This is a genomic window from Pseudomonas sp. 05L36 (assembly GCF_056398125.1).
On sequence record NZ_JBFTOU010000008.1, the window covers coordinates 171,210 to 227,404 of the forward strand.

51 protein-coding genes, 4 tRNA genes and 2 pseudogenes (1 of these 57 only partly in view) are annotated in these 56,195 nt (G+C 60.2%); 18 read left to right on the forward strand and 39 right to left on the reverse strand.

What is annotated here, in order from left to right; genetic code table 11:
* Positions 1-292 precede the first annotated feature (292 nt).
* From AC1DKH_RS11675 to AC1DKH_RS11685, 3 genes are all read left to right on the forward strand, one after another.
* The gene (locus AC1DKH_RS11675; RefSeq protein WP_477798226.1) at positions 293-1,516 is read left to right on the forward strand and encodes a type II and III secretion system protein family protein; all 1,224 of its coding nucleotides are present in this window, start codon (positions 293-295) and stop codon (positions 1,514-1,516) included.
* A gap of 119 nt (positions 1,517-1,635) precedes the next feature.
* Positions 1,636-2,349, forward strand: a complete 714-nt coding sequence (locus AC1DKH_RS11680; protein WP_477798227.1) for a tetratricopeptide repeat protein — start codon at positions 1,636-1,638, stop codon at positions 2,347-2,349.
* 18 nt (positions 2,350-2,367) lie between these two features.
* The gene (locus AC1DKH_RS11685) at positions 2,368-2,643 is read left to right on the forward strand and encodes a DUF3613 domain-containing protein (protein ID WP_477798228.1); all 276 of its coding nucleotides are present in this window, start codon (positions 2,368-2,370) and stop codon (positions 2,641-2,643) included.
* 299 nt (positions 2,644-2,942) lie between these two features.
* On the opposite strand, the gene AC1DKH_RS11690 is transcribed toward AC1DKH_RS11685, so the two are convergent.
* From AC1DKH_RS11690 to AC1DKH_RS11740, 11 genes are all read right to left on the reverse strand, one after another.
* Positions 2,943-3,905, reverse strand: a complete 963-nt coding sequence (locus AC1DKH_RS11690; RefSeq protein ID WP_477798229.1) for a type II secretion system F family protein — start codon at positions 3,903-3,905, stop codon at positions 2,943-2,945.
* Positions 3,906-3,934: 29 nt separating this feature from the next.
* Positions 3,935-4,921 (reverse strand): type II secretion system F family protein, encoded by a 987-nt coding sequence (locus AC1DKH_RS11695; protein ID WP_477798230.1) that lies wholly within the window; start codon positions 4,919-4,921, stop codon positions 3,935-3,937.
* Positions 4,918-6,360 (reverse strand): CpaF family protein, encoded by a 1,443-nt coding sequence (locus AC1DKH_RS11700; protein WP_477798231.1) that lies wholly within the window; start codon positions 6,358-6,360, stop codon positions 4,918-4,920. Before AC1DKH_RS11700 ends, AC1DKH_RS11695 begins: the two co-directional genes overlap by 4 nt.
* A 3-nt stretch (positions 6,361-6,363) precedes the next feature.
* Positions 6,364-7,584, reverse strand: coding sequence for an AAA family ATPase (locus AC1DKH_RS11705; protein ID WP_477798232.1), 1,221 nt, complete (start codon positions 7,582-7,584; stop codon positions 6,364-6,366).
* Positions 7,578-8,072: a TadE/TadG family type IV pilus assembly protein gene (locus tag AC1DKH_RS11710; protein WP_477798233.1), complete on the reverse strand. Its 495-nt coding sequence runs from the start codon at positions 8,070-8,072 to the stop codon at positions 7,578-7,580. Before AC1DKH_RS11710 ends, AC1DKH_RS11705 begins: the two co-directional genes overlap by 7 nt.
* Positions 8,072-8,551 (reverse strand): TadE/TadG family type IV pilus assembly protein, encoded by a 480-nt coding sequence (locus tag AC1DKH_RS11715; RefSeq protein WP_477798234.1) that lies wholly within the window; start codon positions 8,549-8,551, stop codon positions 8,072-8,074. Before AC1DKH_RS11715 ends, AC1DKH_RS11710 begins: the two co-directional genes overlap by 1 nt.
* 8 nt (positions 8,552-8,559) lie before the next feature.
* A complete protein-coding gene (locus AC1DKH_RS11720) occupies positions 8,560-9,894 on the reverse strand; it encodes a Tad domain-containing protein (protein ID WP_477798235.1) in 1,335 nt (444 codons plus the stop codon).
* A gap of 81 nt (positions 9,895-9,975) precedes the next feature.
* Positions 9,976-10,785 carry a Flp pilus assembly protein CpaB gene (gene cpaB / locus AC1DKH_RS11725; protein WP_477798236.1) on the reverse strand — a complete coding sequence of 270 codons (810 nt, stop codon included), beginning with the start codon at positions 10,783-10,785 and terminating at the stop codon, positions 9,976-9,978.
* Between the two features lie 15 nt (positions 10,786-10,800).
* Positions 10,801-12,129, reverse strand: coding sequence for an ATP-binding protein (locus AC1DKH_RS11730; protein ID WP_477798237.1), 1,329 nt, complete (start codon positions 12,127-12,129; stop codon positions 10,801-10,803).
* 2 nt (positions 12,130-12,131) lie between these two features.
* Entirely contained in the window at positions 12,132-12,662 is a 531-nt protein-coding gene (locus AC1DKH_RS11735; RefSeq protein ID WP_477798238.1) for an A24 family peptidase, read from the reverse strand.
* A gap of 29 nt (positions 12,663-12,691) precedes the next feature.
* Positions 12,692-12,886 carry a Flp family type IVb pilin gene (locus AC1DKH_RS11740; RefSeq protein WP_477798239.1) on the reverse strand — a complete coding sequence of 65 codons (195 nt, stop codon included), beginning with the start codon at positions 12,884-12,886 and terminating at the stop codon, positions 12,692-12,694.
* A gap of 410 nt (positions 12,887-13,296) precedes the next feature.
* On the opposite strand from AC1DKH_RS11740, the gene AC1DKH_RS11745 reads away from it, so the two are divergent.
* The gene (locus tag AC1DKH_RS11745; protein ID WP_477798240.1) at positions 13,297-14,166 is read left to right on the forward strand and encodes an AraC family transcriptional regulator; all 870 of its coding nucleotides are present in this window, start codon (positions 13,297-13,299) and stop codon (positions 14,164-14,166) included.
* Positions 14,167-14,224: 58 nt separating this feature from the next.
* Here the strand turns inward: AC1DKH_RS11745 and AC1DKH_RS11750 are convergent.
* From AC1DKH_RS11750 to AC1DKH_RS11765, 4 genes are all read right to left on the reverse strand, one after another.
* Positions 14,225-14,300, reverse strand: a tRNA-Gly gene (locus AC1DKH_RS11750).
* Positions 14,301-14,303: 3 nt separating this feature from the next.
* Positions 14,304-14,379: transfer RNA gene (locus tag AC1DKH_RS11755), tRNA-Glu, on the reverse strand.
* 104 nt (positions 14,380-14,483) lie between these two features.
* A tRNA-Gly gene (locus tag AC1DKH_RS11760) sits at positions 14,484-14,559 on the reverse strand.
* A gap of 2 nt (positions 14,560-14,561) precedes the next feature.
* A tRNA-Glu gene (locus tag AC1DKH_RS11765) sits at positions 14,562-14,637 on the reverse strand.
* A 385-nt stretch (positions 14,638-15,022) separates the two neighbouring features.
* On the opposite strand from AC1DKH_RS11765, the gene AC1DKH_RS11770 reads away from it, so the two are divergent.
* Entirely contained in the window at positions 15,023-15,781 is a 759-nt protein-coding gene (locus AC1DKH_RS11770; protein WP_477798241.1) for a hypothetical protein, read from the forward strand.
* 136 nt (positions 15,782-15,917) lie between these two features.
* On the opposite strand, the gene AC1DKH_RS11775 is transcribed toward AC1DKH_RS11770, so the two are convergent.
* The 4 genes and pseudogenes from AC1DKH_RS11775 to AC1DKH_RS11790 all read right to left on the reverse strand — a co-directional run bounded on the left by AC1DKH_RS11775 (position 15,918) and on the right by AC1DKH_RS11790 (position 20,334).
* A complete protein-coding gene (locus AC1DKH_RS11775) occupies positions 15,918-16,799 on the reverse strand; it encodes a methyl-accepting chemotaxis protein (RefSeq protein WP_477760418.1) in 882 nt (293 codons plus the stop codon).
* Positions 16,779-17,882: pseudogene (locus AC1DKH_RS11780) on the reverse strand (HAMP domain-containing protein); the annotation flags it as partial. The gene AC1DKH_RS11775 and the pseudogene AC1DKH_RS11780, both read right to left, overlap by 21 nt.
* Positions 17,883-17,990: 108 nt before the next feature.
* The gene (locus tag AC1DKH_RS11785) at positions 17,991-19,376 is read right to left on the reverse strand and encodes an aminotransferase-like domain-containing protein (protein WP_477798242.1); all 1,386 of its coding nucleotides are present in this window, start codon (positions 19,374-19,376) and stop codon (positions 17,991-17,993) included.
* Positions 19,377-19,572: 196 nt separating this feature from the next.
* Complete coding sequence (locus tag AC1DKH_RS11790) at positions 19,573-20,334, reverse strand: SDR family oxidoreductase (RefSeq protein WP_477798243.1); 762 nt, start codon at positions 20,332-20,334, stop codon at positions 19,573-19,575.
* 227 nt (positions 20,335-20,561) lie between these two features.
* Between AC1DKH_RS11790 and AC1DKH_RS11795 the strand changes: the two genes are divergently transcribed.
* Positions 20,562-21,566 carry an NADP-dependent oxidoreductase gene (locus AC1DKH_RS11795; protein ID WP_477764801.1) on the forward strand — a complete coding sequence of 335 codons (1,005 nt, stop codon included), beginning with the start codon at positions 20,562-20,564 and terminating at the stop codon, positions 21,564-21,566.
* Between the two features lie 85 nt (positions 21,567-21,651).
* Here the strand turns inward: AC1DKH_RS11795 and pyrF are convergent, their stop codons facing one another.
* From pyrF to AC1DKH_RS11825, 6 genes are all read right to left on the reverse strand, one after another.
* On the reverse strand, positions 21,652-22,350 hold the full coding sequence (gene pyrF / locus AC1DKH_RS11800) for an orotidine-5'-phosphate decarboxylase (RefSeq protein ID WP_162488913.1): 699 nt from the start codon (positions 22,348-22,350) through the stop codon (positions 21,652-21,654).
* A 275-nt stretch (positions 22,351-22,625) separates the two neighbouring features.
* The gene (locus AC1DKH_RS11805; RefSeq protein WP_477764802.1) at positions 22,626-23,681 is read right to left on the reverse strand and encodes an AI-2E family transporter; all 1,056 of its coding nucleotides are present in this window, start codon (positions 23,679-23,681) and stop codon (positions 22,626-22,628) included.
* A gap of 69 nt (positions 23,682-23,750) precedes the next feature.
* Positions 23,751-24,557, reverse strand: coding sequence for a DUF4892 domain-containing protein (locus AC1DKH_RS11810; RefSeq protein WP_477798244.1), 807 nt, complete (start codon positions 24,555-24,557; stop codon positions 23,751-23,753).
* 8 nt (positions 24,558-24,565) lie between these two features.
* Positions 24,566-25,225, reverse strand: coding sequence for a glutathione S-transferase family protein (locus AC1DKH_RS11815; protein WP_477754392.1), 660 nt, complete (start codon positions 25,223-25,225; stop codon positions 24,566-24,568).
* Between the two features lie 50 nt (positions 25,226-25,275).
* Positions 25,276-26,130 carry an alpha/beta hydrolase gene (locus tag AC1DKH_RS11820; protein ID WP_477798245.1) on the reverse strand — a complete coding sequence of 285 codons (855 nt, stop codon included), beginning with the start codon at positions 26,128-26,130 and terminating at the stop codon, positions 25,276-25,278.
* Positions 26,127-26,933, reverse strand: coding sequence for an alpha/beta fold hydrolase (locus AC1DKH_RS11825; protein ID WP_477764804.1), 807 nt, complete (start codon positions 26,931-26,933; stop codon positions 26,127-26,129). Before AC1DKH_RS11825 ends, AC1DKH_RS11820 begins: the two co-directional genes overlap by 4 nt.
* 190 nt (positions 26,934-27,123) lie before the next feature.
* Here AC1DKH_RS11825 and AC1DKH_RS11830 point away from each other — a divergent pair, with 190 nt between their 5' ends.
* The gene (locus AC1DKH_RS11830) at positions 27,124-30,129 is read left to right on the forward strand and encodes an RHS repeat-associated core domain-containing protein (RefSeq protein ID WP_477798246.1); all 3,006 of its coding nucleotides are present in this window, start codon (positions 27,124-27,126) and stop codon (positions 30,127-30,129) included.
* Here AC1DKH_RS11830 and AC1DKH_RS11835 read toward each other — a convergent pair.
* The 5 genes from AC1DKH_RS11835 to AC1DKH_RS11855 form a co-directional block, all read right to left on the reverse strand.
* Positions 30,126-30,569: a hotdog fold thioesterase gene (locus AC1DKH_RS11835; RefSeq protein ID WP_477798247.1), complete on the reverse strand. Its 444-nt coding sequence runs from the start codon at positions 30,567-30,569 to the stop codon at positions 30,126-30,128. The genes AC1DKH_RS11830 and AC1DKH_RS11835 overlap by 4 nt on opposite strands.
* A gap of 32 nt (positions 30,570-30,601) precedes the next feature.
* Positions 30,602-32,269, reverse strand: a complete 1,668-nt coding sequence (locus AC1DKH_RS11840; protein WP_477798248.1) for an AMP-binding protein — start codon at positions 32,267-32,269, stop codon at positions 30,602-30,604.
* Positions 32,270-32,433: 164 nt separating this feature from the next.
* The gene (gene sixA, locus AC1DKH_RS11845) at positions 32,434-32,889 is read right to left on the reverse strand and encodes a phosphohistidine phosphatase SixA (protein WP_477754827.1); all 456 of its coding nucleotides are present in this window, start codon (positions 32,887-32,889) and stop codon (positions 32,434-32,436) included.
* Entirely contained in the window at positions 32,886-33,233 is a 348-nt protein-coding gene (locus tag AC1DKH_RS11850) for a DUF4389 domain-containing protein (protein ID WP_477764807.1), read from the reverse strand. Before AC1DKH_RS11850 ends, sixA begins: the two co-directional genes overlap by 4 nt.
* Before the next feature lie 31 nt (positions 33,234-33,264).
* Entirely contained in the window at positions 33,265-34,290 is a 1,026-nt protein-coding gene (locus tag AC1DKH_RS11855; protein WP_477754825.1) for an NAD(P)H-dependent glycerol-3-phosphate dehydrogenase, read from the reverse strand.
* A 274-nt stretch (positions 34,291-34,564) separates the two neighbouring features.
* Here AC1DKH_RS11855 and AC1DKH_RS11860 point away from each other — a divergent pair.
* From AC1DKH_RS11860 to AC1DKH_RS11880, 5 genes and pseudogenes are all read left to right on the forward strand, one after another.
* Positions 34,565-35,490: pseudogene (locus tag AC1DKH_RS11860) on the forward strand (ABC transporter substrate-binding protein).
* Entirely contained in the window at positions 35,487-37,388 is a 1,902-nt protein-coding gene (locus AC1DKH_RS11865; protein WP_477754823.1) for an ATP-binding protein, read from the forward strand. Before AC1DKH_RS11860 ends, AC1DKH_RS11865 begins: the two are co-directional and overlap by 4 nt.
* Positions 37,389-37,635: 247 nt before the next feature.
* Positions 37,636-38,151: a 3-hydroxyacyl-[acyl-carrier-protein] dehydratase FabA gene (gene fabA, locus AC1DKH_RS11870; RefSeq protein ID WP_003227150.1), complete on the forward strand. Its 516-nt coding sequence runs from the start codon at positions 37,636-37,638 to the stop codon at positions 38,149-38,151.
* 11 nt (positions 38,152-38,162) lie between these two features.
* Positions 38,163-39,383, forward strand: a complete 1,221-nt coding sequence (gene fabB, locus AC1DKH_RS11875) for a beta-ketoacyl-ACP synthase I (RefSeq protein WP_218427369.1) — start codon at positions 38,163-38,165, stop codon at positions 39,381-39,383.
* A gap of 330 nt (positions 39,384-39,713) precedes the next feature.
* Entirely contained in the window at positions 39,714-39,902 is a 189-nt protein-coding gene (locus AC1DKH_RS11880; RefSeq protein ID WP_477798249.1) for a hypothetical protein, read from the forward strand.
* A gap of 60 nt (positions 39,903-39,962) precedes the next feature.
* On the opposite strand, the gene AC1DKH_RS11885 is transcribed toward AC1DKH_RS11880, so the two are convergent.
* The 8 genes from AC1DKH_RS11885 to AC1DKH_RS11920 form a co-directional block, all read right to left on the reverse strand.
* Positions 39,963-40,910 carry a hypothetical protein gene (locus AC1DKH_RS11885; RefSeq protein WP_477798250.1) on the reverse strand — a complete coding sequence of 316 codons (948 nt, stop codon included), beginning with the start codon at positions 40,908-40,910 and terminating at the stop codon, positions 39,963-39,965.
* Between the two features lie 186 nt (positions 40,911-41,096).
* Entirely contained in the window at positions 41,097-41,639 is a 543-nt protein-coding gene (locus tag AC1DKH_RS11890) for a DUF2058 domain-containing protein (RefSeq protein WP_477798251.1), read from the reverse strand.
* Positions 41,640-41,667: 28 nt separating this feature from the next.
* Entirely contained in the window at positions 41,668-42,501 is an 834-nt protein-coding gene (gene mazG / locus AC1DKH_RS11895; RefSeq protein WP_477754820.1) for a nucleoside triphosphate pyrophosphohydrolase, read from the reverse strand.
* Between the two features lie 126 nt (positions 42,502-42,627).
* On the reverse strand, positions 42,628-44,871 hold the full coding sequence (gene relA / locus AC1DKH_RS11900; protein ID WP_477760160.1) for a GTP diphosphokinase: 2,244 nt from the start codon (positions 44,869-44,871) through the stop codon (positions 42,628-42,630).
* Positions 44,872-44,993: 122 nt separating this feature from the next.
* Positions 44,994-46,346, reverse strand: coding sequence for a 23S rRNA (uracil(1939)-C(5))-methyltransferase RlmD (rlmD, locus tag AC1DKH_RS11905; protein ID WP_477798252.1), 1,353 nt, complete (start codon positions 46,344-46,346; stop codon positions 44,994-44,996).
* Complete coding sequence (gene cysM, locus AC1DKH_RS11910) at positions 46,346-47,248, reverse strand: cysteine synthase CysM (RefSeq protein WP_477798253.1); 903 nt, start codon at positions 47,246-47,248, stop codon at positions 46,346-46,348. Before cysM ends, rlmD begins: the two co-directional genes overlap by 1 nt.
* 168 nt (positions 47,249-47,416) lie before the next feature.
* Positions 47,417-48,838 (reverse strand): histidine kinase sensor domain-containing protein, encoded by a 1,422-nt coding sequence (locus tag AC1DKH_RS11915; protein WP_477798254.1) that lies wholly within the window; start codon positions 48,836-48,838, stop codon positions 47,417-47,419.
* On the reverse strand, positions 48,828-49,547 hold the full coding sequence (locus tag AC1DKH_RS11920) for a response regulator transcription factor (protein WP_477798255.1): 720 nt from the start codon (positions 49,545-49,547) through the stop codon (positions 48,828-48,830). Before AC1DKH_RS11920 ends, AC1DKH_RS11915 begins: the two co-directional genes overlap by 11 nt.
* A gap of 215 nt (positions 49,548-49,762) precedes the next feature.
* Between AC1DKH_RS11920 and AC1DKH_RS11925 the strand changes: the two genes are divergently transcribed.
* The 4 genes from AC1DKH_RS11925 (at position 49,763) to AC1DKH_RS11940 (ending at position 54,596) form a co-directional block, all read left to right on the forward strand.
* Entirely contained in the window at positions 49,763-52,516 is a 2,754-nt protein-coding gene (locus AC1DKH_RS11925; RefSeq protein WP_477754814.1) for a response regulator, read from the forward strand.
* 171 nt (positions 52,517-52,687) lie between these two features.
* On the forward strand, positions 52,688-53,680 hold the full coding sequence (locus AC1DKH_RS11930) for a 2-hydroxyacid dehydrogenase (RefSeq protein WP_477798256.1): 993 nt from the start codon (positions 52,688-52,690) through the stop codon (positions 53,678-53,680).
* Positions 53,681-53,757: 77 nt separating this feature from the next.
* The gene (locus AC1DKH_RS11935; protein WP_477798257.1) at positions 53,758-54,192 is read left to right on the forward strand and encodes a hypothetical protein; all 435 of its coding nucleotides are present in this window, start codon (positions 53,758-53,760) and stop codon (positions 54,190-54,192) included.
* Positions 54,192-54,596, forward strand: a complete 405-nt coding sequence (locus tag AC1DKH_RS11940; protein ID WP_477754812.1) for an META domain-containing protein — start codon at positions 54,192-54,194, stop codon at positions 54,594-54,596. The genes AC1DKH_RS11935 and AC1DKH_RS11940 overlap by 1 nt, the downstream gene beginning before the upstream one ends.
* Before the next feature lie 97 nt (positions 54,597-54,693).
* Here AC1DKH_RS11940 and AC1DKH_RS11945 read toward each other — a convergent pair whose 3' ends face one another.
* A complete protein-coding gene (locus tag AC1DKH_RS11945; RefSeq protein WP_477754811.1) occupies positions 54,694-55,161 on the reverse strand; it encodes a TlpA disulfide reductase family protein in 468 nt (155 codons plus the stop codon).
* 114 nt (positions 55,162-55,275) lie between these two features.
* Here AC1DKH_RS11945 and arsC point away from each other — a divergent pair, with 114 nt between their 5' ends.
* Entirely contained in the window at positions 55,276-55,629 is a 354-nt protein-coding gene (gene arsC, locus AC1DKH_RS11950; RefSeq protein ID WP_477754810.1) for an arsenate reductase (glutaredoxin), read from the forward strand.
* Positions 55,626-56,195: the 5' portion of an NAD(P)H:quinone oxidoreductase gene (gene wrbA / locus AC1DKH_RS11955; protein WP_477754809.1), read on the forward strand. 27 nt of this gene lie beyond the right edge of the window; 570 of the gene's 597 nt are visible here — the first part of the coding sequence; it begins with the start codon at positions 55,626-55,628; its stop codon lies beyond the right edge, outside the window. The genes arsC and wrbA overlap by 4 nt, the downstream gene beginning before the upstream one ends.

Sequence of the window (56,195 nt, forward strand, 5' to 3'; positions counted from 1 at the left end):
CTGTACCTTCAGTGCCGATGACTTTCCGGGGGAACCAGGTCGACCCATAGGCGCAAGTATCGCTCTGGCGGGCAGTCCAGGTATCCGGATCACTAAAAACCGTTTCAGCAAAGGTCGCTCGCTGTCCCGCCAGATCAGCGAATTGCGCCCGCTCGTGTGTAGCACGCATGGAGTAACGCCAAGGCCATGGATAACGGGTCTGGCGCATTGGGGGGGATAGCCCGATCCCCGTGAAGTGATCCGAGACAACTCAGTCCGCCTAAAGACGGTCTATCCAGTGAGGATGTACTTAATGAGCCTTCGTACCGAGCCCGCTTTCAAGCGAATTATCCATGGCCTGTTCTGGATGGGCCTCAGCGTGGATGCGGCTCAGGCCGCGCCAGCCAATTGCCCGCAACTGGACAATTGGCCGACAACGTACGAGGTCGGTCAGGGGCTGCAGAGTGAACTGCGCAGCCCCGTTCCGGTAACGCAACTGGCGGTGGGTGACCCGAAGATTGCCGACGTGCAACCCAGCGGCAGCAGCGCGTTCATACTCACGGGCCTTGCGCCGGGGACCACCAGCCTGATGGTCTGGACCGCCTGTTCGAAAACGCCGCGCCAAAGCATGGTGTTCGTCAAGGGCAAGGCTACGTCGGCGCTGACCAGCGTGCCGTCGGTGCCTTCCGACGACCCGCTGCTGCCGAGCCAGGTGCAGACCGATATCCGCTTCGTTGAAGTCAGCCGGACCAAACTCAAGGAAGCCTCCGCGTCGATTTTCGGCATTCGCGGCAACTTCCTGTTCGGTTCGCCGAGAACCCTGCCCACCATCGGCGGCATTGTCACGCCGGTGGTACCGGTGAATAACAACAACTTCAACCTCACTTTTGCTACCGGTAATACCCTGGTGGCGCTCAATGCGCTGGAAGGCAGCGGTTTCGCCTACACCCTGGCGCGGCCAAGCCTGGTAGCGCTCAGCGGGCAGAGTGCGAGCTTCCTGGCCGGTGGTGAAATACCGATTCCGGTGCCCAGTTCAGGCAGCGACAATGTGTTCATCGAGTACAAGGAATTCGGTATCCGCCTGACCCTGACGCCGACCATCGTCGGGAAAAATCGTATCGCGCTGAAGGTGGCGCCGGAAGTCAGTGAGCTGGACTTCACCAACGCCGTGAGCATCGCCGGCACGGTGGTCCCGGCCCTGACCGTGCGCCGTACCGATACCAGCATCTCCCTGGCCGACGGCGAAAGCTTCGTCATCAGCGGCCTGATCAGCACCCACAACGATTCCCAGGTGAACAAGTTTCCGGGGCTGGGCGATATCCCGATTCTGGGCGCGTTTTTCCGCGACAACACCATCAACCGCGAAGAGCGCGAACTGCTGATGATCGTCACCCCCCATCTGGTCCAGCCACTGGCGGCCAATGCACAACTGCCGTCATTGCCTGGCGAGCAGCTGCGCAATTACGACCCGAACTTCTACCGCATGTTTTTCCTGGAAAATGGCGACTTCGACAGTCGCAGCGGGCTCTCGCAATGAACCGGAGCCTGAACCAGACTGGCCTCGCCCTCACGCCTGACGGTGACTTTGCACGCTTGCCGGGCCAGCCTTATTGCCATTGGCCAGGTGTTCAACGTGTTGTAGCCAGGGGACCTTCGATGAAAGCAGTCATTGCAATAGCGGCGACCTTAATGCTCGCAGGTTGTGCCAGCAATGGCCTGTCTTCACGACCGGCCAGCTGTGCCAAGCCCGGTTCGGAGCAAGAACTGGCCCTGAACCTGGCCGACAGCATGGCCGAAGAAGGCCGTTTGTATGCCAGCCTGGCGAATCTGGAAGGTTTACCCGATAACCTGGTCCAGGTTCGCCTGCGCAAGGCTCGGGTGCTGCGTTTGATGGGGCGTAGCGGCGACGCGCAGCCGTTGTACGAAAGCTTGCTCGGCACCTGTCTGGCGGCTGAAGGGGAACATGGCCTGGGCCAGTTGGCCGCCGCCAGAAATGATAACGCCAACGCTGCCACTCACCTTGAGCGTGCGGTGCAGATGGCCCCCACCGACGACAGGATGCGCAATGACCTGGGGGTCGTCTACCTCAATCAGCACCGGATCCCTGAAGCACGCTTTGAGTTCATGACCGCCATGGAGCTCAAGCAGGCAAACACACTGGCGGCACTCAATATGGTGACGTTGCTGATCTACCAGGATAACTGGAAAGCGGCTGCCGACCTCGTGACCCGCGCCGACTTGAGCCCCAAGCAAGTCGTAGAGGCTCAAACCCGCGCGGAAAAACTCAAGGCCTCCGCCAATAAAGTGGTGGCTACCGATGGCAATCGCAAGACTGAGGTAGCCGATGCCTCTACCAGTGCGAACAAGTAGAACGCAAGAGGAGTCGAGATGAATACCAAAAGGCTGTTGATCCTGTGCATGGCTTGCCTGTCCACCACTGCCTGGGCTATCGGGCCGGGCCCCTCTTCGCCTTATCAACAAGGCACCGAACAGTGGTTGCAGCTGCAGATTCGCGGTGTGGTTGCCTCCACTAAACTGCAAACCGCTTCGGCCACCGAACGTGACCTGGCCATGCAGCGCTGGCTGAATAGCTTCAATTACCCGATTCCGCAATATTTTGACCAGGATGCGGCGGGACAAATGACCATCGGCAACGGCAACTGAGGCCTGTCGATGGGTAATCAGCCTCTGGCATAAACCAGAGTGGCCTGGCTGCACAGCCGGGCTTGATGTCGTGTGCAGAAAGGCAGCGGTATCTACGCATTATCCAATCCTTACCGAATTACCCCCAAAGCTGCCGCAGGCTGCGATCTTTTGAATTAAAGGCCTGGGCAACGAATTGCCTGCCAGAAAAATCAAAAGATCGCAGCCTGCGGCAGCTCCTACGGGAGATGTGTAGATCAAGTGCAGATCAGGCTCGGGTGGCAAGGCCATCGCACTCGATAGCCTCAGGCCGTTTGACCTCACCCGAATGCTCTGATTACCCCGATCAGGGGCGGACCAATAGCGACCAGAAAGAAGCTCGGCCACAGGCAGAAAATCAGCGGAAATACCAGCTTGGTACCGACTTTCGCCCCCATCTCTTCGGCGGCTTGTGTACGCCGGTCACGGAATTCATCGGCATAGATGCGCAGGGTGTCGGCCACACTGGTGCCGAAGCGGATACTTTGCGCCAACAGGCTGACCAACCCTTGCACATCTTCCAGCCCGGTGCGCACTGCCAGTTGCTTGAGCGCTTCGGTACTGGGAATACCGGCGCGGATTTGCGCGTTGACCAGCGCCAACTCCTCAGCCAGTTCAACCTGGCTGACCGACATTTCCTCTGCCACCCGCTCGATGGTCTGCGGCAATGCCAGGCCCGACTCCACACACACCACCATCAGGTCCAGGGCATCCGGAAAGGCGGCACGCAGGCTGCCCTGCCTGGCCTGCTTGCGCTTACCGACATACATCGCGGGCAGTAGCCACCCGACAGCAGCAGTCATTGGCACCAGCAACAACCACATATTCACAGAAAGCCCGGAGAACATCGGCAACAACAACAGCGCAACGCCAACCAAAATCAGTGGCAACAGCAAGCGCACCGCCCAGTACATCTGTACCGCCGAGGGCGAGCGGTAACCGGCGTGCATCAACAGGGTTTGGGTGGCTGACGTCTTAGCCGCCTCAGCCGAGCCAAAGCGTTGACCGACCCGCTCCAGCAATAATTGCAGATTACCCGGCGCTTCCTGCCCGGCGCCATTGCCTGAATGACCGCGTTTGATAAGCGCCAAACGACGCTGTACCGGATCTTGTAGCCCCAACACCAGCAACATCACGGTGACGGCCGCGAGCACCGCACTCAAACCGATTGCACTGACGAACAACATACGTGCCAACTGCGCGTTGCCCACCAGCTGACTGAACAACCCGAGCAAATATTCCATGACCTGCACCTCCGCGAAACGAATTCCACTCAAACCTGAATCCGGATAATTTTGCGAATCCAGAGAATCCCCAGCAGCATGGCGCCGAAAGCCCCGATGATCAGCTTTTTACCTGTGGGATCATTGATCAGCACAGGCAAGTAAGTGGGAGTTGTGATCAGGATCGCTGCCGCCAACACGAAAGGAATGGCCACCAGCACCCAAGCCGATATGCGTCCTTCAGCCGACAAGGTTTTAATCTTGCGCTGAAAGCGAAAGCGCCCGCGAATCAGGCTACTCAGACGCTCCAGCACCTCGGTCAGATTGCCGCCGGTCTCGCGATGGATGAGGATCGAGGTCACCAGCATCATCACCGTCATGCTGGGCATCCTCTCCAGCAGGCCGAGCATGGCCCGGCGCACATCATTGCCATAGTTGATATCGGCGAAGGTCAGACCGAACTCCTGAGCCACCGGCCCCTTGTGCTCCTCGGCCACCAGGCGCAGGGTTTCGTTGAATGGGTGCCCGGCGCGCAGAGCGCGGCACATGGCATCCAGCGCATCCGGCAGGCCTTCCTCGAACGCAGCGAAACGCTTGCCACGGTCGCGAGAGATTTTCAGTATGGGTAACCAGAAGACCGCGAAACCCGCCACCAGCGCCATCCACCAGATTGGCGAGACCATCCAGATCAGGATTCCCGCCCAGACACCCAGCACCAGCCCGAGCAGCAATACCCGATAGGCCCGGTACTCGTGTCCGGACTGCTCAATCATTTGCGTCAATGCTTCCATAAAGGGCAGCTGCTCAAGCCTGGCCTCCAGGGGCGACAAGCGCGTCAGGTATTTCTGCCGCAACACCGTCTGCATGTTGGGCAAATTATTGGCTTTCTCCATTACGTGCAGGCGGCCGCGGATGCGCTTGCGCATCTTGCCGGCCTCGCCGAATACTGGCACCGCCACGCCCTGGGACAGGAGGAACACGGCGATAAACACCATGCCGAGGAACATCAGAATGAATTCACCGGGAACCTGGTTCATGACTGCCGTGCCTCCATCCATTCAGGCCTGAACATCGTCAGCGGCAACTCGATGCCGCGCTTGGCCAGCACATCGCGGAAGGCGGGGATCATGCCGCTGGGCCGATAATCACCCAGCACTTCGCCGTTTTCGCCCATGCCATGGCGCACGAAGGAGAAGATTTCGGTCATGGTGATGATCTCGCCCTCCATGCCGTTGATTTCCTGCACACTGACCAGGCGGCGCTTGCCGTCCTCCTGGCGTTCCAGCTGGATCACCACATCGATGGCCGAAGCGATCTGCTGACGCATGGCCTTGATCGGGAAGGTCGCCCCGGTCATCGACACCATGTTCTCGACCCGCCCCAACGCATCGCGCGCGGTGTTGGCGTGGATCGTGGTCAGCGAGCCGTCGTGGCCAGTGTTCATCGCGGTCAGCATGTCCAGCGCCTCGACGCCGCGCACTTCGCCGATCACGATACGGTCCGGACGCATCCGCAGGCTGTTGCGCACCAACTCCCGCTGGCTCACCTCGCCGCGCCCCTCGATGTTCGAAGGCCGGGTTTCCAGGCGCACCACGTGGGGTTGCTGCAGTTGCAGTTCGGCCGAATCTTCGATGGTGACGATCCGCTCGTTGTGCGGAATGAAACTGGACAGCACATTGAGCATGGTGGTCTTGCCGCTGCCGGTACCGCCGGAAATCAACACGTTCAAGCGCCCACGGACAATCGCCTTGAGCAGCAGGGCAATGGCCGGGGTCAACGTCCCCACCTGGATCAGGCTGTCGGTATTGAGCAGGTCCACCGCAAAGCGCCGGATCGACATGCTCGGGCCGTCGATGGCCAGCGGCGGGATAATCGCGTTGACCCGCGAACCGTCCTTGAGCCGGGCATCCACCAAGGGCGAGGACTCGTCGATACGCCGACCCAGGCTGGAGACGATGCGGTCGATGATGTTCAGCAAATGCTGATCATCGCGAAAGCGCACATCGGTGCGTTGCAGTTTGCCGAAGCGCTCGACATAGACCGAGGCATGGCCGTTGACCAGAATGTCGGACACGCTGTGGTCAGCCAGCAGCGGTTCCAGAGGGCCAAGGCCGAGCACCTCGTCGGTGATCTGCTTGATGATCAACTGGCGGCTGGAAGTACTCACCGGTGCCGAGTGTTCATCGAGCAGGCGTTGGCAAATATCGCGAATCTGCCGCGTAGCCTCAGCCTGTTCAAGGGAGTCCAGCAAGGACAGGTCCATGACCTTGAGCAACTGCTGGTAGATTTTTTCTCGCCACTCGGCCTCCACCGGGGTGACCTGACTTTTGGTTTCGTAAAGAACGTCCGGCGTTGCACGTTCCCACGCCATTACTTCCTCTGCCGGATCCATCTGGTCGTCACCCGGCTGGTTAGCCTGCGATGAGGCGGATTTAGCGGCCTGTTTGCGCAAGCGGTTACGAAAGTCACTGATCATGGGTCACCCCCCGAAAAAACGGTTGAAGGCGCGTTTGAGCACACCTTTTTTTCCAACCACCTGGTTGCCGACCAGGTCATCGGCCACGTTGCGCAGGGCAGCGGTGATCGCCGCCTTTGGCGCATGCAGACCCAACGGCACACCAGTGTTCTGACTCTGGCTGACCACGTTGAAGTCGTTGGGTAATTTCGACAGGTTCGTGCAGCGCAGCGCTTCGCCGATATCTTTGAGGCTGACCGCCGCCGACTTGTCATAGCGGTTGACCACTATCTGCAGTTGATCCCCACGCACACCCAGGTCTTCGCGAAGCATCCGCACCAGGGAGCTGGCATCGCGCAGATGGCTGACGCTCTGCTGCACCACCACGTACACCCGATCCACCTGTTCCAGCACGGAGCCGGTGAGGTGGTCGATTTGCCGCGGCAGATCGATCACTACCCAGTCATAGCTGGCGCGGGCCAACTGCAACAGGGTGTCAAGTTGTTCGGGTTGGGCATCCTGCGACAGACACAGCTCACCGGCCCGGCCACCCAGCACATGCAAGGTCGGGCTGAAGTGGCTGCAAAAACCGCGTAACGCGACGCTGTCCATGCCGTCGATCTGATGCAACACCTCCAGATGGCTGTGCGCCAGCGCCACATCCAGGTAATGCGTCACGCTGCCAAATTGCAGGTCCATGTCCAGCAACAGGGTACTGCCACCCTTCATGCTGAGCTGCTGAGCCAGGTTGCAGGCCAGCAAGGTTCCACCGGAACCGCCCTTGGCGTTCATCACGGCGATCAATTTCCCTACTGCCCCACTGCCGGTCCGAACCTCCATGACCAGCCGATTCAAGGCGACGACCAGTTCCGTCTCGGCGACGGGCTCCGGCAGCACGTCACGGGCACCGGCCTGCATCGCCAGGCGCATGCCTTCCTGTTCGCTCAGCAGCCCGCACACCAACATCGGCGGACGCTCATGGGCCGGGCGCTGCAACAGTGCCGCCAGCTCTTCACGCCACAGGTGGCTGACGCGCAACAGCAGCAGATCGGGCATCCGGTCCAGACCATAGAGCGGGTCGACATGCCCATTGCTCACCAGGCGAGTACTCACCTCCAGGCCGGGCATGCGTTGGCAGACGCTCTGCAGGTCGCGCAACGACGTGGCATCACGGCTGCTGATCAGCAACCTGAGCCCGGCTTTGCCGGTCGAACTGGAGAGAGGAGTGTCCTTGGTATTCAGCATGGCGTGATCTCCCCGGAATCGGAATGACGCCCGAGGCTTTCACGTGGCAACGTTGCCCTGAATGTAGGCAAGGTAATGGGCACGCCGATCCCGGGAATGAATAAATTGAAAACGAAGTTTTGCAGGCTCAACTGGACGTAGCGGATGGCACGGAATCCATTGACCCCACTCGTGTCGGCAGGATTGGCCACCACAGCACCATTGACGTCCAGATAGGTCAGCGTCAGGTTGGTGGTGGCCAGATCGCCGATCAGCTGGCTATTACCAGCATCGCCCGCCGCGTTGAAGATCGCCCGCTGCAATACCACCGGATCGCTGATATTGCACACCGCCGCCAGGCGCGTACCACGCCGCACGGCTTCATCCAGCGCATTGACCGTAAAGTACAGACGGCCCATTTCCAACACGCCGAACATCAACGTGAACATCAGCAGACCAATGAAGGCGAACTCCACCGTATAGGTGCCGCGCATATGTTTTCTGTTCATCACAGCGCCCTCATCACGGTAGTGGCAACCAGCGGAATGCTCAGTGCAATCTGATTTCCAAAAAAACCGGGAAGCGATCCGGTGCAATTGCCAGCGCCAATCACCGGGCAGAACGTGTAAGTGATGGTGACCCGCACATGGTCGGTGCCCACTGCTGCGACGTCCACGTTGCCGGTCGTCAGCCCTGACACCACAGCGGTCCCGGTGTTGGCAGGCACGCCATACACCGCAACGTTTTTCGTCTGGGTCAGTAGCGTATTGCTCAGAGTGATCGTACCCAGCGTCGAGTTCCAGGCCTGGTTGGCGACGAAACGATCGGCATCGCGGCTGGCCTGTAGCAGGATGTTGTACTGATAGAGCATGCGGCCAAACTCACCGAAGGCCAGCATCAGCAACAGCAACACCGGCAGGACCAGGGTGAATTCCACCATGGCCAGGCCTCGCTGGCGCTGCCGCTGTTTAAATCCGTGAAGTCTCATGACGCCTCCTACGAGTCAGTGCTCGGAGTGCCGCTGCCGTTGAGATAGGTTTTGTAGAGCTGGATGATCTGCGGGCCGGAAGAGGTTGACGGTGAGGGGCCGGCCACGTTGTCGCCTTCGCACTCCTTCACGAACTGGCCGAAGATCTGCGAGTCGCCGCCACCGCCACTCACGGGCTGCACAATGAAATAGCAGCCAAAACCGAGGACCGGGATCGAGGTTGAACCGCCCTGTTTGCCGGTGCAGTTGCCCACCACGATTTTCAGCATGCGGCGCTCGAACACCCCACTGCCCTGACAACCACTCCCCCCTGCCACACACGCGGCAACGCTCGCACGCCAGTCGTTGTAGTCCAGTATCGCGTTGCCGCCCGCCGTGAGATTGCCATTGCTCGAGGTGACGGCTTGCCCCTGGTACTTCGGGCCTGTGCCGTTGTCAGTGATTGCGGGGTTACTGGACGTGGTCACCAGATCCGGTGGATAGGCCGAGGCACTGATCTGGCCGCCGCTGTAGATACCGAAGCGCGTATTCAGGCCTTGAGAGGTAGGGCCGGCCGTGTTGCCAGGAGCGGTCTGGACATTGTCCCCAACATTGCGACAGACCGTGCCACCTCCGGCCAGATCCTCCCTGACCTGACTGCCGCCCGAGCCAAAATCGAGCAACTGAAAGTTGCCTGGACCAATGGGCGACGAACTGCCGGAAGCCGTCTTCAATACCTGCAAATCACCAAATTGAAAGCCCCAAAACATGCCGGCGCCCGGGTTGTATTGAGTCGGGTTGCCACAGACCATCAAAGGTGCGAGATCGCAGGGGCTGGTAGGGCTGGGGCCAGCGGTGGCGATGGCCGCCACCGCTTTGGCTCCCAGGCCGCCAGGACCGAATACCTGGGCGAAATTCCAGAAAAATCCCGTCAGGTTATAGCTCGGAACCGATACCCGAACGTACTTGGCATCCGCCGGCCCGGGATAGGAAAACGGGCCATAGACGCTGCTTGCCAGTTCCACCACTGCAAATGCGCCAGCGTTGCCGCCGACCGCCGTGGCCAATTCGTTGTTGCCCGTGGCACTGGCATTTTGCGTCAGCGTATTGAGCGCAGCGGTACGCGTCGTGCTGGCACTGTTGACGCCACCCTCTACCTGACTCAGGGTTTTGGCGCCACTCAGGGCGGCGGCGTCCACCGCATTCTGCAGGCGCGTTTTGTTCAGCATCATATGCCCGCCGTCCAAAGCCAACGCCGCCATCATGGCCATCGCCGCCAACGACATCACCATCAATACACTCACCGATCCTACCTGGCGCCTTGGCGTCGAAGTGAACGGCCGCTGAATACGAAGATTCATCATCAAGCCCTCGATTGCCGATACCGATACCGATCCGGATCGGCTCCACCAATACCCTGGTGCCCAGGCACCTGTTGTGCCCTGTCAGCGAATTTTGACTACATTGGCTTCGACCCCACGGATAATGGTGACGGCTCTACCACCCTCTCCATTACCACGCGGCACTACGCGCTTTGGCTCTGTGGCGGTAGCCACCGCCATGACCGGTGCGGCAGGCGCAACGGCCGCGGTTTTCTTCTCGAGGTTCAGAGGGTTACGCAACGCCAGCTGTAACTTGCCTTCTGTCTGCGCCGTGACCAGGGCTTCCGCTTCAGCGGCCGACATCTCCAGCGTCACGGCGCGCACCACGACCGGTTGGGTCTTGTCGGTACCCGCGGTCTGATCCACCGCCAACACCCGCAAGTTCTCGAGGATGGTCCTGGACGAGGCGCTGTTACTGCCGGCATTGGTGGTTTTGGTCGCCAGTACATCGACCCGGTTACCCGGCAACAGGAACCCGCCGACGCCGACCACATCGTCCACCCGTACTGATATGGCGCGTTTGTCGGGGGCAATCAAAGAGGCCAGGGTGCTGCCGCCGAGGTGCTCGCTCAGACGCGCACCGCGCACGATGTCACCCCGCAGAATGTCGAACGTTGCGATCTTGCCCACGGCTTTTTCGCTGGCATCGAAGGCATCGTCCGGGATCGTATCCATGGGCATGCGTACGGTCGTGACCTGCTGAGCCTCGACCATCTGCCCGAATGGAATCTCTACCGTGGCGACCACCACGTTTCGAAGGTGGTCATCGGGGCTGGCATTGAGCCGCGCGCTCAGCCAGGAGTCGGCCATCCATGCAGCGCCAAGGCCCATGACCAGGGAAGCGCCTATCAGGGTAAGCGTACGAGAGCTCATGTCAGTATCTCCGTATCAAAGAAAGTCGAGCTGGACGAAGTAGTTGTGCCAGGCCCATTCCAACTCTTTCGGTGACAGTGGTCCGGAACCGCCGATATAACGCTGGCGATCGAGCGCCATGTTCAGGAGATCGCGGGGATGGCAGGGCACCAGGGGCATGCCTTCACTTGCATAAAGCCTTTGCAGCACATAACGCACCAGCAGCGGGTCATAGGAAATGCCCAGGCGCTCGCTTTCCATACGCCAGATCTTTTCGTACTGCTCGGGCTTCAGGTAACCGAACTGCAGCTTGTAGCCAATCCGGCGCAGGAAGGCCTCATCGGCCAGCTCCAGGGGATTGAGGTTGGTGGAAAACACCAGAATCAGATCGAACGGCAGCTCGCAATGCCGACCGCCGCCCAGGTTGAGGAAATCGCGTTTCTCTTCCATCGGGACGATCCAGCGATTCAACAGCTCGGCGGGTGCCATACGCTGTCGTCCCATGTCGTCGATGATGAACAGGCCATTGCTGGCCTTGAGCTGCAAGGCGGCCTGGTATTGACGGGTGAAGGGGTCATAGCGAACGTCCAGCTGTTCCATGCTCAACTCACCGCCCGTAATGACGATCGGGCGTTTGCAGCGCAGCAGTCGACGGTCGATCCCTTCGTTGAGCATCAGACTGTTCTGTTGAACGTTTTCATCGAGCCGCTGATGCACCTGCGGGTCATAGATCTCGATCACCGACTCGTTGATGACGATGGCATGAGGGACCCAGATGGCCTCGGCGAACAGACGGATCAGCCGACTGCTGACATAAGTCTTGCCGGTCCCCGCGGGGCCATAGATCATGATCGCGCGCCCGGAGTTCATCGCCACACCCAACTGATCGAGCATCTCCTCCGTGAGCACTACGCCAGCCAGGGCATTGCGCATATCGTTGGCGTTGATGCGACCATGGTGAATGGTCTGTAGTTTGATCAGGGAGCGGTAGGTACTCACCGGGAAGGGTGCCGCTCCTATATAACCGCTGCGCGACAGGGCATCGCGGGCGACATTGCGACCACGTTCGGTCAGGCCATAACGCAACATCTGCCCGCCCGTTTGACTCGCCTGGCCCAGCACTTCGACACGACCATCCTTGCGCAGAAACGCCAGGACCTCTTCAAGTACCGCGCCGGTCAGCGCCAGGCGGTCCACCAGCCGCGACATGTCCAGCACGCCGGCATCAAACAAATGCTTGCACACCAACTCGCCGAGAAAACTGTCTGTCAAACCGGTTTCTCGGATTGTGCACGGCTGAGGAGCCAGTCGTTGCACCGCTTCCCGCTCATTGGGGAAGGCATCAGTATCAACCATGACGTGCATGACTAATCTCCCAACCCACTGGCAACGAGTTGCCAATAGATGCTGCCCAGCGTGCCGAGCAAGATTGCAACTGCGTAAGGAAAGGGCTTGCCGGCCACCTCGTCCGCACTCGGCGCCAGGTAGGCCCGAACCTTCAGAATCAGCCAATATCGTCCCAGGGTTTGCAACATCTGTCCGTGCACCAGCACAATCAGAAAACCGCACAGGCTGCCGAATACCAGGCTGTATAGTGCAGCCCACAATGCGTAATGAACCGGCAGGAAGCTGCCAACCATGGCCATCAACTTGACGTCGCCAGCGGCCATGCCCCCCACGGCATACATGGGTAGAAACAGCGCAAAACAGATCAGGATGCCCAACAGGCCGTCACCCAATCCGCTTATCCCACTTGAGTAAGCCTGGCTGGCCAATCCCAAGGCCAGGCCCACGAGGATCAGCAGGTTGGGAATGCGGTGGCGACGAATATCGCTCACCACCGCTACGCCCAGCAGCCCTATCAGCAAACCAGTAGCCACCAGCTGCTCGATGGACATCACATCACCCCCCCTTTCGGAAATTACCGTTACCGGCAAGCAGCACCACCAACAGCCGTGCACAACGCCGTGATTCTGGTATGTACGTTCGCTCCGAGGTCGGTGAACGCGAAGGCAACAGCTGCCGTAATCAACCCTCCCGCTACCGCATACTCCACAATGGTCAGGCCATCTTCGTCTTTGACGAATTTCACTACCGAAGCCTTGATTGTTTGCATGATCATTTTGCCCACCTCACTCGAATGTTGTTTTTTCTGAGGCAGTACTTTCTGCGCTGCCTGATGCAACACTAGTCAGGGGCAAGGCATAGGCGTTAGGAAGATTTTGCACATCGCTAGGACTTTTTTGCGGGGCGGCCAAATACGGGTTATTGGCCTTTGCAGAAGTAACGGGAGGGGTAAACAAGGCGTTGAAAAGCAAAGGCAATTGTCATTGATTCACAAGCGACAAACGGTTCGAGCCGGCTTCGTCGATAACACACCAACAAACACTCACCCGGGGCAGCCTTCCAGGCAACCTATAGAGCGAATAGAACTAAAAATCGTCTTTCCTATCAGGATTAAATCTGCAAAGTGATGGCACCTTGGCAATACTCCTTAGCTAAGAGAGTCACCCAGAACCCCAGAGTAGAGACATGACGTCCAATTTGACCAAAAGGCCATCGCTCCTGTGGTTCGATCTGACTCATGATCGGTCCACGAAAGAACTCGCCGCGCAGTTCGAGGACACCTGCGACTGCAAACTGGCGAAAAACTCCGTGTTGCCCATCGGGGAACACGCAGACATGATCTGCGTCCATTTTGATCGCCCCGACACGCCAGGCTTGCGGCTGTTGCTGGAGATCAAACGCACCACCCCCACCATCCCGATCACCATGTTCACCGTGCAGCACTCCGAGGAACTGGCTGTATGGGCCATGCGCTCCAGCGTCTGGGAATACATGGTGCTCCCGCTCTCGACCACAGAGAGGAATCGTTACCTGACGGCGGTGGTGCAGCTCTGCGAGCTGCGTCGAAATACCAATGGCCGGGGCAAGTCTTCGCAGATCGACCACTCCCCGACCCTGCCGGAAAGTATCCGGTTGACCTCAGGACACCAAAAACACCAGGCGCTGAGCAATGTCATGCTGTACATCGAACAGCACTTTCGTGACAGCATCGATCAGAGGGAACTGGCGCAGCGCTGCGGCATGACGACATTTCGCTTCAGCCGCCTGTTCAAGGAAGCCAATGGGCTTGGCTTCACGGATTACGTCCTGGACAAGCGCATGAACTTCGCCAAAGATCTGCTTGACAACAGCCAGATGCCGATTACCAGCATCGGCTATGAGGCCGGCTTCAAGGATCCTTCCTACTTCGCTCGTGCCTTCAAGCAGTTCGCCAACTGCACGCCCAGCGAATACCGCCTGGCACGCCAACTCAAAGCGGCTGCCGCTACGCAACTGGTGCAGGATGAAAAAACCATTGAAGCGCTCGAAAGCCTGGTACAGAGCCTCAGCGGTTGATCCGGTTTTTTACGCGCACACAAAAACGCCGCTCAATGAGCGGCGTTTTCGTTAAATATGGAGCGGGAAACGAGACTCGAACTCGCGACCCCGACCTTGGCAAGGTCGTGCTCTACCAACTGAGCTATTCCCGCAAATGGCGTCCCCTAGGGGACTCGAACCCCTGTTACCGCCGTGAAAGGGCGGTGTCCTAGGCCACTAGACGAAGGGGACACGCTACCCGGAACACATGGTGTGTGTTTCGGTGCCCAGAGCCGCATCCGAAGACTTGGTTCTGGTTTCACTCAGCCCTGCCCGAAAGCAACGCTGTTTAAAATTGGAGCGGGAAACGAGACTCGAACTCGCGACCCCGACCTTGGCAAGGTCGTGCTCTACCAACTGAGCTATTCCCGCATTGGCGTCCCCTAGGGGACTCGAACCCCTGTTACCGCCGTGAAAGGGCGGTGTCCTAGGCCACTAGACGAAGGGGACACACGTACTGCATTCACTCCCTGCTTCGTTTCGCTGTGTGCTTTACGCTGCAAGTGGCGCGCATTCTATGGATGGATTGAGAGGTCGTCAACCCCCTGATATAAATTTATTTAAATCAATGACTTCGCCCTGCTTTTGGGAGCCGTTGCGGTTTTTCCGCGGCCCGGCGTTTGACGCTTATATTCTGGCACCCGCCAAGACGTTATAGTCCACCCAATGATGGCACTCTGCGAATCGAGTGCCATCATTCATAGAAACGGGGCTGCGGCCGATATAAGCACAAGCATGTCCGATCCAACCCGTCGTGCGGGCCAGGGCGCTCAAATGCCAAGCCACCCGACTCGCATGCGTAACCTATAAAGAGGTCTTACCGGTGACGCCACTCATGATCACCCTGCTAATCGTAGCCGGGATCGCCCTGTTGATCGCCATTGGCTACATGAACCATGTGGTGGAAAACAACAAGCTGGAAAAGGCCCGTACCAAGATCGAGCTCAACGATCGCCTGCGACGCTGCGGCGAGATCACCGAGACGTTCCCCGGCCAGCTGATGACCCCGGCACTCAAGCTGCTGTTGACCCGCCTGGAACTGAACGTCTGCCAGCGCCTGCTCAACCTGGAAAAATCCAGCGCCAACCTCAAGGCACGGATCGCCGAGCTGGAAGCCCTTGTCGGCCAGGGTGAATCCATCCCGGTCAACAATCCGCCAGCACCGATCCAGACCGAAGCCAAGGCCAAGGATGTACGCTTCCTGCTCGAAGCCCTGCACGGCCAGATCACCCGCGCGGCACAGGACGGCTTCCTGGCCCCCAACGAGGCCAAGCGCTGGATCCGTGAAGTGCGCCACATCCTCGTGTTGCTGCACATCGAGTTCTTCAACAACCTCGGCCAGCACTCCCTGCAGCAGAACCAGCCCGGGCAGGCTCGCCTGGCATTCGAGCGCGGTGTGCAATACCTGCGCAAACAACAGGAACCACAGGTCTACGCCGAGCAACTGGAATACCTGGAAAAACTCCTGGCCCGCGCCAATGACCAGGTCATGGATCGCATCGCGCCGGTCGAAGGCGAGATCAACCAGTTGACCGAAGGCTTAAAAGACGTCGAGGCCGACGCGGACTGGAAAAAGAAAGCGATCTACGACTGATCAGCGAAAACCACTGTAGGAGCGAGCTTGCTCCGGGCGGCGTTCCGACGATGGACGCAAGAACGACGTGTATAGCCAGTAGACACGCGTTCTCCTTTACGACCATCGCGAGCAAGCTCGCTCCTACAGGAAGCTTTCAAAGCCTGAAATGCCCCACCATCCCCTTCAGTTCAACCCCCAGTTGCGCCAATTGAATACTGGACGCTGCATTGCCCTGCATCGCCAGCGATGACTGATCTGCACTGGCGCGAATGCTAGTGACACTGCGGTTGATCTCTTCGGCCACCGAGCTCTGTTCCTCGGCCGCCGCGGCGATCTGCTGGTTCATCTGCTGGATCAACGATACCGCCGCCGCAATACTTCCCAGCGCACTCTCGGTCTGCAAGGCATCGCTGACCGCCAGCTTCACCAACTCGCCACTGCTCTGGATCTGCTGCACCGACGACTGCGCCGCCGAGCGCAAAGCGCTGACCAGGCGTTCGATTTCCTCGGTCGATTGCTGGGTTCGCTTGGCCAACGCGCGCACTTCATCGGCCACCACCGCAAAACCCCTGCCCTGCTCGCCGGCCCGGGCCGCCTCGATCGCCGCGTTCAATGCCAGCAGGTTGGTCTGCTCCGCCACGCTTTTGATCACACTCAACACCGTGCCGATATTGTGGATTTCCGCACTCAGGCTTTCGATGCTCGAACTGGCGGAAGTGGCCGAATCCGCCAACTGCTCGATCCGTGCCATGCTCTGGCGCACTACCTGCTGACCGCTTTCAACCTTGCCGTCAGCCGTTTGCGCAGCCAGGGCCGCTTCCTCTGCATTGCGCGCGACATCATGCACCGTGGCGGTCATCTGATTCATCGCGGTGGCGACCTGCTCGGTTTCCTCCTTCTGTGTGCTGACTTCGAGGTTGGTCTGCTCGGTCACCGCCGACAGCGACTGGGCGGAAGTCGCCAACTGTTCGATACCCGACTGCAAGCCGCTGACGATATGACTGAGCCCCGCGCCCATTTGCTGCATTGCCTGCATCAACTGACCGATTTCGTCGCGGCGGGTCACGTCAATGGTCGCACTCAAATCCCCCGAGGCAATCTGCTGCGCCACCTGAATCACGCTACGCAGCGGTGCCACGATCAATCGGGTGATGAACCACGCGGCAACCAGCCCAACCAGCAAGGCCAGGGCGGAGGAGCCAATGATCAGCAGCGAGTTCTTTTTCAGTTCAGCCTGCATCGCCTGGTCTTGCGCGACATAAGCCTGATCCACCCGCTCGACCACTTGGGCTGCGCGTTGGTGCAATTGCTGATAGACGGTTTTTTCCTGTTCCAGCAGGTCGGTGTACTCGGCGAGTTTGTCACTGAAACTGGCGATATGACCCGTCACCTCATTGAGGACGGTCTGGTAACCCTCATCCTTGATCGTGGTCTTGAGCTGCTCGGCCTGGGTCAATGCCTGGCTGGCCTGTTCGATCTTGCCCTGCCCGGCGCTGTCGTCGCCTTTGCGGCTTTGATCCAGACGCACGCGCGCTTCATTCATGGCTTGCAGCATCAAGCGTGAAACCTGGCTGACCTGGCTGGCCTGCTCGATGAATTGCGCACCGTCCTTGCCTTCGGAATCTTTCAGGGTATAGGCACCGTCATCGGCGAGCCCGGACTGCAATACGTCAAGATTATTGGCCACGCTGGACACCGACCAACTGGCCATTTCCAGCGCCAGGTCCTTGGCCTGGGTGAGCGAGACAAACTCGTCGAAGGCCTTGCGATAGGCGCCCAAAGACTGTTCGACATCATTCATCACCGGCATGTTGGCCGCAGACGCGGCCTTGAGCTGGCCGGCCAGGGCGATCAGGCCATCGACGCCCTCGTGCAGGGCATCGACGGTTTTCGGATTGCCGTGCAAGGCGTATTCCTGCTCCAGCAGCCGCACCTTGAGCAAACCGCTGTTGAGCGATGACATTTGCTTGAGCCCGTCGAAGCGCTGGCTGATGGTTTGCAGGGACCACACGCCAATGCCCGCCACCAGCGCAGTCAACAACAGCACCAGGACAAACCCGATACCCAGTTTTTTTGCCATACCGAGGTTGGCAAAACGTCCTTGCACGCCCGAATTCATTGCACTTAGTCCCCTGCCAAAGTCTGTAGACGCAGATTCGCAACGGGCCAGTAGCAACACAAGGCTCTGGCACCGGAATAATGGCAAAAAGCTACATCAACGTCGCTTTCAGAACGCTGGAGGTCGATCCCGGGCAGTGGCCTGAAAGAACGCACGGGCACGCGGGTCGCAGGCATAGGCCACGTTGATACGCTGCCAGTCACTGGCCTCACCCGAGGGGTTGAAGGCGGTCTTCGATGACAGCAGTACACCCAGGCGCCGTGCCTGGGTCCGCACCTGATCGTAATCGGACACTCCTGATCGCGCCCAGATGAACAGGCCTCCCGCCGGTTTGCCGAAAATCTCCCATTCGGTATCTTCGAGCAATTGCAACACCGCCAACCGGTCGCTGTTCAAGCGTTGGCGCTGACGCTGCACCAGTTTGCCGTAGGCACCGTTAGCCAACAGGCACGCCACCACCGACTCGCAAAATCGTGAGGCGCCCATGCCACTGATCATCTTGACTTCGGCCAGACGCGTAATGACTTCAGAGCCGGCCACCACGAAACCGACCCGCAAGGAACTGCTGAGGGTCTTGGAATAGCTGCCGACGTAGATCACGTTGTCGTCCAGCGCAGCCAGTCGCGTAGCGCAACCGCTGCGCAAATCCGCATAAACGTCGTCTTCGATCACCTGCACGCCAAAGGTCCTGGCCAGCTGCAGCACGCGGCGCGCTACCGCCGGTGCAAGGCTGCTGCCCGTCGGGTTGTGATAGAAGCTATTGATGACCAGCCCCTGAGGCCGGTGTTTGACCAGCACCGATTCGAGCATGTCCACGTCCGGCCCCCGCGGTGTTCGCGGCACCTCGACCATGTGGATGCCGTGCAGCCTGAGCAGATCGAACAGCACCGGATAACCGGGACTCTCCACGGCCACACAGTCACCGGCCTTGAACAGTGTCCGCACAATCAGGTCGAGCCCCTGACTGGCCCCCGCCGTGGTCATGATCCGGTTGTCCTGCACCGGGATATCCAGCTGCCTGAGGCGCTTGAATATCTGTTGTCGCAAGGCTGGCAATCCCAGCGGCGTGCTGTAGTTGAACAGGCTGGCCGTATCGGTACGACTGACTTGCCGAATCGCATAAATCAGATCGTCCGTCTCGCGCCAGCTTTCAGGCAGCCCGCCACAGCCCAGCCTCAACTCACTCGAATAAGGCCCGTTCTCGGGCTCAGCCCCCTCGAACCACACAGGCTCGTGCCTTGCACCCGTAGTCAATGCCGGGTCGGCAACCCTATAGCCGGCCCCATGACCTGACACCAGCATCCCCTGCGTCACCAGCCGTTCGCAGGCCTGGGCAACGCTTGACTGACTGAGCAAATTGATCCACGCAATCTGTCGCACCGAAGGCAGGCGCGTACCGGGCGATACCCCGCTGGAACGAAGCCAACAGGTCAGCGCGTCAACAATTTGCTGTACGACGGGCACCAGCGCCTGTCGGTCGATTCTCAATTCCATGAGCAAGCAAACTCCTGTTGATTTTGCGAGCAACAGTTAATCACAGGAGTGTTCGAATACATGTGCGACAACGCCGCCAAAACCCATTGCTCTAATCATTTGAAACACATTGCCCGGTGCCTTTGTGAAACCAAAAAACCTGTGGGAGCTTGCTCGCTCCCACAGGTTCCGGGTGTACTCGGTATCGGCGCGTCGCTTAAAACGCGGTAACGCCACCGTCCACGGCCAATGAGTGACCCGTAGTGAACGCCGCGCCATCGCTGCACAGGTACAGCACCGCGCTGGCGATCTCTTCGACTTTGCCGATGCGACCGACCGGATGCATGGCGTTGGCGAACTCGCCTTTTTTCGGGTCGGTTTCATAAGCGCGACGGAACATATCCGTGTCGATCACCGCCGGGCACACCGCGTTGACCCGGATCTTTTTCTTGGCGTACTCGATGGCCGCCGACTTGGTCAGGCCGATCACCGCATGCTTGGAGGCGGCGTAGATGCTCATTTTCGGCGCGGCCCCAAGGCCGGCCACCGATGCCGTATTGACGATCGCACCGCCCCCTTGCGCCAGCAGCAGCGGCAATTGGTATTTCATGCACAACCAGACGCCTTTGACGTTGACCCCCATGATCGCGTCGAACTCGTCGAGCGTACCTTCGGCCAGCTTGCCTTTCTCTATTTCGATGCCGGCATTGTTGAAGGCATAGTCGAGACGACCGTAAGTATTGATCACCTCATCCATCAAATTTTTTACATCGCTTTCCAGGGTAACGTTGCAGCGTACGAAGGTCGCTTCGCCACCGGCTGTACGAATCAGCGCCACCGTGCCCTCACCGCCCGCCGTATCCATATCGGCCACCACTACCTTCAGGCCCCCGGCGGCAAATGCCTGGGCGGTCGTGCGGCCAATACCGGCCGCCCCGCCTGTCACCACAACCACCTGGCCGGAAAACGTCATGCTCATTGCTATGTCCTCGAAGAGAAGAATGCGGTAGGGCCAGTCTAGTCATGAAGGTCTTGAACACGGCAGCACTATCAAGGCTCCGGTTGGGCGCCCATGATTTGCAGTGATGGAACTGCCGTACCAACTATCACTGCACTGGATCAACCTGCATTCGCCGCATCAGCCGAACTTGCGGCATCGTCGCTGACCGGCTATCAACAAAGCTTCATTCATCTTGAGTGCCTGCCATGACCTCCCAGACCAATCGCCAATTCCTGCTCGCCAAACGCCCGGTTGGCGCGGCGACCCGTGAGACATTCACTTATCAGCAAGTGCCGGTCGGCGAACCGGAGGCGGGTCAGATCCTGGTTCAAAACGAATACCTGTCCCTGGACCCGGCCATGCGTGGCTGGATGAATGAGGGCAAGTCCTACATCCCGCCGGTCGGGCTCGGCGAAGTCATGCGCGCCTTGGGTGTGGGCAAAGTCATTGCCTCGAACAACCCGGGGTTCGCGGTCGGGGATTACGTCAACGGCGCCCTGGGCGTGCAGGATTTCTTCCTCGGCGAGCCGCGAGGCTTCTACAAGGTCGATCCGAAACTGGCACCTCTGCCACGTTACTTGTCGGCACTGGGGATGACCGGGATGACGGCGTACTTCGCCCTGCTCGACGTCGGCGCTCCGAAGGCCGGTGACACCGTGGTGCTGTCGGGTGCGGCTGGCGCCGTGGGCAGCATCGCCGGGCAGATTGCCAAGATCAAAGGCTGCCGTGTGGTGGGCATCGCCGGCGGCGCGGACAAGTGCAAGTTCCTGATCGATGAACTGGGTTTCGATGGTGCTATCGACTACAAGAGCGAAGACGTCCTTGCCGGCCTCAAGCGCGAGTGCCCGAAAGGCGTCGACGTGTATTTCGATAACGTCGGTGGCGACATTCTCGACGCGGTGTTGAGCCGCCTGAACATGAAGGCGCGGGTGGTGATTTGCGGTGCCATCAGCCAGTACAACAACAAGGAGGCGGTCAAGGGCCCGGCTAATTACCTGTCGCTGCTGGTCAACCGCGCGCGCATGGAAGGTTTTGTGGTGATGGACTACGCCGCCCAATACGCCAGCGCTGCACAGGAAATGGCCGGCTGGATGGCCAAGGGGCAGCTCAAGAGCAAGGAAGACATCGTCGAAGGACTGGAGACTTTCCCGGAGACGCTGATGAAATTGTTCAGCGGGGAGAATTTCGGGAAGTTGGTGTTGAAGGTTTAAAGCAGAAGATCAAAAGATCGCAGGCTACGCCAGCTCCTACATGAGATTGGATTCCTCTGTAGGAGCTGCCGAAGGCTGCGATCTTTTACGCCAGTTCAGCCACGACCGAAGCCAGTGCCTTGGCCGGATCCGCCGCCTGGCTGATCGGACGACCGATCACCAGATAGTCGGAACCGGCATCCAGCGCCTGGCGTGGCGTCAGAATACGGCGCTGATCGTCCTGGGCGCTGCCCGCCGGGCGAATCCCCGGGGTCACCAGTTGCAGGGACGGATGCGCCGCTTTCAGCGCCTGGGCTTCCAGGGCCGAGCACACCAGGCCGTCCATCCCGGCTTTTTCCGCCAGGGCGGCCAGGCGCAGGACCTGCTCTTGCGGCTCAATGTCCAGACCGATACCCGCCAGGTCTTCACGCTCCATGCTGGTCAACACGGTCACGCCGATCAGCAGCGGTTTCGGACCGCTGCGCTGATCCAGCACTTCACGGCACGCGGCCATCATGCGCAGACCGCCGGAGCAATGCACGTTGACCATCCACACGCCCATTTCCGCAGCTGCCTTGACGGCCATCGCGGTGGTGTTCGGGATGTCGTGGAACTTGAGGTCCAGGAACACTTCGAAACCCTTGTCACGCAGGGTACCGACGATTTCCGAAGCGCAGCTGGTGAACAGCTCCTTGCCGACTTTGACCCGGCACAGCTTCGGGTCCAACTGATCGGCCAGCTTCAGCGCGGCGTCACGGGTAGGGAAATCCAGGGCGACGATGATAGGAGTCTGGCAGGCGGACATGAGTGGGCTCTCAGGCAAGTCGAAATCGGCGCGCATTGTAGCGGAACCAGCGCCGCTGCGGGACCCGATGATCGGTAAATCGTCGCGACGGCTCAGGCAAGACTAGCCCTTGAGGCCATTGTGTCGAGTCCGATACAGACACGACACGCCCGCAACACCCGGGCTCGCCACCCTCGGCAACCGCAACAGGTCCTTGCAACAGCACTTCCGGTGGCGTTGGCCTGGGCATGACCATTGCCTGTTCCGACCAAGAGGCCCTAAGCAGAATACAAATCTCAGGGCCGGCGATCTTCAACCCGTGCCTGGGTCTTGCTCCAGTCGATCAACAGGCTGTAGGCCACCGCCAGCAATGTCGGGCCAATGAACAGGCCGATAAAGCCAAAGGCAATCAACCCGCCAAACACCCCAAGCAGCACAATGACCAGCGGCAGATTACCGCCACGGCTGATCAGGTACGGTTTAAGCACGTTGTCGACACCGCTGATGACGAATGTGCCCCAGATCCCGAGGAATATGGCCATCCCGTACTCGCCTTTCCAGGCCAGCCACGCGGTCGCTGGAATCCATACCAACGGCGGGCCCATCGGAATCAGGCTGAGCATGAACGTCACGATACCGAGCACCAATGCACCCGGTACACCGGCAATCAGGAACCCGATCAGCGCCAGGGTCGCCTGGGCCGCCGCGGTGCCGATCACACCGTTCACCACCCGCTGTACCGTGCCCGCCACCAGTTCAATGTAGTAGCCGGCCCGTTGACCGATCAGCCGCTCCAGCAACGTGTGGACAAACGCCGCCAGGCGCGGCCCGTCACGATAGAAAAAGAATACGAAGACGATGCTCAGGGTCAATTCGAGAATACCGCCGCCGATCTGCGCGCTGCGCGCCAGCAACCAGTTACCCACCTGCCCCAGATAAGGCTTGAGCGACATCATCATCGCCGCGCCTTGCTCATCGATGCTGTTCCAGATCCCGACCAGCCGCTCGCCCACCAGGGGAATCGAACCCAGCCACACCGGCGCTTCGGGTAGCCCCTCGACCTGCGCATCCTTGATGAATGCCGTGGCATCTCGCACATGATCGGCAAGGTTGAAACCCAGCCACACCAGCGGTGCCGCTACCAGCACCATCCACCCCAGCGTCAACAATGCCGCCGCCAGCGACTCGCGGCCATTGAGCCAACGGGTCAGCAAGCGCATCAGCGGCCAACTGGCAAATGCCAGGACCGCCCCCCAGAACATCGCCGACCAGAACGGCGCCATCACCCAGAAACTCGCGCCGAACAACACCACGAGCAGGATCTGCACCAACAGGCGATCATTATTGATCATCAAAAGTCTCGAAAAAATCAGTCCGCAAAAGAGTAGGCGAACGCGGCGTACACGTTCGCCCGGTACAGCCTAGCGCAATAACTCGATGTGCAGGCCAGAGCCTTCGGCACTGCCGGTTTCCATCCGCGCGGCACGCACGCCCTGGCCAATCAGGGCCTGACGCCAGGCTTCGGCGTTCGCTCCGGAAATACTGACCCGCAAGGTGGTGTCCAGATTCAGTCCGCGAGAAATCAGGCGTAGCCAGGTCTCGTCAGGCGCGTCGCTCAATGTGGGAAAGTCGAGTTCACTGGTGCTCTTGAGTTCACGCAGCAAGGTCGCGGAGGTCGGCAATAACTCGCCCAGCGGCGCCGAAGCGTCGAACTGTTCGACATGCAGGTAGGCTTTGCGATTACCGCGGGTGATGCTGTACAGCGCAACGAGCGTGTTGTCCCGTGGAGCGGCAAGCCGTAGCAGCAAATAGGCTTGTTGATCGTCGGCACCGTACAGCTTGGCGTTGCCGAAGACTTGATTGGCCCAGAGGCTGCTTTCACCGCAATCGCGCGCCTGGCACCAAAAGAGCAACCCGGCGCCCTGTTGTTGCAAGGCCTCGCGGGCAGCGGTGAACGCCTCGATGGATGGATGCTCCGATGGCAACTCATAGGTCACCGAAGTGACGTTGCCACGGGCACTGATCTGACCGTCGAAACGTAACTGGCCACTGATCTTGCGGATCGAGCCCAAGGGATAGATCCGCTCCAGTTCGGCTGCGGGGCGATAGTCGACAATCTGGGCGTCGGTCATGCGCGGCACTATTGGCAGGTCCTGACTGCCCGGAATATCAGCGGCGAATAACAAGGGACTGACACTGCACAGCACCAGCAAACTGAATGAACGCATGGATAGACTCATCGGATCAGCATGGCCTGGGCACCCTTGATGACACTGGCTTCATCGGCGCGTTCCGGTACCTGCAGACCACGCTGCACCGCCGGCCGGTCCTCCAGGGTTGCCATCCAGCGTTGCAGCGCCGTCAAGCCCTCCACCGAGACGCCCGACCACTCGTAGCCGCGCACCCATGGAAAGGTGGCGATGTCGGCAATGCTGTACTGATCGGCGAGGAACTCCACGCTTTGCAGCCGCGTGTCGAGCACTTCGTAGAGGCGACGGGTTTCATGCTGATAGCGGTCGATGGCGCCCTGGAGTTTTTCCGGAAAGTAGCGGAAGAACACGTTGGCCTGGCCCTGCATCGGGCCGATGCCGCCCATCTGGAACATCAGCCACTGCAATACCAGCGAACGTCCCTTCGGGTCGCTCGGCAGCAGTTTTCCGGTCTGTTCAGCGAGGTAAATCAGGATGGCGCCGGATTCGAACACGGCGAAATCGCCGTTGGCGCGATCGACAATCGCCGGAATCCGGCCATTGGGGTTGATCTTGAGGAAGTCCGCAGACTTCTGTTCCTTGTTGTCGAAACTCAGGGCATGCACCGTGTAGGGCAGGCCGAGTTCCTCGAGCACGATAGAGACCTTGTGGCCATTCGGGGTCGCAGCGGTGTAGAGATCTATCATGGTTGTCTCCCTTTTCAACCCGCCAAGCCTCGACAGTTGCCCGACGCAAGTCAAGGAATGGCGAAAAACCGATTGAAACAGTCTGCGACAAGATCGGCACCGGACTCGTCATTGAGGTGCAAATGGTGGCCGCCTGGCAGCTGTTCCCGGCTAAAGGGTAGACGCTCCAGCAATTCCGGGTGTTTGGCGAGCATGCCGTCGGCAGCAACCACCAGCTTTGCGGGACACCCTATACGCTGGACGAAGGCCATGGCCTGTTCGGTGGTAAGACGTAGCGGCGATGGCAACGTGAGGCGATTGTCGGTGCGCCAGGTGTAACCGCCCGGTACCGGCATCAAGCCCCGCTGGGCCAGCAACTCGGCGGCTTCGCGGCTGACCGCGACCAAACCCTTCATGCGCGCTTCGATGGCTCGGTCGAGGGTGTCGTAGACCGGTTTGCGCTTTTCCCGCAGATCCAGTTGCGCCTGCAGGGCCATGCCCATTCGCTCGGCAGCGTTTTCACCTTTGTCTGTAGGAGGAATGATGCCGTCGATCAACGCCAGGTGGGTGACCCGCTCGGGCATCGACCCGGCGATGATCAGCGAAGCGATGGCGCCCATCGAATGCCCCATCAGCGCAAATCTGCGCAGTCCAAGCTGTTCGGCGACCTGCAGCACATCGTGGGCATAGTCCCACATGGCGTAACCGGCTCCCGGCGGGCGATGCCCGGAATGACCGTGACCGGCCATGTCCAGGGCGATGATGCGCAGGCCTTTGAGCTTCGGCGCCAGACGGGCAAAGCTGTTGGCGTTGTCCAGCCAGCCATGCAAGGCAATGACCGGCAAACCGTCTTCAGGACCAAACAGGTGCGCCGCCAGTTCGATGTGCGGCAGGCTCAGGCGGACTTCTTCGACGGCGTGGCTCATGCGCAATCCTGTTGTCGACGGCCGTCCCAGCGGTAGAACAGGCCTTTGAGCATTTCAGCGGTATCAAGGGGACGTTCGAGCGGAAACATGTGGCCACCGGGCATGGTCAACGACTCGCCCAACGGCAGGCGGTCGACCGAACTGGCGTGATGGCGCATCACCACGCGGCTGTTGTGCCCGCGAACCACCGCCAGCGGCACTTGCAACTGCCGGGTGCTGCCCGGGCTGGTGTGCGGCACGCCGCGATAGATGCTGATTTCCGTGGCCGGGTCGAACCGCAGGCGCAGCTTGTCATCGACCTGGTGCAAGCCATGTTGCAGGTAGGCATCGAAGCATTCCGGGTCGAAGCCGCGAAACAGGGTTTTACCGGCGAAATACCTGCGCGCGCTTTCCAGGTCGGCGAACTCTTCACGACGACCGAGGGTCCGCCCGGCCGGGGTCAAGCGGTCGATGAAACCGAAGCGTTTGGCCGCGCGGATGACCCATCGATCGGTTCGGGTCAGCACTGGCGAGTCGAGCATCACCACCCCGCGATACAACTCAGGACAGCGCAAGGCCGCATGCAGGTGCAACACGCCACCGAAGGAGTGACCGACGCCCCACACGGGCTCGGCCTGTTGTTGCAGGTGATGGATCAGCTCATCCACCAGGTTGTACCAGTTGTCGTCCGCCGGAAAACGCGGGTCGTGTGCGTGCTGCTCCAGATGCGTCACCTGAAACTCGGGTGCCAGCGCCGCAAACAACTTGCCGTAGGTCCCCGAAGGAAAACCATTGGCGTGGGCGAAAAAGATCTGTTGCGACATACCTGCAAATCCATGAGCGAGAACAGGTATTGATTGTCCGCAAGACCGCGTCCTGCGGCAATGACCGTAACTGCCAGGAATGATGACAGACCTGCCGTGGCTATGACGTCACTGCGGGCGGCACCTGTTATTTCTGACAGTTGACTGCCAACCAGCATCCAGTGGATAAGAAGGGCTGTCCCACCGAATCATGGGCAAACTCACGATGCCCCATGCCAATACTCCGACCATCCAGGTATTTGACCCGCGCGGACTGAGCGTGCGCGGTGTGGCGTATCACCGGCGCGAGCGCGCGTCGGCACCGGAGCCTTGCATTACCCAGCAGGAATATGACGGCGCCGGTCGCGCTGTGCTGATTCGTGATCCACGCCTGTTCCGTTTGCATCAAGACGGTCAGACGGCAGCCAATCAGCAAAACGTCTTCAGTTTGTCGGGCACTGTCGTGCTTTCGCTAAACAGCGACGCCGGCTGGCGCCTGGGATTGCTCGGCGCGCACGGGCAAAGTGTTGAAGGCTGGGATCAGAAGCTAAGCCAGAGCCGCGTGGACTATGACCCTCAGTGCCGCCCGATCGCTACGTTCGAGCGCGCATGGCAAGGCTCGGAACGCTGTATCGCACGACTCACCTATGCCGATACCGACGCCGATGCCGGTCAAAACCTGCGCGGTCGGTTGACTCGGCACGACGACACCGCCGGCACCCTGCGCTTCACCGAGTTCAGTCTGAACGCTACACCGCTGCAGCACGGTCGTACCTTCATCGCCGATCCGCAATGGCTGGTGGACTGGCCCGAGTCAGAGCCTGAACGCGACGCCTTGCTGGAGAACGGGCCAGCCATCACTCGCCTTCACTGCAACGCCGCCAGTGAGACCGTCAGCCAGACCGACGCATTGGGCAACCGCCAGACGTTCATTCATACCTGTGCAGCCGAGCTGCGTGAGGTTCGTCTGAAACTCGCCGGGCAGGCCGAGGAAAAAACCCTGGTCCGAGACATTCAGTACAACGCCTTCGGCCAGATCGAACAACAATGTGCGGGAAACGGTGTTGTTTCATGTGCGACTTATCGGCCCGACGATGGCCGACTGGAGCACCTGAAAGCCTATGTAACAGGTCAACCGGCCCTGCAAGATCTGACTTATGAATACGACGCGGCGGGCAATGCCACCTGCATCACCGACGCTGCTCAAGCAACTCAATTTCACCGTAACCAGCGCATCGAGCCAGTTAGTCGCTACCGCTACGACAGCCTCTACCGCCTGATCGAGGCCAGCGGTCGGCAATGGCGCAACGCGCCGGGTGGACCACAACTACCGGAGTTCCAGTCCACCGCCGACCCCGGACAACTGGAAAATTACACGCGTTTCTACCGCTACGATGAAGCCGGCAACCTGACGGTCATGCAGCATCAGGCCGACAGCGCCAGCCGTACCGAACGCACAGCCGTCGCCCGGTTCAGTAATCGCAGTCTGCCCGAAAAGCCTGATGGCGAGCTGCCCGACGAACAGGAAATTACCGTCGGTCATGACCTCAACGGCAACCGTATCGGGCTTCAACCGGGGCAAACCCTGCAATGGGATCTGCGCAACCAACTGCGGCAGGTCGACCAGGTAGTGCGTGAAGATGAACCGGACGATTGCGAGTTTTATGTGTACGACGGCAGTGGCCTACGTCAGCGAAAAATCCGTCAGCCCTACACCGGCACATTGATCCGCACCCACGAAACCCGCTATTTGCCAGGTGTGGAAGTGCGCACTTCTGCCGACGAGACCTTGCATGTCGTGACGATCAAGGCCGGACGCAGCACGGTGCAAATCCTGCACTGGCAAACTGAACCGCCAGCCGGCATTCCCCAGAACCAGCATCGCTACAGTTTTTCCGATCATTTGGGCTCCAGCGCCCTGGAGCTGGACGAAGCGGCCTTGCTCATCTCCCGGGAAAGTTACTACCCCTACGGCGCAACTTGCTGGTGGGCCGGTCGCAACAAACTCGAAGCCGGTTACAAGACGCTGCGCTATTGCGGCCAGGAACGGGATGCCACCGGGTTGTACTACTACGGGTTGCGCTACTACGTACCCTGGTGCCAACGCTGGCTGAACGCAGACCCTGGGGGCACCGCGGACGGGTTGAATCTGTATGCGATGGTGCATGGCAATCCGATCGGACACGTGGATTTTCAGGGGCTGATCACCGTGGGAGAAGTGTTCAGCGCAGCCGCCGCGACGATTGGCCGTGACGGTGTGAGTGCCCTGGCTGGTGGCGCTGTGCGGTACTTTGCGGGACAAGGACTGACACAATGGGCAAGCACACCCACGGATGATCCGGATATCCAGAGGATTGACCCCGGCGTCAATCTGGCGCTGAGCGTAACAGGTGCGGCGGTCGGGGCATTGGCGGGCGGATCCATGGGGATGGGCGCGGGAAGCAATATCGTTTCCCGATACAGCGAAAACCGCGCTGCGCAGTGGATCGGCGCGGCCATGGGTGGACTGGTGGGCGCGGCAGCAGGTGCCGCTGCCCCGCTCTATGCCTATCTGAGCAACCCTGAAGGGTTAAATGAAGTGGCCATCAGCCTCATCACCAGCGTGGCCGGCAATCTGACAAGGGAAACAGGGCAACGCATCAGCGCAGAACTGGGCCCCAGGCTTACGCTCGCGCCCTCAGGTGTCGCGACTGCCCTGCGCACAGGCGCCTATGGAGGATTGCTGTTCGCCGGCGGCATGATTCGCGCGCAGCTTGCGCCTCTGGCCGGCGTCGCCATCAATGCTGCCGTCGAAGGTCTTGATGGCGCATCCATCGTCATGATCAACGCCTGGCGTGGAGGAACCTTCACCCAGGGCACTAATGAGTTGAGCAGACCGAATGCCATGGAAGTGCTGTATGGCTGGGCTACGCGCACGGCCGGGTCAGGCTTGACCGCCTCGCTGACACTCCTGTCCACCCCGCTGACCGACGCCATTGCAAACCCCAATCTGCGGACGGGAGCCATTGGTGCAATGGCTACTCCCACAGAAGCCCGAACCTATTTGGGACAACATGTGCAGCGCGGCACCGCCGAGTTGTTCAGATATGACGATGCGGACTTCACCCTGGACCATTTCACCCAACCAAACAGGGAGTGGACGGGGCACCCGGACATGCCCACTGGCAACAGCATTGAAATGACAACGTTCCGTCGCCATGCTTCGAGTACCCCTTAACGCGCCGGCGGATTCTCACCCAACGGCACCACTGCCATGGTCAGCCGCGACACGCAACTGGCCTTGCCCTCATCGCTGGTCAGCCGAATGTCCCAGACATGGGTCGTGCGGCCGATGTGGATCGGCTTGGCCACCGCCGTCACCCGCCCGCTGCGCAGGCCGCGCAAATGGTTGGCGTTGATTTCCAGGCCCACGCAATAGAACTTGCTGGCATCGATGCACAGGTAACTGGCCATGGAGCCGACCGACTCGGCCAACACCACCGAGGCACCGCCGTGCAGCAAGCCGTAAGGCTGGTGAGTGCGATGGTCAATGACCATGCTGGCAGTCAGGGACTCAGCGTCAAAGGCCTCGAAACGGATGTCCAGCACTTCACCGATGGTGTTTTTCTGGATAGCGTTCAACTGTTCGATGTTGGGAGTGGTGCGCCACAGGCTCATCGCAGAGTTTCCTTGTTGGTTTTGTTCGTGGATCAATCCTGCCACAGCACCGCTTCGCTGCGCTCGCTCCATTCTTCAAAGCGCTCACCGTAAGCCGCTTCGATCACATTGCGCTTGATCTTCAGGGTCGGGGTGAGAAAACCGTTTTCCACGGCCCAACTGTCCTTGACCACCACCAGGCGCCGCAGCCGTTCATGTTTGTCGAGGGCAGCATTGACCTCTTCCAGCAGTTTTTCCAGGCTGGAATGCAAGCCGGCGCGCGCGGCCCCGCCGGCATCCTGCTGGCCGACCGCCGACAACACGCACAAGCCCAACGGCGCACCCAAGCCATCGCCCACCACACAGACCTGTTCGATGCGCGAGTGCACGGCCAGACGATTTTCAATCGGCGCCGGAGCCACGTATTTGCCTTTGCTGGTCTTGAAGATTTCCTTCAGGCGCCCGGTCAGGCGCAGATTGCCTTCGGCGTCCTCCTCGCCCTTGTCGCCGGTGCGCAGGAAGCCGTCCCCGGTAATGGTGTCGGCGGTTTTTTCCGGTTCCTTGTAATACCCGAGCATGGTCGCGCCACTGCGCACCATGACCTCCCCTGTCTCGGCGATCCGCACTTCGACTTCCGGGCACGGCTTGCCGATCCAGCCTGGTTTGTTCTGGCCCGGCATGCCGATGTGGGAATAGCCGCAACTCTCGGTCATGCCGTAGACCTCCAGCACATCCAGCCCCAATTTGCGATACCACTGCAACAAGGTCTCCGGCACCGGTGCAGCACCGGACAGCGCAATGCGCAACGCATCCAGCCCCAACCCGGCGAGGACTTTATGCCCGACCCGTTTGCCGATGATCGGCAGGCCGAGCAGGAAGTCGAGACGTTTTGCCGGAATCTTGCTGTACACGCCCATCTGGAATTTGGTCCAGATGCGCGGCACGCCAAACAGTGCGGTCGGGCGCGCACGTTGCAGGTCGGTGAGAAAGGTGTCCAGGCTCTCGGCGAAAAATACCGTTTGGCCGGTGTAAATCGATGCCAGTTCGACGAACATCCGTTCGGCAACGTGGCACAGCGGCAAATAGGACAGCAGTCGGTCCGACTCGTTGAGGCCGAACAACGAAGTGCCACGAGTGGTGGCGAACCCCAGGGTGCCAAAACTGTGCATCACGCCTTTGGGCATGCCAGTAGTGCCGGATGTGTAAATGATGGTCGCCAGTTGATCGGCGGCAGGTTTGGGATCGTCCTGGATCGGCGAGCTGCGTTGCAGGTCGGCCCAACTGAAATCGAACGTACCGGGTGGATGTAGCGGCAGGCTTATGGTCGGCAGATCGGGGCTGACGCCACGGGACATGCCCGGCCAGTCGTCGAGCTTGCCGATGAATGCCAGCGTCGCTTGCGAATGTTCGAGTACCTGGGCAACGGTCTCGGCGGTGAGGTTGGGGTACAACGGCACCGAGACATGCCCGGCCATCCAGATCGCCAGGTCGGCAATGATCCAGTGCGCACAGTTCTTCGAGATCAGGGCGATATGGCTGCCCTGCGGCAGTTCCCGTGCCCGCAACCAATGGGCCGCGCAACGGGCCTGGTGACCGACGTCCGCCCAGGTCAAGGTCTCGACCTGGGTGCCTGCGACAGGCTGGACCAGAAAGCGCTGGCGGGGATGACGGGCCTCACGCTCGTAGAAAACGTCCAGCGGCAAACGAAAAGCAGCAGACATGACTCGCTCCTGTTTTTTGGTCTGGAGCAAGCGTAGTCAACCAAGCAAGTGCTTGGTCGATTATTTAACAGAAAAACAAAATCAAAAGATCGCAGCCTGCGGCAGCTCCTACATGGAAATGGCGTGCATCTTGTAGGAGCTGCCGCAGGCTGCGATCTTTGCTTTTATGGGTGCTTGATGCTGTCAAGCTTCATTGACCCGACCAGCAGCTCATCACCCTTGAGCTCCGCCAGACCGGCAGTGCTGACCTTTTCCGGCGGATGTCCGGCACCATGTTGCAGGTAGCTCAGCAGATTCCCCACCAGCGGATTGTGACTGACCAGCAACACGTTGCTTACTGCGACCATCTGTTCGGCCACCTTGTCCGGCTCCGTGTCCGGTGTCAGCCACTCGACGGTGCGGATTTCCGGTTCGAAACCCAATGCATCTCGTACCAGTTGCGCTGTTTGCTGCGCTCGCAGGTACGGGCTGGCGTAAATGCCGGTCAGCGGCTGACCCACCAGCTCTGCGGCGACTTTCAATACTTCCTTACGACCGTTATCCGTCAGTTCCCGCTCCGAATCGTGGGGACGGGAGCCGTGTGGCACGGCTTCACCATGACGCAATACCCAGAGTTTCATAGCTTGGGTTCCTCATCTCGAGCCGAATGCGGTGCCGGTGCCACGACATGCGGCGCTTCACCTTCCGGCGTACGCGGCGTCGGCCAATCGGCGAACGGCCAAGGCTTCTGGTCGCTGTGAAAGCTGCCGAAACGACCGATCTGCGCCAGAAACTGGCTCAGGCTGTCGCCGAAATTCATCAAACTGGCGTTCGGGGCGCCATAGAACAAACGATAGATCAACTGCACCAACACGACGGCGCCGAGGATGAACTGCGCCACTTGCCACACCAGCACGAAGACCATCATCCACAACACACGCAGCAGGATGGACTCGTATTTGGCTTCTACTTTTGGATCGTTCATGCGCAACTCCCTGCTTTTCTGGCAAGCGTGATTAGTTGAAACCACTGGTGGAAATAAAATCGACGTCGGTTTTCGGCTCTCCACGCATTAGCAGACCGATGACCTGCTCCAGCGTGCGCCCCTCGAACAGGATCGCGTGCAGCCCGGCGACCAGCGGCATGTACACGCCAACCTCCTGGGCCTTGGCCTTGAGCACTTTAAGGGTGTTGACCCCTTCGGCGACTTCGCCCAGGCGCGTGACGGCCTCGTCCAGGCTCAGGCCCTGGCCGAGGGCGAAGCCGACCTGATAGTTGCGGCTCTTGGGCGATGAACAGGTCACGATCAGATCGCCCACGCCCGCAAGCCCCAGGAAGGTCATCGGGTTGGCGCCCTGATTCACCGCAAAGCGGGTCATTTCCGCCAATGCCCGGGTGATCAGCATGCTCTTGGTATTTTCCCCCATGCCCAGCGCCACCGCCATGCCGGCGATGATCGCGTAAACGTTTTTCAACGCCCCGCCCAGCTCCACACCGAAACGGTCGGCGCTGGCGTAAACACGAAAGGTGCGGCCGTGCAGCGCGGCCTGAACCTGCTGGCAGAGTTCTTCGTCTTCACTGGCGACCACCGTCGCAGTCAGTGCATGTTCGGCGATTTCACGGGCCAGGTTGGGTCCGGACAGGACGCCGATGCGGGCCTGCGGGGCGATCTCTTCGAGGATCTCGCTCATCAGTTTGAATGTGTGGGCTTCGATGCCTTTGGTCAGGCTCACCAGTAATTTACCGGTCAACCGTTCGGCGTGCGGCACCAGCACCGAGCGCAGCGCGCTGGAGGGCAATGCGACAAAACACAGGTCACAGGCGTCCAGGGTGGCTTGCAGGTCGGTGACCGGTGTGACGCCGGGCAGAATCTTGATGCCTTTGAGGTAACGCGGGTTTTCGCGATTGACCCGCATGGCCTCGGCCTGTTCGGGGTCACGCATCCACTGAAGGACCTGAAGCCCATTTTCGGCCAGCAGATTGGCCACGGCGGTTCCAAAACTTCCGCCTCCCAGGACCGCAATCGGGCGCTGTTCAGTCATATGCAATCCGTTAATCCATACCAGTGGCGATGTCGGCATTATACGGGGCAGCCCATCGGCGGCCAGCCCCGGCGTCAAATACCGGCAGTTGTGGGAAGAAGAGCAATAAAACCGAGGAAAATGCGGACATCGTGAATGGAAAAGTCATTCGGCTCGGTTAACATGCGCGCCATCAATCACTGACTGGGAGGTGTTGTGTCTCCGGGTGCTCCTTCACCGCATTCGCCTCAGGTACTGGCGCTGATTTTCAGCTCGCCGGGGCTGGAGCTTTAATATGTCGTATTGCCCAGCCTGGAAAACGCCGCCCCTGCGCCGGCTGCTGGCCGTGCTTTGTCTATTGTTCAGCAGCTTGTTCGGTAGCCTGCCGGGTAACGCGGCCGACATTTTGCTCACGGGTGCCGAAGACAGCCCCGAAGCGCGGGCGTTTACCCAGGCCCTGAACGAGTTGCGACCGAACGATAACGTACGCTTCCAGACACTGGCGAGTTTGCCGACTCCTGACAAGCTGCCGGAAAACATCCGCTTGATACTGCTCGACCTGCCCAGCCTCGACTGGCGCCTGCAGGACACCCGGGGCCCGGCGACACTGGTGTTGCGCATCAGCCGCCTGCAAGCCCGGCAACGCTTGAACAACACGCTGCCTGCACACCTTTCCCTGCTATGGAGCGATCCACCACTGGACCGCCAGTTGCGCTTGACCCGCACCCTGTTGCCCGAAGCCAAACGCATCGGCGTGCTCTACCACAACCACAGTGAATTTCTGTTGAATGAGCTGCGTAATGCCGCCCTCCTCTTGGGTCTGGAGGTGGTCACCCAGCGCTGGGACAACATTCACGACAGTCATCCGTTACAGGCCCTGCTGAATAACAGCGACGTGTTGCTGGGCCTGGACGATGCCGACCTGTACAACCCGCAAACCGCAAAGAACCTGCTACTGAGCAGCTACTCACGGCAAATGGCGCTGATCGGACCCAACGCAGGTTTCGTCAAGGCCGCAAGCCTGGCCAGCACCTACAGCGATCAGAGCGACTGGCTGGCGATCCTCGACGAGTTGCTCGACCGGCCACCTGGCCGCGCACGCACTATCCCCATCGATTCAAGGTCGCGAGCAATCCCCAGGTGGCGCGTTCATTGGGTATCGAACAGATAAACGAAGCATCGGTCGCCACGTTGCTGGCTGAAGGAGAACGTCGTCCATGAACTTGCGCCGTCGCTGGGACATCAACACTCGCACCCAACTCATCAGCCTCGGCCCTGCACTGCTGCTGACCTTGTTGCTGATCAGCTTCTTCACGTTCGTGCGCATCCAGGATCTGCGTCAGGAAATCACCCACACCGGGCAGTTGATCGCCAATCAACTGGCCCCAGCCACCGAGTACGGAGTGATTTCAGGCAACATCGAAGTGCTCGAAACTTTGCTCAAGGCGACACTGGTCACGCCCAACGTGAGCTTTCTGGAAATCCAGGACAGCGCCAACCGGGTTCTGGTGTACGTCGAACAACCGAGCGAACACTACAATCGCGCGCAACAGCTCGAAGTGTTCCAGGCACCGATACGGCTCCAGCGCGTCGCGTTGCACAATGATTTTTTCCAGAGCAGCAAAACCGCCAACGCGGCCCCCACCGAAGACTATCTCGGCCGGGTGATCGTCGGACTGTCCAACGATGCCTTCAGCCAACGCCAGCAGGAAATCGTGCTCAAGGCCGCCATTCTGGTGCTGTTTGCCCTGCTATTTACCTTCTTCGTGGCCCGGCGTCTGGCGGGCAGCCTGTCGCAACCAATCCGTGATATCGGCAATGCGGTCAAGGCGATCCAGGACGGCGACTACAAAACACCGCTGCCCATTGTCGACGACACCGAGCTGGGGGCGCTGTCGCAACACATCAACAACCTCGCCAGCGGCCTCGAGCAGGCCAGTCGCGAACAGCATCAGGCCATGGCGCAGTTGATCCAGACCCGCGAAGAAGCGGAAAAGGCCAACAACGCCAAATCCGATTTCCTCGCCATGATGAGCCATGAACTGCGCACACCGATGAATGGCGTGCTGGGCATGCTGCAGTTGCTGGAAACCACCGACATGACCGAGGAGCAGGTGGAATACGCGGCGCTGGCCTCGGAATCTACCGAGCACTTGCTCAAGGTCATCAACGACATCCTGGATTTCTCGCGGATCGAACGTTCAGAGCTGGAACTGGAGCACATTGCGTTCAATCTCGTCGAACTGATCGGCAGTTGCGCCCAGTCGTTCCAGCACAGCGCCGCGCAGCGCGACCTCGACCTGCAACTGATGGTCCCCGATGACATGCGCGGCTTGCAGGCCAAGGGCGACCCGACGCGGATCCGGCAGATACTGGTCAACCTGATCGGCAATGCGCTGAAGTTCACCGAGCAGGGCCGCATCACCATCGAGGCACAGTGGCAGTCGCTGGACCACGAGTTACTGTGGTTCACCTGCACCGTGCGCGACAGCGGCATCGGCATCCCGGCACCAAGCCTGGAGTTGATGTTCAACGCTTTCCAGCAGGCCGACAGCTCCATTTCAAGGCGCTACGGCGGCACCGGGCTAGGCCTGCCGATTGCCCGTACGCTCGCCGAACGCATGGGCGGCACCTTGCGCGCGCAGAGTGAGGAAGGCCGCGGTTCGGTGTTCACCCTGGAAATTCCCCTGGCACTGCACCAGCAGACTCAACCGCTGTTGCCCCCTCGCGCGCAATCGCGCAACAGCAACGGCGAAGGGCGCAATGTGCTGCTGGTCGAAGACAACCCGGTCAACCAGACGGTCATCGAAGCCATGTTGCGCAGCCTGGGCTTCAAGGTCAGTCTCGCGGCAGACGGCGCGCAGGCGGTTCGCAGTGCCGAGAGCCTGATTTTCGAAGCGATCCTGATGGATTGCCGCTTGCCGGTCATCGATGGCTATGAAGCCACCCGACAGATCCGCCAATTACCCGGTTGCACTGACCTGCCGATCATCGCGCTGACTGCCAACGCCCTGCAGGGTGACCGCGAAGCCTGTTTGTCGGCGGGGATGAACGATTACCTGGCCAAGCCGTTCAAACGGACTGATCTGCAGCAAATTCTGCAGCGATGGGTGCAGTAGTACAGGCCTTTCGAGCATCTGCGACTGGCGTGAAAGGCGAAAGTGCGGCAGTCTTAAGCCCCCGAACAGGCCCGAAAAGGGGCTTGAATAATAATTTCAGTGCACAAGTGTACATTCATGTCCTTGGTGCTGTGACTTTCACCACAACGCAATAGTCTATGAGTAGGCTGCCGGTTCGAGGCATGAACGCTTCGATCGGCCGGGAAGATTTGCCCCACCTGCCGCATGGGACTATTGAGGAGCTCGCATGACCAAACAAAACGCCTTTACCCGGGAAGACCTGCTGCGCTGCAGTCGCGGTGAGCTGTTCGGCCCTGGTAACGCGCAACTGCCCGCCCCGAACATGCTGATGGTTGATCGCATCACCCTGATCAGCGAAGAAGGTGGCAAGTACGGCAAAGGTGAATTGGTCGCCGAGCTGGATATCAATCCGGACCTGTGGTTCTTCGCCTGCCACTTCGAAGGCGATCCGGTGATGCCGGGCTGCCTGGGCCTCGACGCCATGTGGCAACTGGTCGGCTTCTTCCTGGGCTGGCAAGGCCTGCCGGGCCGCGGCCGTGCGCTGGGTTCGGGCGAAGTGAAATTCTTCGGCCAGGTCCTGCCGACCGCCAAAAAAGTCACCTATAACATTCATATCAAGCGCGTCCTCAAGGGTAAGCTGAACCTGGCCATCGCCGACGGTTCGGTCACTGTCGACGGTCGCGAAATCTACACCGCCGAAGGCCTCCGGGTCGGCGTGTTCACCTCCACTGACAACTTCTAAGGGTTATCCGCATGCGCCGCGTCGTTATCACTGGTCTGGGCATCGTTTCTTGCCTGGGCAATGACAAAGAGACCGTCTCCGCTAACCTGCGTGCAAGCCGCCCTGGCATCCGGTTCAACCCGGAATATGCCGAAATGGGTCTGCGTAGCCAGGTTTCCGGCTCCATCGACCTCAACCTTGAAGAACTGATCGATCGCAAGATCTATCGCTTCGTCGGCCACGCGGCAGCTTATGCCTACCTGGCCATGAAAGACGCCATCACCGACTCCGGCCTGACCGAAGAGCAGGTTTCCAACGTGCGTACCGGCCTGATCGCCGGCTCCGGTGGCGCGTCGACCCTGAACCAGATGGAAGCACTGGACATCCTGCGCGAGAAAGGCGTCAAGCGCGTCGGCCCGTACCGCGTCACGCGGACCATGGGCAGCACCGTTTCCGCCTGCCTGGCCACTCCGTTCAAGATCAAGGGTGTGAACTACTCGATCTCCTCCGCTTGCGCCACCAGTGCTCACTGCATCGGTAACGCCATGGAACAGATCCAGCTGGGCAAGCAGGACATCGTTTTCGCCGGCGGCGGTGAAGAAGAACACTGGAGCCAATCGTTCCTGTTCGACGCCATGGGCGCCCTGTCCACCCAGTACAACGAAACCCCGGAAAAAGCTTCCCGTGCCTACGACGCCAAGCGTGACGGTTTCGTCATTGCCGGCGGTGGCGGCATGGTCGTGGTTGAAGAGCTGGAACACGCTCTGGCCCGCGGCGCGAAGATCTACGCGGAAATCGTCGGCTACGGCGCGACCTCCGACGGCTACGACATGGTTGCCCCGAGCGGCGAAGGCGCGATCCGCTGCATGCAGCAGGCGCTGTCCACCGTCGATACCCCGATCGACTACCTGAACACCCACGGCACCTCGACCCCGGTCGGCGACGTCGCGGAAATGAAAGGCGTGCGTGAAGTGTTCGGCGACAAGGCTCCGGCCATCAGCTCCACCAAGAGCCTGTCGGGTCACTCCCTGGGCGCCGCTGGCGTTCACGAAGCGATCTACTGCCTGCTGATGATGGAAGGCAACTTCATTGCCGGCTCCGCCAACATCGACGAGCTGGACCCTGAAGTGGCCGACCTGCCGGTGCTGACCAAGACCCGCGAAAACGCCACCATCAACACCGTGATGAGCAACAGCTTCGGTTTCGGTGGCACCAACGCCACCCTGGTACTGAAGCGCTGGGAAGGTAAGTAATTTCCCGCTGCCGAGCCGCACATGAAAACGCCCCGACTGGTTCGGGGCGTTTTTTTTTGCCTGGAGAAATTCGCACGGCAAACACAAAACCCTGTAGGAGCTGCCGCAGGCTGCTCCTACAGGGTGTGCGCGAGGCCTCTGGAGATGAAGCTTTTGTCATGAAACTTAACGCCCTGCGACTGAATGTCGCGGATTCCGCGGGCTGCAGCACTGTTTCCGTTTTTGCAAAAAGCCATTGCCAAACTCAGTCGTTTACTTAGCAAGCTACCAAACTCTATAACAGAGGCCTGCACACGCCTTGCTGCAGATAACAGAGATTGGAGCTAGCAGATGACTGTAAAAGTAACTGAACGCGACGATTCACATAAATCCCACGAGGGTGTAGCCGCCGGCATCCGGATCTGGGACGTGCATCAACAAGACCTGCTGGTCGGGATGTTCCATTCCGAGACCGATGCGCAAGACTACAAGGCCGAACTGGAAACGCTCGAGCGCAAACGCAAACTTGCAACCGGTTGAACACAGACTTCCACCACCGCGCAGCCTGCCCTCTTCCTGGCGGGCAGGCTGCAAGCCGAATCAGACAACCTCGATCAACGTCAAATGAAGGTTGTCATCGATCAGCACCGAAGGGACACTTTCAACGATCCAGCCCGCTTGAAGTCTGACCACCTCGACCTCCCCATCGCCCATTCCGTCATTGCGGATCGAAAACTGCAGCGATGACGGGTGACGCTTGGCGTAATCGAAATCCATGCCGCACGCGATCAGGAAATCGATTTTTGCCTCGCTCAGTTCAACTTGAGTATCGCGTTCGCCTTCTTTCAGACTGTAGTAATCCAGGCACAAGTTGATTGCAAAAGGGCAGCCATTGACGAGACTGTTGATAAACCTCCCTTCATAACCACCAAAGTAACTGTGTTCTGCCCGCACACTGCTGAGCTTCTTCACCTTCACTTCGACCCCTTCGGAAAGTTTAAACAGCCAATACTCCCTATCCGAAGCCCGGTGGTTGCCGAAGTCGATACCGGATACATGGCGCTTTGGCCACATCGACATCAACGGCCTATCGGCTTCATATTCTTTATTGGTGATCGCCAGCAAGTAATTAATAACGTCATAATAACTCGACTCACCCTCTCCAACCTTGATGAGTGTCGCGCAACTTCCCGCCAGCAATACGATCTTGCCATAGCGTTCCACTGGCAGTTCAGTCATCAATAAAGCTATACACCCAGGCACCTTCTCCAGATAGGCAGAGTTCAGCTCATGGAGTTCCTCTTCGCTGCGGACCTCGCGCCAGGGAATGTTCCAGAAGAACTCCGGCAGGGTAAAAAAAACACAAGCGGTTGCGCCATGATCCTCGCGGGCGGCTTTTGCGGCGATCTTGATTTTTCGGCGTACAAGCTCGGCACGAGCGACCAGCTCATCGTCCAGATAATCGCCAATGGATTGATCGTGCGGTCGTGACTGTGAAAGCTGCGACTTGAAAGTTGGCTGGCGTAACGAAGCGATACTTACAAACATTTATTCCATCCTTGGAGACTAAAGTTTATTCAATATGTTTTCTCCGAACACAAACATCCTTATAAAGAAAGATTATTTTTGGCAAAAGAAAACCCGAAAGATCGTATCGACACGATCATTCGGGCTCAATGTATAAATCATGAAAAGTACTAGCAAACATGTAAGCCTGCCAGGACATCAAATCGATTACCACATCAGGTCATCAGGAATCTGGTACGCCGCGTACGGATCATCTTCGACGCTGACCTCTTCGGTCTTCACGTTCATCTGCACGATGCGCTGCGGGTCGCGCTCCTGGATCTTCAGCGCGGCTTCACGGGGGATGACTTCATAGCCGCCGGCATGATGGACGATGGCCAGCGAACCGTTGCTGAGCTTGTTGCGCATCAGGGTGTTGACCGAAAGGCGCTTGACCTTCTTGTCGTCGACAAAGTTGTAGTAATCCTCGGTCGTCAACTTCGGCAGGCGCGTCGCTTCGATCAATTGCTTGACCTGGGCGGCACGGGCCTTGGCCTCGGCCTTCTCCTGCTGCTGGCGGTTGAGTTCCTGGTCGCGCTTGACCTTCTCGGCCATGGCTTCCTGCGCCGCGCGCTGTTGGGAGTCATCCAGCTCGATCTGGCCTTTGTGGGCCAGGCGTTGTTGTTTCTGCTTGTCTTTGCTGACCTGCTTGGCCTGCTTCTGGTTGACCAGCCCTGCTTTGAGCAACTGGTCGCGAAGGGAAATGCTCATGGTGCTTATTACTCACTTAGGCCACTGCTCAACCGCAGCTGGGCAAATTCTTTTCCTGACGTTTGGCTTCGCCCCACAAGGCGTCCAACTCTTCGAGGGTGCAATCTTCCATGGGACGGCGGGTGTCGCGCAATGCCTGTTCGATAAAACGAAAGCGTCGTTCAAACTTGCCGTTGGCGCCACGCAGTGCGGCTTCCGGATCGACCTTGAGATGCCGCGCCAGATTGACCACGGAAAACAGCAGATCGCCGATCTCGTCGGCCACGGCTTCGGGATCGTTTTCCGACATCGCTTCGAGGACTTCATCGAGCTCCTCACGCACTTTATCGAGCACCGGCAAGGCATCTGGCCAGTCGAACCCGACCTGCCCCGCGCGCTTCTGCAATTTTGCCGAACGGGACAACGCTGGCAGTGCGGCGGGAACATCATCGAGCAACGATAGCTGTTCGGGCGCTGAAGATTTCTCCGCGCGCTCCTCGGCCTTGATCTCTTCCCAGCGCTGCTTGACCTGCTCTTCACTCAAACGCGGGACATCCAGCGGCGCATACAGGTCACCGGTGGGGAACACGTGGGGATGACGACGGATCAGCTTGCGGGTGATGCCGTCGACCACGCCGGCGAACTCGAAGCGCCCCTCTTCCCGAGCCAACTGACTGTAATAAACCACCTGGAACAACAGATCACCCAGCTCACCCTGCAAGTGATCGAAGTCGCCGCGCTCGATGGCATCGGCGACTTCGTAGGCTTCTTCGAGGGTGTGCGGGACGATGGTGGCCCAGGTTTGCTTGATGTCCCACGGGCAACCGTACTGCGGGTCGCGCAGGCGGTTCATCAGGTGCAATAAATCTTCAAGTGAATACATCTTTCAATCTCTGCCCGCTCTTTGTAGGAGCGAGCTTGCTCGCGATGGACGTTAACGATGACGCATGCTGTCTGAATGAACGCGTCGCCCTCAGGTTCTTCGCGAGCAAGCTCGCTCCTACATGTCTTACGGCGTCCGGTTACGCCGGGTTTCGATGATGTTCGGCAACTGGGAAATCCGCCCCAGCAACCGCCCCAATGCGTCCAGCCCCGGAATCTCGATGGTCAGGGACATCAACGCGGTGTTGTCCTCCTTGTTCGAGCGGGTGTTGACCGCCAGCACGTTGATCCGCTCATTGAGCAGCACCTGCGAGACGTCACGCAGCAGACCGGAACGGTCGTAGGCGCGGATGACGATGTCCACCGGATAGGTGAGCACCGGCACCGGCCCCCAGCTGACCTGGATAATTCGCTCGGGCTCGCGCCCGGCCAGCTGCAGCACCGAGGCGCAGTCCTGGCGGTGAATGCTCACGCCGCGACCCACGGTGATGTAACCGACGATTGCATCGCCCGGCAACGGCTGGCAGCACCCGGCCATCTGGGTCATCAGGTTGCCGACACCCTGGATCTGGATATCGCCGCGCTTGCCCGGCTTGTAGCCGGTGGCCTTGCGTGGAATCAGTTCCAGCTGCTCGTTGCCACGCTCCGGCTCGACCAGTTGCTGCGCCAGGTTGACCAGTTGCGCCAGGCGCAGATCCCCGGCGCCGAGGGCGGCGAACAGGTCTTCGGCGGTTTTCATGTTGGCCTTGTCGGCCAGCTTGTCGAAATCCACCGCGGGCAGACCGAGGCGATTGAGCTCGCGCTCAAGCAGCGTTTTACCGGCCGCGACGTTCTGGTCACGGGCCTGCAACTTGAACCAGTGAACGATCTTCGCCCGCGCCCGCGATGTGGTGACGTAACCCAGGTTCGGGTTCAGCCAGTCGCGGCTCGGGGTGCCGTGCTTGCTGGTGATGATCTCGACCTGTTCACCGGTTTGCAGGCTGTAATTGAGCGGCACGATGCGCCCGTTGATCTTGGCGCCACGGCAGTTGTGACCGATTTCGGTGTGTACACGGTAGGCGAAGTCCAGCGGCGTCGCACCCTTCGGCAAATCGATGGCGTGACCGTCCGGGGTAAAGATGTAAACCCGGTCGGGCTCGATATCGACCCGCAGCTGTTCCGCCAGGCCACCGATGTCGCCCAGCTCTTCGTGCCATTCGAGTACCTGGCGCAGCCAGGAGATTTTCTCTTCGTAGTGATTGGAGCCGGACTTGACGTCGGTGCCCTTGTAGCGCCAGTGCGCGCACACACCGAGTTCGGCTTCTTCGTGCATCGCATGGGTGCGGATCTGCACTTCCAGCACCTTGCCCTCGGGCCCGATCACCGCTGTGTGCAGCGAGCGATAGCCGTTTTCCTTGGGGTTGGCGATGTAGTCGTCGAACTCTTTCGGAATGTGCCGCCAAAGGGTATGGACGATACCGAGCGCGGTGTAGCAATCGCGCATTTCCGGCACCAGCACGCGAACGGCTCGAACGTCGTAGATCTGGCTGAACTCCAGACCCTTGCGCTGCATTTTGCGCCAGATCGAATAGATGTGTTTGGCCCGGCCGCTGATGTCGGCATCGACGCCGGTGGCCTGCAATTCGTTTTTCAGCTGGCTCATCACGTCGCTGATGAAGCGCTCGCGATCGAGTCGCCGCTCGTGGAGCAACTTGGCGATCTGCTTGTACTGGTCCGGCTCCAGGTAACGGAAGGACAAGTCCTCCAGTTCCCACTTGATGTGACCGATACCCAGGCGATGGGCCAGTGGCGCGTAGATGTCGAAGACTTCACGGGCGACGCGGTTGCGTTTTTCGTCGTCGGCGGTCTTCACCGCACGGATGGCGCATGTACGCTCGGCCAGTTTGATCAGGGCGACGCGAACGTCGTCGACCATGGCCACCAGCATCTTGCGCAGGTTTTCCACCTGGCCCTGGGTGCCCATCACCATGGATTTGCGCGGACTCAGGCTGTCGCTGATCGCCGCCATGCGTTGCACGCCGTCGATGAGTTTGGCCACCACCGGGCCGAAGCGCTGGCTGACTGCCGGCAACGGGATCTGGGCTTCGCGCACGCCCCGGTACAGGACCGCGGCGACCAGTGAGTCCTGATCGAGTTTGAGATCGGCGAGAATCTCGGCGATCTCAAGGCCGGTACGGAACGTGGAGTTCCCTTCCGACCACAGATTCTGTGCCGCATTGGCTTGTTGTTCGGCCTCGCGAGCGTACTCGCAGGCCTCTTTCAAGGCTTCGCGATCCAGTGCCAGATCGACACTCACCGCGTGATCGAGCCAAGCCTCGAGATTGATACTGCCGTCGGTGTTGATCGGCTGGTGTGCTCTCACCTGTACCATCTTGCTTACCTTCCCTACGACGCAGATTCAATGCGTCAAATCGCTGACCTTCGTTGCCCGTGCGCCCACATCGGGCTGGGTGCGCGGCTGCACGGGCGGGCCAGTCGGACCAGACGAGCATCCTAGCTCGCTTCAAATAACGCCATGGCCTCGACATGTGCCGTTTGAGGAAACATATCGAGAATCCCGGCACGTTTTAACCGGTAGCCCTGCTTGATCAATTCGACCGTGTCACGCGCCAGAGTGGCCGGGTTGCACGACACGTACACCAACCGTTCGGCGCCCAGGGTCTTGAGCTTGCGAACAACCTCGAAAGCACCGTCACGCGGTGGGTCCAAGAGTACCGCACAAAAGCCTTCGGCGGCCCATTCGGCGTCCGTCAAAGGCTGGGATAAATCGGCCTGAAAAAACTTCGCGTTATGCAGATTATTGCTAGCCGCATTCGCCGCTGCCCGATCGACCATCACCTGCACACCTTCGACCGCCACCACTTCGCGAGCGGCCTTGGCCAGTGGCAAGGCAAAGTTGCCCAAGCCGCAGAACAGATCGAGTACACGTTCATCCGCTGTCGGTTTCAACCAGTCCAGCGCCTGGGCGACCATCGCTTCGTTGACGGCGGCGTTGACCTGGATGAAATCCCCTGGCCGGTAAGCCAGTTCCAGATCCCACTGTTCCAGGCGATAACCCAACGACTGATCGGCCTCGACCGGTTGCGGTTCGCCGTCGCCATGCAGCCACAATTGGGCTTCGTGGAACGCGCAGAAATCCTTGAGGATCGTCAGGTCGGCGTCGGACAGCGGTGCCATGTGCCGCAGCAACACGGCCAGCGTCGAGCCGCTGAACAACTCCACATGCCCGAGTGCCTGGGGTTTGCTCAAGCGCCGCAGCATCTCCGGCAAACGGCTCATGATCGGTTGCAAGGGCTGTACCAGCACCGGGCAGTCATCGATACCAACGATGTCCTGGCTGCCGGCGGCACGGAAACCGACTTCGAGTTTTTTCGCCTTCATGTCCCAGCGCACCGCCACGCGGGCGCGACGCCGGTAAGCGAATTCCGCACCGCTCAATGGCGCCGCCCACTCCTCGGGTTCGACGCCCGCGACTCTCGACAACTGCTCGGCGAGCATGCGCTGTTTCAGGGCAAGCTGTTCGTTGTGGGGCAGATGCTGCACGCTGCAACCGCCGCAGCGGCCGGCATGGGCGCACGGTGCCGGGCGGCGTAATTCGCTGGCCTTGAACACCCGTTCGGTGCGCGCCTCGACCACTTTGCCGTGGGCACCGAGGACGCGCGCCTCGATCTCTTCACCGGCCAATGCGCCGATGACGAACCAGGTACGGCCTTCGAAAAATGCGATGCCGCGACCGTCATTGGCCAGGCGCTCGATGGTCAGGCGCTGCTTTTTGCCGGTCGGGATTTGCGGGGCCTTGCTGCCGCCGGTGGGCTGGAAGCGCAGGCCTCTTTCATGTTTGGCCATCAGTTGGGCGCGTCGAAAATGCCGGTCGACAAGTAACGGTCGCCGCGGTCGCAGATGATCGCGACGATCACCGCATTTTCAACTTCTCTGGACAGGCGCAGCATTGCCGCCACGGCGCCGCCCGAGGACACGCCACAGAAAATGCCTTCTTCACGGGCCAGGCGACGGGTCACGTCTTCGGCTTCGCTTTGGGCCATGTCGACGATCCGGTCCACGCGATCAGCCTGATAGATCTTCGGCAGGTATTCCTGAGGCCAGCGACGGATACCCGGGATCGCCGAACCTTCCATTGGTTGCAGGCCGATGATCTGCACGTTGTCGTACTGCTCTTTCAAGTAGCGCGACACGCCCATGATGGTCCCGGTGGTGCCCATGGAACTGACGAAGTGGGTGATGGTGCCCTGGGTCTGGCGCCAGATTTCCGGGCCAGTGGTGGTGTAGTGCGCCTCGGGGTTATCACCGTTGGCGAACTGATCCAGTACCTTGCCGCGACCTTCGGCTTCCATGCGCTGGGCGAGGTCGCGGGCACCTTCCATGCCCTCCTCCTGGCTGACCAGGATCAGCTCGGCGCCATAGGCGGTCATGGCTGCCTTGCGTTCGGCGCTGGAGTTGTCCGGCATGATCAGGATCATCTTGTAACCCTTGATCGCAGCGGCCATGGCCAGGGCGATCCCGGTGTTGCCCGAGGTCGCTTCGATCAGTGTATCGCCGGCGTGGATCTGCCCGCGCAGTTCGGCGCGGGTGATCATCGACAGCGCCGGACGGTCCTTGACCGAACCCGCCGGGTTGTTCCCTTCGAGCTTGAGCAAAAGGGTATTGCTGGTGGCGCCGGGCAGGCGCTGCAAACGGACCAGCGGAGTGTTGCCGACGCAATCGGCGATGGTTGGGTACTGCAAGGTCATGGCGTATTCGCAATCCAGACTGCGGGGGCGACTATCATACCGGCAAACGTTCGCAGGCCATATCACGCAAAGTGTGGTGCTTATGGTTTATGGGAATAAGCAGATATTTTGCGGTGAACATGAGGGCCTCATCGCGGGCAAGCCCGCTCCTACAGGGGACTGAGGTGATCACATATTTTTCGGTTGAAACACAGTCAATGTGGGAGCGAGCCTGCTCGCGATGGCGTCGTCACGGGCACCACCATCATCCGCCAACAGACGCATATTCAAGCGCAACCCGGTCCCGGTGCTCTGCGCCCACAGCTGTCCACCCTGACGCTGCACCGCATTCCGGGCGATGCTCAACCCCAACCCAAACCCACCATCCCCCGGCCGCGAACCGTCGAGCCGGGTGAACGGCAGGAAGATCCGCTCCAGATCCGCTTGCGCCACTCCACCGCCCTGATCTTCCAGCCACAGGTGCCAGAAATCGCCATCACGCCGTCCGCCCAATTGGACGATGCCTCCCGTCGGCGAATGACGAATGGCATTGCGCAGAATGTTTTCCAACGCTTGGGCCAGGGTATTGAGATGACCGCGAACCCAGCAGGATGCATCCACCGTGCATTGCAACTGCGTATCGGGCCAGCCACTTTCATAGCAGGCGTTTTCCGTGAGCATTTCCCACAGGGCCTGGATCTGAATCGCCTCGTCGGGCAACCGGGTGCGCTCGGTGTCCAGCCATGCCAGTTGCAGCGTGTCTTCCACCAGGCGCTGCATGCCATCGACCTCACGACCGATACGTTCGCGCAATGGCTCCAGCCCCTGCTCGCTTTCACTGGCCACCCGCAGGCGGCTCAAAGGCGTGCGCAATTCGTGGGACAGGTCGCGCAACAGTTGCTGCTGCAAGGCCACAGTGCTTTGCAGGCGCTCGGACATGTGATCGAACGCCCGCCCCAGCTCACCCAATTCATCGGAACGATTGGTGGTGCGGCTCGATAGGCGCACATTCAGTTGGTCGGCACGCCAGGCATTGGCCTGCTCACGCAAGTGATTGAGCGGCACTACCAGCAAACGGTAGAGCCCGACGCACAGCAGCAAAGTGAACAACCCCGGAATCACGCCGTTGGTGATCACCCGCCAGAACACCCGGTATTGCCCAGGCAGAAAGCGTTCGGGCAGTTCGATCACCAGGCTGCCAGTGGACGGGTCGCCGGGAAACGGTATGCGTATCCACGGCCGGCCTTTCTTGTGAATGGGCCAATCGAGGCCGCGCAAAAAAGTCAGGCGTTCGACTTCCTTGTCCGTCAGCGATTGGTTGCTCAAGGACTGCAAATCACCACCGATGACACCGACCCAGCCTTTTTCCCGCTGACCCATGCCTTGCAGCCAGTCATCGACACCGGCGCTCTGGCGCTGCTTCCACGCCTGCTCGGCTTCGGCGGCATAACCGGACAGGGTGCCGCGGGCCTCATCGGAGAGGAACTGGTTTCGCTCCTCCATGTAACGCCCCCATGACCAACTCAACCAGATCATCAGCAGACAGAAAGCGACCAATAGACAAGCCAGTTTCCAGAACAGCGAGTGCCTGCCCGGCACGTTACATTTCATCGGCGGCGCTCAGGATGTAACCCTTGCCCCATACCGTACGCACTTCGCGCTCGGTGTAGCCAATGGCCCTGAGCTTGCGGCGGATCTGGCTGATGTGCATGTCCAGGCTGCGGTCATGGGCCGCATAACCGCGTTGCAGCACCTGTTGATAGAGGAAGGCTTTGCTCAATACTTCGTCGACGCTGCGGTGCAGCGTCTCCAGCAGCCGATACTCGCTGCGGGTCAGGCCGCCAGCCTGTTCGCCATAAAACACCTCGAAGCTTTCATCGTCGAAACGCAGGCTGTCCATCGACGGGGCTGCCACTGCGGGTGCGGGCCGGCGGTCGAGTGCCACCCGCCGCAGAATGGCTTCGATGCGCACCCGCAACTCCACCATGCTGAAGGGCTTTGGCAGGTAATCGTCGGCCCCCAGGCGAAAGCCGCTGATGCGATCGGCCTCGGCACCGAGGGCCGACATCAGCAACACCGGGGTGGAATGACTCTGGCGCAATTGAGTCAGTACCGCCAGGCCGTCCATGCCCGGCAGCAGGATATCCATCAACACCACGTCGAAAGGCTGCCGGCGGGCAATGTCCAGGCCTTCCTGGCCGTTCTGGCACCAGGTCACCTGGAAGCCGCTGCGGTCCAGGTGCTCGTGAACGTAGGCGCCGAGCACAAGGTCGTCTTCGATGGACAGGATTCGGGGGAGGCCAGCAGTGATGGGAGTCATGACTATCTGCAAGCAATTCTCAGTTGAGCGATTATTCAAGATTGCCTCGCCAGGGGCAACCCACGGTTTGTCCGTATCGCCAAAGAGTCGCCCGGGCGGACGAATGACTGCACCATTTTTACGAAGATTGCCCGCGAGCAAATCGCTACACTGCGCAAGTGGTGCATGGCGGATGCATGTACGGGTCTATAAATAGCGGGATGCAGGAGAGATGCGTGCTCAAGAAACTGGGAATCAAAGGCCGCGTGCTGTTGCTGACCCTGTTGCCAACCAGCCTGATGGCGTTGGTGCTGGGGGGGTATTTTACCTGGATGCAACAGGCTGACCTGCAAACCCAACTCATGCAGCGCGGCGAAATGATCGCCGAGCAGTTGGCTCCACTGACGGCGCCAGCCATGGGCCATCAGGACAACGAACTGCTCGAACGCATCGCCACCCAGGCCCTGGAGCAAACCGACGTACGGGCAGTGACCTTCCTGGCTCCCGACCGCACGTTGCTGGCCCACGCCGGCCCGACCATGCTCAATCAGACGCCCTCTGGCAGTGGCACGCAAATGCTGCGCCACAGCGGCAGCGATGCGACCCGCTATCTGCTGCCGGTATTCGGCAAACACCGCAATCTGGCCGGAGACGTGATTCCCGAAGAAGCAGACCGCCTGCTTGGCTGGGTCGAGCTCGAACTGTCCCATAACAACATGCTGTTGCGCGGTTACCGCAGCCTGTTCGCCAGCTTGATGTTGATCGCTACGGGACTGATCGGTGCGGCGCTGCTGGCCCTGCGCATGGGCCGCACGATCAATCGGCCGTTGAGCCAGATCAAGCAGGCCGTGGCCCAACTCAAGGACGGCCACCTGGAGACCCGCTTGCCGCCCCTCGGCAGCCAGGAACTGGATGAACTGGCTTCCGGCATCAACCGCATGGCCGGCACCCTGCAAAATGCCCAGGAAGAATTGCAGCACAGCATCGACCAGGCCACCGAAGACGTGCGCCAGAACCTGGAAACCATCGAGATCCAGAACATCGAGCTGGATCTGGCGCGCAAGGAGGCCCTGGAAGCGAGCCGGATCAAGTCCGAATTCCTGGCCAACATGAGCCATGAAATCCGTACGCCGCTCAATGGCATTCTCGGCTTCACCCACCTGTTGCAAAAAAGCGAGCTCACCCCACGCCAGCTCGACTACCTGGGCACCATCGAAAAATCCGCCGACAGCCTGCTGGGCATCATCAACGAGATTCTCGACTTCTCGAAAATCGAAGCTGGCAAGCTGGTGCTCGACCATATTCCGTTCAACCTGCGCGACCTGCTCCAGGACACCTTGACCATCCTCGCCCCGGCCGCCCACGCCAAGCAGCTGGAACTGGTGAGCCTGGTGTATCGGGACACGCCGCTGTCACTGGTAGGCGACCCGTTGCGGCTCAAGCAGATCCTGACGAACCTGGTGAGCAATGCGATCAAGTTCACCCGCGAAGGCACCGTCGTCGCCCGCGCCATGCTCGAAGAAGAACACGAAGACACCGTGCAGCTGCGCATCAGCATTCAGGACACCGGCATCGGCCTGTCGAGCCAGGACGTACGCGCCCTGTTCCAGGCCTTCAGTCAGGCTGACAACTCGCTATCGCGGCAACCGGGCGGCACTGGCCTGGGCCTGGTGATTTCCAAACGCCTGATCGAACAGATGGGCGGCGAGATCGGCGTCGACAGCACGCCGGGGGAAGGGTCGGAATTCTGGATCAGCCTGAGCCTGCCGAAAACCCGTGACGATGCCGAAGACCTGCCCGCCGCGCCGCTGCTCGGGCGCCGGGTGGCGGTGCTGGAAAACCACGAACTGGCCCGGCAGGCGTTGCAGCATCAACTGGAAGACTGCGGCCTCAACACCACACCGTTCAACACCCTGGAAAGCCTGACCAATGGCGTCACCGCCGCCCACCAGACCGATCAGGCGATCGAACTTGCAGTGCTCGGCATCACCAGCAACGACATGCCGCCGGAACGCCTCAACCAGCACATCTGGGACCTCGAGCATCTTGGCTGCAAAGTGCTGGTGCTGTGCCCGACCACGGAACAGACGCTGTTCCATCTTTCCGTGCCCAACCCCCACAGCCAGCTCCAGGCGAAACCGGCCTGTACCCGCAAGTTGCGACGCTCCCTGTCTGATCTGGTCAACCCGCGCCCGATGCGCCGCGAGCCGGGCGAACCGTTGTCCAGCCGTGCACCGAAGGTGCTTTGCGTCGACGACAATCCGGCCAACCTGATGCTGGTGCAGACCCTGCTCGAAGACATGGGCGCCAATGTGCTCGCGGTGGAAAGCGGTTTTGCCGCCATCAAGGCGGTGCAGAACGAGACATTCGATCTGGTGTTGATGGACGTGCAGATGCCCGGCATGGACGGCCGCCAGAGCACCGAGGCGATCCGCCAATGGGAAAGCGAACGCCATTGCACGCCGCTGCCGATCGTGGCCCTCACCGCCCACGCCATGGCCAACGAAAAACGCGCGATGCTGCAAAGCGGCATGGACGACTACCTGACCAAACCGATCAGCGAACGGCAATTGGCGCAGGTGGTGCTGAAATGGAGCGGCCTGGCGCTGCGCAATCACAGCCCGGAACGCTCCGGCGATGGGCATGCTGGCGCCCACGACCTGTTGGTACTCGACCACGACGAAGGATTGCGCCTGGCCGCCGGCAAGGCTGATCTGGCGGCGGACATGCTGGCGATGCTGCTGGCGTCCCTGGAGGCTGACCGCGAAGCCATCCGCCTCGCACAGCAAAGCAACGACCACAACGCCCTGATCGAACGGGTCCATCGCCTGCATGGCGCGACGCGTTACTGCGGCGTACCGCAATTGCGTGCGGCCTGCCAACGCAGCGAAACCCTGCTCAAGCAACAGGACCCGAATGCCGGCGTGGCACTGGAGGAACTCGACCGGGCGATCAATCGCCTGGCGGCCCAGGCGCGCATGAATGCTTGATGCAGCGCAACTGCGTCAATCAAATATCAGCATAAGCTCAGCGCAAACCCTGTAGGAGCTGGCTTGCCAGCGAAGGCGGCCTCAGAGACAGCACAGGGTTTGAGATCCTCTTCGCAGGCAAGTCGGATCGCCGCACCGCAGCTCCTACAGAAACGGGACAGAGAGGACATCATGCGTACGATTTTTTTCAGCAGCCAGAACTACGACCGCGACAGTTTTCTAGCTGCCGATCAACCGGTCGGCATCGAGCTGCAATTTCAGCCTGCGCGCCTGAGCCTCGACACAGTGGCGCTGGCCCAGGGGTATGAAGCGGTCTGTGCGTTCATCAATGATGACCTCGGCGCGGCGGTACTCGAACGCCTGGCCGCCGGTGGCACTCGCCTGATCGCCCTGCGCTCGGCCGGTTACAACCATGTCGACTTGCCGACGGCAAAACGTCTGGGACTGGCCATCGTGCGCGTCCCGGCCTATTCGCCCCACGCGGTGGCCGAACATGCAGTGGCGCTGATCCTCGCACTCAACCGCCGCTTGCCCCGCGCCTACAACCGCACTCGCGAAGGGGATTTCAGACTGCAGGGGCTGACGGGTTTCGACCTGGTGGGCAAGACCGTCGGCGTGGTCGGCACCGGTCAGATCGGTGCCACCTTCGCCAAAATCATGAGCGGATTTGGCTGCCAGTTACTGGCCTGTGACCCCTACCCCAACCCGCAGGTCGAAGCCCTTGGCGCGCGCTACCTGAGCCTGCCGCAGCTGCTGGCCGAATCGCAGATCATCAGCCTGCACTGCCCGCTCAACGAGCAGAGCAAGCACTTGATCAACCGCCAATCCCTGGCGCACATGCAACCGGGCGCAATGCTGATCAATACCGGACGTGGCGGCCTGGTGGACACCCCGGCGCTGATCGATGCCCTGAAAGACGGTCGCCTGGGTTACCTGGGGCTGGATGTGTATGAGGAAGAGGCGCAGTTGTTCTTCGAGGACCGCTCCGACCTGCCGCTGCAAGACGATGTACTGGCCCGGTTGCTGACCTTCCCTAACGTGATCGTCACCGCACACCAGGCCTTTCTGACCCGCGAAGCGCTGGACGCGATAGCCGCCACCACGTTGCGCAACATTGCAGCCTGGACGGCGGGCACCCCGGAAAACCAGGTGACGGGAGACTGAAACGGATCGAAGGTCATCTGCCTGCGCGATGCGGTGTGCAAGCCCGTGATAGCATATCGCGCATATTTGGAGGACCCATGGTCGAACACGATTTCCGCTACAGCCTGATGAACCCGCAACACACCCTCACCGAATGCCGCGCCCTGGTGCCAGGGCGCTATCAGGTCACCGGCAACGGTGGCTCGATTCGCAACAACGACGTGCTGGTCGTGACCCTCAAGGGTGCCAAGGACTTGTCCATGCGCCTGACCGTCGAAACGGTTCGCCACCTGATCAACCCGCCCGGTCAATGGGTCGCGGTGGCCAGTGGCCCGGTATTCGGCGAACTGGCCATTCATACCTGGCAAGTGAACTGTGACAGCTGCGCCAAAGAGCTGAGCTTCGAGTTCGCCGTCGATGCCAAGCTGGGCAACAAGGCCGAAAAGCCTGCCGCCACTGCGCGGATTGCCGATCTGGGCTGGACCACCGTTGGCGAGAAACACCTGTGCCCGAAATGCCAGGAGCCTGCGTGATGAAACGCCTCGCTCTGAGCGCGATGGCCGGTGCCAGCCTGCTGGGCTGCGCCGCCGAGCCGGTGCAGTTGCAACAAAACCGCAGCTACATTCTGGAATGGATCGGCGAACGGCCGTTGATGGACTACAGCCACCTGACCATCACCCTCGCTGAAGACGGCCGGGCTTACGGCAATGGTGGCTGCAATCACTGGTTCGCGCCGTACACCCTCGATGGCGACAAACTGACCTTCGGCAAAATCGGCAGCACCCGCAAACTGTGCGCGCCGGCGCTGATGGAACAGGAAAAACGCTTCCTCCAGGCCCTGGAAAACGTCCAGCGCTGGGACGTCTCCCCGATCGAGCAGATGCGCTTCTGGCCAGCCGAAGGCAAGCCGCTGCGTTGGTGGCTTGAGGAGGGTTGATCCCCTGAAAGATCGCAGCCTGCGGCAGCTCCTACATGGATTGTCGTACACCCTGTAGGAGCTGCCGCAGGCTGCGATCTTTTCTCTCAAGAACAACTCAATTCTTCGCCTGCAATGCCTCAAGCTTCGCCATCACCCCCGCCGCCGTCTGTTCCCCCATCAACTGCTCACGCACCTTGCCCTTGTTATCGATAATGTACGTCACCGGCAACACCTCGCTGCGCGGCAGCTCGAACAGCTCGGTAGGGTCCAGCGCCAGCACGGTGAACCTGATTCCCAGCTTCTCGCTCGCGCCCTTCAGCTCTTGCCCCTGGACGTTGTCGAAGTTGACCCCGAACACACCAATTTTCTTGTCCTTGAGCTGCTCGGCCAAGGCATTCAACTCCGGGATCTCGGTACGGCAAGGCCCGCACCATTCTGCCCAGTAGTTAAGTACCAGCCATTTGCCGTCCAGTCGGTCGGCGGCGATCTTGTGGCCGTCCTGGTCGATGCCATAGTCATTCCCGCAGCCCCCCAGCATCAACGCCCCGATGATCGCCAATGCCGCTGCCAGTCGCCTTGTCATGTCGTGTTCCTTGTCAAAAATTGAATGCGCCTGCGACCCATCGCCTCTCACGGTTCTGGATTGCGCGCTGCACAGTTAGAATAGCCGCCACCTTACGCAAGATGCGACCCGCTCATGACCGATCTGACGCTTTATCACAACCCGCGCTGCTCGAAATCCCGCGGTGCGCTCGAACTGCTTGAAGCCCGTGGCCTGACGCCTACCGTGGTCCGTTACCTCGACACTCCGCTGGACGCCGCGCAAATCCAGAGCCTGCTGGGCAAACTCGGGATCAGCGCCCGGCATTTGCTGCGCACCGGCGAGGACGAGTACAAAACCCTCGACCTGGCCGACAACAGCCTGAGCGAAGCGCAATTGATCGCCGCTATCGCCGCCCACCCGAAACTGATGGAGCGACCGATTCTCGAAGTCGGCGACAAAGCCATCATCGGCCGCCCACCGGAGCAGATCCTGGAACTGTTGCCATGAGTGCACCGTACATTCTGGTTCTGTACTACAGCCGCAGCGGCTCGACCAACGAAATGGCCCGGCAGATCGCCCGCGGTGTAGAACAGGCCGGGCTTGAGGCCCGCCTGCGCACGGTGCCGGCGATTTCCAGCGAGTGCGAAGCCGTTTCGCCGGAGATTCCCGACGAAGGTGCGCTGTACGCCAGCCTCGACGACCTGAAGAACTGTGCCGGCCTGGCACTCGGCAGCCCGACCCGCTTCGGCAACATGGCCGCGCCGCTCAAGTACTTTCTCGACGGCACCAGCAACCTGTGGCTGACCGGCGCCCTGGTGGGCAAACCGGCGGGTGTATTCACCTCCACGGCGAGCCTGCACGGCGGCCAGGAAACCACCCTGCTGTCGATGATGCTGCCGTTGCTGCACCACGGCATGCTGATCACCGGCCTGCCCTACAGCGAATCGGCCCTGCTGGAAACCCAGGGCGGCGGCACGCCTTACGGCGCCAGCCACCACGCCGGTGCCGACGGCAAAAGCGGTCTGGATACCCATGAAGTGGCGCTGTGCCGCGCGCTGGGCATGCGCCTGGCC

Bases quoted from the DNA above. Each gene is read 5' to 3' on its own strand.
- AC1DKH_RS11675 (WP_477798226.1), top strand. From the start codon at position 293: ATGAGCCTTCGTACCGAGCCCGCTTTCAAGCGAATTATCCATGGCCTG.
- AC1DKH_RS11680 (WP_477798227.1), top strand. From the start codon at position 1,636: ATGAAAGCAGTCATTGCAATAGCGGCGACCTTAATGCTCGCAGGTTGT.
- AC1DKH_RS11685 (WP_477798228.1), top strand. From the start codon at position 2,368: ATGAATACCAAAAGGCTGTTGATCCTGTGCATGGCTTGCCTGTCCACC.
- AC1DKH_RS11690 (WP_477798229.1), bottom strand. From the start codon at position 3,905: ATGGAATATTTGCTCGGGTTGTTCAGTCAGCTGGTGGGCAACGCGCAG.
- AC1DKH_RS11695 (WP_477798230.1), bottom strand. From the start codon at position 4,921: ATGAACCAGGTTCCCGGTGAATTCATTCTGATGTTCCTCGGCATGGTG.
- AC1DKH_RS11700 (WP_477798231.1), bottom strand. From the start codon at position 6,360: ATGATCAGTGACTTTCGTAACCGCTTGCGCAAACAGGCCGCTAAATCC.
- AC1DKH_RS11705 (WP_477798232.1), bottom strand. From the start codon at position 7,584: ATGCTGAATACCAAGGACACTCCTCTCTCCAGTTCGACCGGCAAAGCC.
- AC1DKH_RS11710 (WP_477798233.1), bottom strand. From the start codon at position 8,072: ATGAACAGAAAACATATGCGCGGCACCTATACGGTGGAGTTCGCCTTC.
- AC1DKH_RS11715 (WP_477798234.1), bottom strand. From the start codon at position 8,551: ATGAGACTTCACGGATTTAAACAGCGGCAGCGCCAGCGAGGCCTGGCC.
- AC1DKH_RS11720 (WP_477798235.1), bottom strand. From the start codon at position 9,894: ATGATGAATCTTCGTATTCAGCGGCCGTTCACTTCGACGCCAAGGCGC.
- cpaB (WP_477798236.1), bottom strand. From the start codon at position 10,785: ATGAGCTCTCGTACGCTTACCCTGATAGGCGCTTCCCTGGTCATGGGC.
- AC1DKH_RS11730 (WP_477798237.1), bottom strand. From the start codon at position 12,129: ATGCACGTCATGGTTGATACTGATGCCTTCCCCAATGAGCGGGAAGCG.
- AC1DKH_RS11735 (WP_477798238.1), bottom strand. From the start codon at position 12,662: ATGTCCATCGAGCAGCTGGTGGCTACTGGTTTGCTGATAGGGCTGCTG.
- AC1DKH_RS11740 (WP_477798239.1), bottom strand. From the start codon at position 12,886: ATGATCATGCAAACAATCAAGGCTTCGGTAGTGAAATTCGTCAAAGAC.
- AC1DKH_RS11745 (WP_477798240.1), top strand. From the start codon at position 13,297: ATGACGTCCAATTTGACCAAAAGGCCATCGCTCCTGTGGTTCGATCTG.
- AC1DKH_RS11770 (WP_477798241.1), top strand. From the start codon at position 15,023: ATGATCACCCTGCTAATCGTAGCCGGGATCGCCCTGTTGATCGCCATT.
- AC1DKH_RS11775 (WP_477760418.1), bottom strand. From the start codon at position 16,799: ATGCAGGCAATGCAGCAAATGGGCGCGGGGCTCAGTCATATCGTCAGC.
- AC1DKH_RS11785 (WP_477798242.1), bottom strand. From the start codon at position 19,376: ATGGAATTGAGAATCGACCGACAGGCGCTGGTGCCCGTCGTACAGCAA.
- AC1DKH_RS11790 (WP_477798243.1), bottom strand. From the start codon at position 20,334: ATGAGCATGACGTTTTCCGGCCAGGTGGTTGTGGTGACAGGCGGGGCG.
- AC1DKH_RS11795 (WP_477764801.1), top strand. From the start codon at position 20,562: ATGACCTCCCAGACCAATCGCCAATTCCTGCTCGCCAAACGCCCGGTT.
- pyrF (WP_162488913.1), bottom strand. From the start codon at position 22,350: ATGTCCGCCTGCCAGACTCCTATCATCGTCGCCCTGGATTTCCCTACC.
- AC1DKH_RS11805 (WP_477764802.1), bottom strand. From the start codon at position 23,681: ATGATCAATAATGATCGCCTGTTGGTGCAGATCCTGCTCGTGGTGTTG.
- AC1DKH_RS11810 (WP_477798244.1), bottom strand. From the start codon at position 24,557: ATGCGTTCATTCAGTTTGCTGGTGCTGTGCAGTGTCAGTCCCTTGTTA.
- AC1DKH_RS11815 (WP_477754392.1), bottom strand. From the start codon at position 25,225: ATGATAGATCTCTACACCGCTGCGACCCCGAATGGCCACAAGGTCTCT.
- AC1DKH_RS11820 (WP_477798245.1), bottom strand. From the start codon at position 26,130: ATGAGCCACGCCGTCGAAGAAGTCCGCCTGAGCCTGCCGCACATCGAA.
- AC1DKH_RS11825 (WP_477764804.1), bottom strand. From the start codon at position 26,933: ATGTCGCAACAGATCTTTTTCGCCCACGCCAATGGTTTTCCTTCGGGG.
- AC1DKH_RS11830 (WP_477798246.1), top strand. From the start codon at position 27,124: ATGGGCAAACTCACGATGCCCCATGCCAATACTCCGACCATCCAGGTA.
- AC1DKH_RS11835 (WP_477798247.1), bottom strand. From the start codon at position 30,569: ATGAGCCTGTGGCGCACCACTCCCAACATCGAACAGTTGAACGCTATC.
- AC1DKH_RS11840 (WP_477798248.1), bottom strand. From the start codon at position 32,269: ATGTCTGCTGCTTTTCGTTTGCCGCTGGACGTTTTCTACGAGCGTGAG.
- sixA (WP_477754827.1), bottom strand. From the start codon at position 32,889: ATGAAACTCTGGGTATTGCGTCATGGTGAAGCCGTGCCACACGGCTCC.
- AC1DKH_RS11850 (WP_477764807.1), bottom strand. From the start codon at position 33,233: ATGAACGATCCAAAAGTAGAAGCCAAATACGAGTCCATCCTGCTGCGT.
- AC1DKH_RS11855 (WP_477754825.1), bottom strand. From the start codon at position 34,290: ATGACTGAACAGCGCCCGATTGCGGTCCTGGGAGGCGGAAGTTTTGGA.
- AC1DKH_RS11865 (WP_477754823.1), top strand. From the start codon at position 35,487: ATGAACTTGCGCCGTCGCTGGGACATCAACACTCGCACCCAACTCATC.
- fabA (WP_003227150.1), top strand. From the start codon at position 37,636: ATGACCAAACAAAACGCCTTTACCCGGGAAGACCTGCTGCGCTGCAGT.
- fabB (WP_218427369.1), top strand. From the start codon at position 38,163: ATGCGCCGCGTCGTTATCACTGGTCTGGGCATCGTTTCTTGCCTGGGC.
- AC1DKH_RS11880 (WP_477798249.1), top strand. From the start codon at position 39,714: ATGACTGTAAAAGTAACTGAACGCGACGATTCACATAAATCCCACGAG.
- AC1DKH_RS11885 (WP_477798250.1), bottom strand. From the start codon at position 40,910: ATGTTTGTAAGTATCGCTTCGTTACGCCAGCCAACTTTCAAGTCGCAG.
- AC1DKH_RS11890 (WP_477798251.1), bottom strand. From the start codon at position 41,639: ATGAGCATTTCCCTTCGCGACCAGTTGCTCAAAGCAGGGCTGGTCAAC.
- mazG (WP_477754820.1), bottom strand. From the start codon at position 42,501: ATGTATTCACTTGAAGATTTATTGCACCTGATGAACCGCCTGCGCGAC.
- relA (WP_477760160.1), bottom strand. From the start codon at position 44,871: ATGGTACAGGTGAGAGCACACCAGCCGATCAACACCGACGGCAGTATC.
- rlmD (WP_477798252.1), bottom strand. From the start codon at position 46,346: ATGGCCAAACATGAAAGAGGCCTGCGCTTCCAGCCCACCGGCGGCAGC.
- cysM (WP_477798253.1), bottom strand. From the start codon at position 47,248: ATGACCTTGCAGTACCCAACCATCGCCGATTGCGTCGGCAACACTCCG.
- AC1DKH_RS11915 (WP_477798254.1), bottom strand. From the start codon at position 48,838: ATGAAATGTAACGTGCCGGGCAGGCACTCGCTGTTCTGGAAACTGGCT.
- AC1DKH_RS11920 (WP_477798255.1), bottom strand. From the start codon at position 49,547: ATGACTCCCATCACTGCTGGCCTCCCCCGAATCCTGTCCATCGAAGAC.
- AC1DKH_RS11930 (WP_477798256.1), top strand. From the start codon at position 52,688: ATGCGTACGATTTTTTTCAGCAGCCAGAACTACGACCGCGACAGTTTT.
- AC1DKH_RS11935 (WP_477798257.1), top strand. From the start codon at position 53,758: ATGGTCGAACACGATTTCCGCTACAGCCTGATGAACCCGCAACACACC.
- AC1DKH_RS11940 (WP_477754812.1), top strand. From the start codon at position 54,192: ATGAAACGCCTCGCTCTGAGCGCGATGGCCGGTGCCAGCCTGCTGGGC.
- AC1DKH_RS11945 (WP_477754811.1), bottom strand. From the start codon at position 55,161: ATGACAAGGCGACTGGCAGCGGCATTGGCGATCATCGGGGCGTTGATG.
- arsC (WP_477754810.1), top strand. From the start codon at position 55,276: ATGACCGATCTGACGCTTTATCACAACCCGCGCTGCTCGAAATCCCGC.